Origin of the sequence: Klebsiella indica, from assembly GCF_005860775.1 — a bacterium.
In the GTDB taxonomy this organism is placed as follows: Bacteria; Pseudomonadota; Gammaproteobacteria; order Enterobacterales; family Enterobacteriaceae; genus Klebsiella; species Klebsiella indica.
Genome location: NZ_VCHQ01000010.1, coordinates 115,344 through 160,057 on the forward strand (window position 1 = coordinate 115,344; position 44,714 = coordinate 160,057).

Below are 44,714 nucleotides of genomic sequence, written 5' to 3' on the forward strand. Positions count from 1 at the left end.
TCTGCGTAAGAATCTGAAAAAATTTGAAAAATGGGCGCGTCAGGAAGGGATTGAATGCTATCGCCTGTATGATGCCGATCTGCCGGAATATAACGTGGCTATCGACCGTTATGGTGACTGGGTGGTGGTGCAAGAGTATGCGCCGCCGAAAACCGTAGATGCGCATAAAGCGCGTCAGCGCCTGTTTGATATCATCGCCGCCACTATTGCTGTGCTGGGTATTGCGCCGAATAAGCTGGTGCTGAAAACCCGCGAACGACAGAAAGGGAAAAACCAGTATCAGAAAATGGCTGAGAAGGGAGAATTCATTACGGTCCGGGAGTATGACGCCCGCCTGTGGGTGAACCTGACAGACTATCTGGATACCGGACTGTTTCTCGATCACCGCATTGCCCGTCGTACACTGGGACAGATGAGTAAAGGCAAAGACTTCCTCAATCTTTTCTCCTACACCGGCAGCGCCAGCGTTCACGCGGGTCTTGGCGGCGCACGTTCCACGACCACGGTTGATATGTCACGCACTTACCTTGAGTGGGCTGAGCGCAATCTGCGGCTTAACGGTTTAACCGGACGCGCGCATCGTTTGATGCAGGCTGATGTGCTGGGCTGGCTGCGGGAGACGACCGAGCAGTTTGATCTGATTTTTATCGATCCACCGACTTTTTCCAACTCCAAACGTATGGACGACGCGTTTGATGTGCAACGGGATCATTTGCGTCTGATGACCGATTTAAAACGTCTGCTGCGTAAAGGCGGCACGATTATGTTCTCGAATAACAAACGCGGTTTCCGTATGGATCATAACGGGCTGGCGCAACTGGGCCTGAAGGCGCAGGAGATCACGCAAAAAACCCTGTCTCTGGATTTTGCCCGCAATCGTCAGATCCACAACTGCTGGCTGATTACCGCAGCCTGAAGGAATAAATAATGTCATTAATTAGTATGCACGGCGCCTGGCTCTCTTTCAGCGATGCGCCGCTGCTGGATAATGCAGAACTGCATATCGAAGATAACGAACGGGTGTGCCTGGTCGGGCGTAACGGCGCGGGCAAATCAACCTTGATGAAGATCCTTAACCGTGAGCAGGGTCTTGATGATGGTCGCATCATCTATGAACAGGATCTGGTGGTTGCGCGTTTGCAGCAGGATCCGCCGCGTGATGTCACCGGAACCGTTTATGATTTTGTCGCGGAAGGTATTGCCGAACAGGCGGCCTTGCTCAAAGACTATCACGATGTTTCGCAACTGGTGATGACTGATCCGAGCGACAAAAACCTGAACGAACTGGCGCGTTTGCAAGAGCAACTCGACAATTTAGGACTGTGGCAACTGGATAGCCGAATTAATGAGGTGCTGGAGCAGCTAAGCCTGGATCCCAACGCCGAACTCTCCTCGCTTTCCGGCGGCTGGCTGCGTAAAGCGGCGCTTGGCCGCGCGTTGGTTAGCGGGCCGCGCGTGCTACTGCTTGATGAACCGACCAACCACCTTGATATTGAAACTATCGACTGGCTGGAAGGGTTCCTGAAGATGTTCAAAGGCACCATTATTTTCATCTCACATGACCGTTCCTTTATTCGCAATATGGCGACGCGGATTGTCGATCTCGATCGCGGTAAGCTGGTGACTTATCCGGGGAACTACGATCAGTATCTGCTGGATAAAGAAGAAGCGCTGCGCGTAGAAGAGTTACAGAATGCGGAGTTCGATCGCAAACTGGCGCAGGAGGAAGTGTGGATCCGTCAGGGGATCAAAGCCCGCCGTACCCGTAATGAAGGCCGTGTGCGCGCCCTTAAAGCGATGCGTCGCGAGCGCAACGAACGCCGTGAAGTGATGGGCAGCGCGAAGATGCAGGTCGAAGAGGCGGCGCGTTCGGGCAAAATTGTCTTCGAGCTGGAGAACGTTAACTACCAGGTTGATGGTAAGGTGCTGGTGAAAGATTTTACCGCTCAGATCCAGCGTGGCGACAAGATTGCGCTGATTGGCCCGAATGGCTGCGGTAAAACCACGCTGCTGAAGCTGATGCTTGGGCAACTAAAGGCGGATAGCGGGCGGATCCACGTGGGCACGAAGCTGGAAGTCGCCTATTTCGACCAGCACCGCGCGGAGCTTGACCCGGATAAAACGGTGATGGACAACCTTGCTGAAGGGAAGCAGGAAGTGATGGTGAACGGCAAGCCGCGCCACGTTCTGGGTTACCTGCAGGATTTTATGTTCCATCCGAAACGCGCGATGACGCCGGTACGGGCGCTCTCCGGCGGTGAACGTAACCGTCTGCTGCTGGCGCGTCTGTTCCTTAAACCCAGCAACCTGTTGATTCTCGATGAACCGACAAACGATCTGGATGTTGAAACCCTGGAACTGCTGGAAGAGCTCGTTGATGGTTATCAGGGTACAGTGATGCTGGTTAGCCACGACCGTCAGTTTGTTGATAACACCGTCACTGAATGCTGGATCTTCGAGGGCGCCGGGCAAATTGGCCAATATATCGGCGGCTATCATGATGCCCGCGGTCAGCAAGCGCAGTATCTGGCGCAAAAGCAGCCGGTTGCCAAAAAGGCCGTTGAAGCGCAACCGAAAGCAGAAAGTGTCAAGCGTACCGCTAACAAATTAAGCTATAACCTGCAGCGCGAACTGGAGCAGTTGCCGCAAAAGCTGGAAGCGCTGGAAGCCAGTTTGCAGAATTTGCAGGAACAGGTGGCCGATCCTTCTTTCTTTGGTCAGCCGCATGACCATACGCAACAGGTGCTGACTCAGTTAAGTGACGCGGAGCAGGCGCTGGAAGCCGCCTTCGAACGCTGGGAATACCTCGAAGGTTTAAAAAACGGCGCATAAGCAGAGGAGTTTTCATGTGCGATCATCATCATGCTGCACGGCATATCCTGTGTCGACAATGTGATTTGCTGGTGGCCCTGCCGCTGCTGGAGCATCGCCAGAAAGCTGCATGTCCGCGCTGCGGAACAACATTAACGACTTCCTGGGATGCGCCCCGGCAGCGTCCCACGGCCTATGCGTTGGTTGCGTTGTTTATGCTGCTGCTGGCAAATCTGTTTCCCTTTATTTACATGAAGGTTGGCGGGATCAGTAGCGAAATAGAGATGCTGGAAATTCCCAATGTGTTGTTTTCCGAGGATTACGCCAGTCTGGGGACCTTCTTTTTACTCTTTGTGCAGTTGGTGCCGGCTTTTTGTCTGATCACCATACTGCTGCTGGTAAACCGGGTGCGCATGCCTTCCGGGCTGAAAGCGTTTCTGGCGCGGATCCTGTTTCATCTTAAAACCTGGGGAATGGCGGAAATCTTTCTCGCCGGGGTGCTGGTCAGCTTCGTTAAACTGATGGCCTACGGCGATATCGGTATCGGCCTGAGTTTTGTTCCCTGGTGTATGTTCTGCATACTACAACTGAGAACATTTCAGTGTGTGGACCGCCGTTGGCTCTGGGATGACATTGCACCAATGCCGCCGATTAAGCAGCCGCTGAAAGTTGGCGTTTCTGGCTTACGACAGGGGTTACGTTCATGTTCGTGCTGTACGGCGGTGTTGCCCGTGGATGAAGCCGTATGCCCGCGTTGTCATACAAAGGGAACGGCCCGGCGTAAAAACAGCCTGCAGTGGACGCTGGCGCTGTTGGTGACTTCGCTGATCCTCTATATGCCCGCCAATATTCTGCCGATCATGATTACCGATCTGCTGGGCGATAAGATGCCTTCCACCATTATGGCTGGGGTGATCCTGCTGTGGAGTGAAGGATCGTATCCGGTGGCGATGGTGATATTTATCGCCAGTATTATGGTGCCAACGTTAAAAATGATCGCGATCGGCTGGCTGTGCTGGAACGCCAGCGGCAAAGGTGAGCGCGATTCAGAGCGCATGCATCTGATTTATGAAGTTGTCGAATTTGTTGGCCGGTGGTCAATGATTGATGTTTTTGTCATCGCAGTACTCTCAGCTCTGGTGCGGATAGGCGGTTTAATGAATATCTATCCGGCGATAGGGGCGGTGATGTTTGCGCTGGTCGTTGTTATGACAATGTTTTCGGCCATGACGTTTGACCCTCGTTTATTGTGGGATCGTGAGCCAGATTCAAGCCATGAGGAAAGACTACAGCATGGAAAATAAGAGCGGAGAAGCGAAAGTGCAAAAGGTGAAGAACTGGTCACCGGTGTGGATCTTCCCGATAGTCACTGCGCTTATTGGCGCATGGATCCTTTTTTATCACTACAGCCATCAGGGGCCGGAAGTGACCCTGATTACCACCAATGCTGAAGGTATTGAAGGGGGAAAAACCCGGATTAAGAGTCGCAGCGTTGACGTTGGTGTGATTGAAAGCGCCACGCTGACCGACGATCTGACCCACGTAGAAATAAAAGCCCGGCTGAATTCAGGCATGGAAAAATTGTTGCATCAGGATTCAGTATTTTGGGTGGTTAAGCCGCAGGTTGGCCGTGAAGGGATCAGCGGTCTGGGAACATTATTATCCGGTGCCTATATTGAACTGCAACCAGGAACGAAGGGAGCCGCTCCCGCGCAATATCCGCTGCTGGATTCGCCGCCGCTGGCTTCGCCGGATGCAAAAGGTATTCGTATCTTGCTGGAAAGCAGTAAAGCCGGTCAGCTGTCACCTGGCGATCCGGTGCTTTTCCGCGGTTATCGCGTAGGTTCCGTTGAAACCAGTACCTTTGATGCGCAAAAACGCAAAATTACCTATCAGCTGTTTATCAGCGCGCCAAACGATCGTCTGGTGACCAACAACGTGCGCTTCTGGAAAGACAGCGGCATCGCCGTGGATCTGACCGCTGCGGGAATGCGCGTTGAAATGGGGTCCTTGTCGACGCTATTTGGCGGTGGGGTCAGCTTTGATGTGCCGGAAGGATTACCTCTGGGTGAGCCGGTGGCCAATAAAACCGAATATCATCTGTTTGACGATCAGCGAAGTATCCAGGATTCTGTCTTTACTCAACACATTGATTATGTGATGTTCTTTAAAGATTCGATTCGTGGTCTGCAGCCCGGCGCGCCGGTTGAGTTTCGCGGCATTCGTCTCGGGACGGTAGGTAAAGTGCCATTCTTTATTCCGGGGCTGAAGCAGAGCTTAAATGATGATTACCGTATCCCGGTTGAAGTGCGTATTGAGCCACAGCGGCTGATCAATCAATTAGGCAGCGATCCGGATGTTCCTGGGCATATCGACGATCTGATCAATCGTGGTCTGCGTGGTTCCCTTAAAACCGGCAACCTGGTGACCGGTGCGCTGTATATCGATCTCGACTTCTACCAGAATGCGCCTCCACGTGGCAAGATTCAGAAGTTCGGCGACTATCCGATTATCCCGACCGTAAGTGGGGGGCTGGCACAGATCCAGCAGCGTCTGATGGAGGCGCTGGATAAGATTAACAACCTGCCCATTAACCCGCTGCTGGAGCAGGCGACCAGTACGCTGGCGCAAAGTGAAAAAACTATGCAACACGTGCAAACGACGCTGGATAGTCTGAACAAGATAACCTCAAGTCAGTCGATGCAGCAGTTGCCGGGCGACATGCAGAATACGTTGCGTGAACTTAACCGCAGTATGCAGGGCTTCCAGCCTGGTTCGGCGGCATACAATAAGATGGTTGCGGATATGCAGCGCCTCGATCAGGTTCTTCGTGAACTGCAGCCGGTATTGAAAACGCTTAATGATAAGAGCAATGCGCTGGTTTTCGAGGCCAGGGATAAAAAAGATCCACAGCCGAAGGGAGCGAAATAATGAAGAAGTGGCTAATAGCGGCGGCGGTGTGTGCGCTGACGGCATGCAGCAGCGGTGGTGAGAGCAAAACCTACTACCAGCTTCCGGTGGTGCAGGGGGGGGCGCAAAGCGCGGCTCACCAGAGTAAAAAATTGCTATGGGTTGAGCAGGTGAGCATTCCGGACTATCTGGCCGGCAACGGCGTGGTCTATCAAACCACCGATGTGCAGTACGTGATCGCGAATAACAACCTGTGGGCAAGCCCGCTCGATCAGCAACTGCTTACTACGCTAGTGGCGAATCTTAGCCAGCAGCTACCTGGCTGGGTCATTGCCTCGCAACCGCTGGGTAGCGAGCAGGATACGCTGAATGTATCCGTCAGCGGTTTTCATGGTCGTTACGATGGCCGGGTGATTGTCAGCGGTGAGTGGCTGCTGAAGCATCAGGGGCAACTGATTAAGCGTCCGTTCAATATTGAGCTTAAGCAGCAGCAGGATGGCTACGATGCGATGGTGAAGACCTTGGCTCAGGCCTGGCGCCAGGAAGCGATCGCAATCGCCAGCGAGCTGAATCGCCTGCCATAAGTAGAATTAATAATGCTCAATTGCCGCCGCGAGAACGAAAATCGCGGCGGCATTTTTGTTTGTACCGTCAGATTGTTACTTGTGCTGGTTCACATTTTTTGTACAAATGAACTTTCATGTAGCTCACAAATATGACAATGGCGTGAATTTTGCGCATTGACGCTCTCTCCGATTCGCGGTATTCGTTAATCGTGGTTGCGCATTTAGTGACCATTGTTTTCTTTTCCACCAGATCAAAGAATGAGGGAAACGAGGCATGAAGAGACAAAAACGAGATCGCCTGGTACGGGCACATCAACGTGGATATCAAGCCGGTATTGCCGGAAGGTCGAAAGAAATGTGTCCTTATCAGACCTTGAACCAAAGGTCCTGGTGGCTAGGAGGCTGGCGAGAAGCCATGGAGGACAGGGTACAGATTGCCTGACTGTCTCTTTAAAAATGAAGCCTCCGCCAGGCGGGGGCTTCGCCTTTTATAACGCATTGCTGCTTAATCAGAACGCAGAAGTATCCTGGAACAGACCCACTTTCAGATCGGTTGCCGTGTAGATCAGACGATCGTCAACCAGCACTTCACCATCCGCCAGACCCATAATCAGACGGCGGTTTACCACCCGTTTGAAGTGAATACGATAGGTCACTTTTTTCGCGGTCGGCAGTACCTGGCCGGTAAATTTCACTTCTCCCACGCCTAATGCGCGCCCTTTACCTTCGCCGCCTAACCAGCCAAGGTAGAAGCCAACCAGTTGCCACATGGCATCCAGACCCAGACAACCAGGCATTACCGGGTCGCCAATGAAGTGGCAACCGAAGAACCACAGATCCGGGTTAATATCGAGTTCTGCTTCGACATAACCTTTGTTGTAGTTGCCGCCGGTTTCGGTCATTTTGATGACGCGGTCCATCATCAGCATATTTGGCGCTGGCAACTGCGGGCCTTTTGCCCCAAACAGTTCGCCACGACCAGAGGCAAGAAGGTCTTCTTTTGTATAGGATTCGCGTTTATCTACCATGTTTTGAGTAAGCCTTATTTTGAGTTCGGGACGCAGGATAGCTAACACGTGTACGCTGAACAAGTCCGATCAGTTCGAACCTGAACCGCATAACCAGCGTAGCGGCCACGGAAAGCGATGACGATTCTCTTGCTGGGTCGCCTGCGCAATACGTTCCTGAATGGTTTGCCGTAAAGTTTGTCCTTCACCGTCCCAGAGCAACTGGGTCAGGATGGGTAATGCTTCAGTCACATCATCAACTGCCCAGATGAAGAATTGTTCATCTTCTACGGCTTTCTGCAGCTCCTGCGCCAGGCTGAGATGACGCACATTGGCAGAAGGAATAATGACGCCCTGTTTACCTGTCAGCCCGCGTTGCTGGCAAATAGCAAAGAAGCCTTCAATTTTTTCATTGAGCCCACCCACTGGCTGTACGCGACCAAACTGGTCGACTGAGCCGGTAATGGCGATACTCTGGTTAATCGGCACATTGGCCAGGGCGCTGATTAATGCACACAGTTCCGCCATGGAGGCGCTATCGCCGTCCACCTCGCTGTAGGATTGCTCGAAGGTCAATGAGGCGGTGAACGGAATCTGTTGCTCCAGTTCCAGTTTGGACATCAGAAACGCCTGCATGATCATCATACCTTTAGCGTGGATGTTGCCGCCCAGCTCGGCCTTACGCTCAACGTCAATAAATTCGCCGTCACCGATATGCACGACGCAGCTAATACGCGAAGGCTCGCCAAATGCACGTGGATGGCCAGGGAATTCAATAACGGACAGCGCGTTGATTTGTCCTATGCGTTCACCTTCGGTCTCGATCAATATTTGCTCTTGCAGGATCTCGTCCTGGATCCGCTGTGCGAGATAGCCTTCGCGCCACAAACGACGTTCCAGCATGGTTTGCATCTCTTCGGCGGTGATCGTTTTACCTTCACAGAAGGCGGCTGCCTCCCGAAGCTGGCGAGCCACCCAGAGCAGACACAGGGGCAGGCTTTCCTGATCCCCTGTATAGCGGGCGCCTTCCTGAATCAGTAACGGCCAGGCGTCGGCCTCAAGGCCAGGGAGTTCGAGATGTCGGGCGTTTTGCCAGACCCATTGGCACCACTGCTTCAGGATCGCTTCATCGTCGATCTGCAGGTTGTCTTCATACTCGCTGTAGATAGCCTGGGCAGAAAGTTCGGGTTCCATCTCCTGGAAGTCAGCAAGTGATTCCCGCTCGCCAACCAGAATAACTTTCAGATTAAGCGGCATGGAGGGAATGCTCGCCGGAAGGGGGCGGGATTCATTGTTTGACAGCCAGTCAAAGCGTTGACGGGCAATCATATTTTTTAGCCGCATCCATAACAGCGGCTGTGCCAGCAGCGCACGCAGGGAGAGAATCAATACACCGCCATTGGCACGATGAACCAGACCGGGTTGTAGCGTGATTTCACCGTTAAACTGGCGTACGCAGCCAAAGAGCTGCTCCGATTCAATCCAGTCTGCGGATTCGACCGTTCCGCTGCTTGCAAAGTTATCTTCCGCCGTTTGCGGCGGAGTAAGTGTTATTCTGCCGCCGTCAACCTGATAGCGCACACCATAAAGTGCGTCTGACGGATGATGTAAAGTTCGGGTTTCGTCCACTAACCACTGCAGATATTCTGGCTCTTCCGGGGCTTTAACCAACATAAACGATGAAATGGCTGGAGTGACCAGAAGTTGCTCCAGGGCATAGAATAAACGAGGTTGCAGTTCACCGCTGAGGGATGTCTCCGCTTGCGCCAGGTCGGTTTGTGCAAACAGCGCCTGATAACTTTCCGTATCAGGTGCAAGGTCTTTTCGGGTAAGTTTCGTAATGGTCAAAATCGCTGTTTTTAGTCAGATGTAAAACCGGCGATTATACATTATGCAGCGCCTGAGCACACGGGGGATCGCGATTGTCACGGTGATAACGAACCTACCCACTTCACGAAAGATGATTTATTCTCAGCACATCAAGAAAAAGCTGATATCCTGAAACGAGTTACACGGTCACATTGAGATCGCAATGAAATATCAACAACTGGAAAATCTTGAAAGCGGCTGGAAATGGGCATATCTGGTAAAAAAACACCGGGAAGGTGAACTTATTACCCGTTACATTGAAGCCAGCGCTGCACAAGCTGCGGTCGATGTATTACTGACGCTCGAAAATGAACCCGTGCAGGTGAATACCTGGATTGAGCAGCATATGAGTCCTGCGTTAGTCAACCGCATGAAGCAGACCATTCGCGCCCGACGCAAGCGTCATTTTAATGCGGAGCATCAGCATACGCGTAAAAAATCTATAGACCTGGAGTTTATGGTCTGGCAGCGTCTTGCTGGCCTTGCGCAAAGGCGGGGTAAGACTTTGTCGGAAACAATTGTGCAACTGATTGAAGATGCTGAACATAAAGAGAAGTATGCCAGCACAATGTCCAGTCTGAAGCATGATCTGCAACGGCTGTTAGGCAAAGAGTGATGTTATAGAGCGGGCGCCGGGCTCATTGTTCTTTGGCGCTGATACTTGTATTAACGTAAAAAAAACCCCGCATCAGCGGGGTTTTTTGACAGTATAACTTAAGCCTGCGGCTGAGTTACGACTTCTTTATAACCTTTAACTTCGATCTCTACACGACGATCCGGAGCCAGGCAGTCAATCAGCGCTGCACGTGCTTTCACGTTGTCACAGGTGTTGCCAGTAACTGGATTGGCTTCACCCATACCGCGGGCGGAGATTTTGCTAGCCGGGATACCTTTAGAAACCAGGTAATCAACAACGGACTGAGCACGTTTCTCAGACAGTTTCTGGTTGTAGGCATCAGAACCGATACGGTCGGTATAACCCAGAACCACTGCAGCACCGTCTTTCGGATCCATGTTGCTCAGCTGGGTGTACAGCTGATCCAGAGCCTGCTGGCCTTCTGGTTTCAGCGTTGCTTTGTTGAAGTTGAACAGTACGTCAGACTTCAGGGTGAAGTGCTTGGTGGTTACTTCAGGCGCCGGAGCCGGAGCCGGAGCTACGACCGGAGCAACATCATCCTGACCGAAGCGGTAGGAAACGCCGAGGCTCAGCATGCCGTTATCAGGACGGGCACCAACGGTACCAGCGTCGCCGATGTTGTTAACCCACTGGTATTCCAGACGCGTTGCGATATCACGGGTAACGGCCCACTCTAAGCCGCCAGCGAATACCGGGGAAACGCCAGTATCATGTTCGTTACGAGAAACACCGGTAGACGCGTAGTTGCCTTTGGCGTCAGCGCGCCAGACCATACCACCCAGACGGGTGTAGATATCCAGATCGTCAGTGATCGGGTAACCCAGTTTAGCGGTCAGTTGAACGCCCTGAGCTTTGAAAGCACCGTTATCAACGCTGCCTTTGTATTCCATGCGGCCCAGCCAGTCATAACCCATTTCAAAACCGAGGTACGGGTTAACCTGGTAACCACCAAACGCACCAGCACCCAGCTGGCTGTTATGGGTCGGGCCGTTATTGCCCTGGAAACCGTTACCGTAAAAACCGGTGTCGTGATACTGGGACCAGCCCAGCTTAGCACCTGCATACCAGGTGTTATCTTTCGGAGCGGCCTGCGCTACGGTAGCGAAGCCAGCCAGTGCCACTGCAATCGCGATAGCTGTCTTTTTCATTTTTTGCGCCTCATTATCATCCAAAATTCGCCATGAAAGTACAAAAGACCTCACGGTTAAATCCTTCACCCGGGGCATGACTTGTTGTTAACTATGCTGATACATGCCAATACATGCAGCGTCAGCCGATCACCCCTGGCGATGTAAAGTCTACAACTTAGTTAGAAACTTACAAGTGTGAACTCCGTCAGGCATATGAAAAAAAAGGGTTGTGTAGGTAATGTTTAATAAATAAGGTTGAATTTAATCGAACAAAAAGTGTCGCGAGACCGCATCAGACAGGCATTTTAACAAAAACGTAAATCAAAAAAGCAAGCCTCGTGCCAGGATAAAAAAAGTTCCAGGATTAATCCTAAATTAACTTAATGATATAGATTTGAGTGAATTTTTAACCCAGAAAATTGTCTCTCCGGCTGGCTGTTATTACTGACTGGACGCATGATGAACCCCATGGCGTGCCCTTCTTCTGCAGCGGCAACCAGTTGCTCGTGCTCTTCAATGCTAAGTTCGTCTGACAACCAGCCAATGACCACACTGTAATTCCCGGTACGCAGTGCCCGAATCATGGATTCAAGTGCGTTATGAGGCGATAGTTGGCTGATCTGCATAACCTTTGATAGCGGCAAACCGGAGGACTGTACCCATTCACGGCTTAGCTTTTGCCGGGGCGTTAGCCAGAGTTGCCAGCGCGATTGTTGCCCAAGCTGCTGTAATAAAGGAAGCAAGAGTAGTTGCGTCATCATGGGTTGATCTTCGCGATAGACTATTTCACTGATCAGCCCGTTAGCGGGTTGTTCGACAGCGTCATGAGAACGACGACATACGGTAGTAGAAGTCAGTGGTAAACGATTTGCGTGCGCTGAAGTAAACATAGTCTATCCCGCCTGTGGGTTACTGTATGCATATACAGTATATGCGGATGGTGAAAAGATCAACCTTATTTTTGTTCTGCTGTGCAAAATTTGCGCTTCATGTCGTGACGACTGAGTGCCCGTTACAATGTGATGTCCACAGTTGTTGAATGTGAATTCATCGTTGCTAATATTGTACGTTGAGTGATGTTATTCTCGATTCTGCTGCTGAATATCCTGTTCATTTTTGTTATTTATATTAATAAAAGAGCGACGTTTGCCTGAGAGAGGCATCATCAGCAGGAAATTTCCTGAAAGCATCTCGCAAAAAAGTAATCTGGTTAAGATGAATACAGGATTCCTGTTGCTGCACAGAGAAAAGTCACTTATTTTCTTGATTAATGGATTCGTTAATCAAATTTTACTGCTATACGCAGAATCATTCGGGATGCATCGTGACCGCGAGCAACACACTCTTCGGAAGCACAGATAAGGATGTGATCGGGTAAGGTGCAAACAACAAAGAAACGATTTGAAGGGATATATATATTTACATGATTAATAAGGGAATAATCATGAAGAAAACTTCGTCTCAAAGGATACATCAGTTCAGGGAGTGCTTATCCCCTCTTGGGATAATAAGTTGTCGGCCTTTATTTGGCGGCTATAGTTTGTCGATAGATAATACGGTTTTTGCCATGATGACGGAGGGCGAAATCTATCTTCGGGTCTGTGAGCAGAGCGTTGAGTACCGTGTTGAACATAAGAGCCCGCTTTTGGTCATCCGGAAGAATGGTCGGCTAACTGCGCTAAAATATTATCATATAAACGAAGCGCTTTGGGATGATAAAGAAATGCTGTATCAACTGTCGGCTTTTTCATTGCAGACAGCGCGGAATGAAAAGCAACAATTGCGCAATTCAGGAAGATTAAAAAACTTGCCAAATATTAGTTTCCATATGGAACTACAGTTGATTAATGTCGGTATAACGGATGAGCAAACGCTACGTGAGATTGGCGCGAAAGAAGCCTGGCTGAAACTGCTAAAAACGAATAAAGCGCTGACGGTTAAAGTGCTTTATTCGTTAGAAGGCGCGGTTGCGGGCGTGCATGTCGCCGCACTCCCTGTACAGCGTCGACAGGAGCTTAAGGAGTGGGCGACCAAACATCAGCGCAAGCGGGATATTTACTCAGTTTGTACTTTGACCTGATGCCGTAGCCGACAGATTTCAGGCAGTAATGCCAGAAGTAAACCGATCTGCTGAAGTACTAAAGGTTCTTTGCTGTCGGCGCGAGGTTCGATATGTTGGATCCGAGTCTGCAGGTTTGCCAAAGCTTGCTGGACTCGGTACTCATCGGCGGGAGTGTGATGCAAAGCATCATCAACATAACAAACGGCATCATCCAGTAGCGCCAGCATATCTGGCGTTGTCAGTTTTTCTCGATGGGCGCCGAGAGCCGAAATATAACTGGTAAATGTATGATTCAGGCACAATAAACGAAAGGCGATTTCTCGCATTGCGGCGTCCGCTCTCGGTTCGGTGGATAAATTTGATATTACCGATGCCAGCTCACCATCCCGGTTGTGCGCAGCTCGTCGCGCGATACGATAGGCAAGGCGATTATCCCGTCCCTGGTGATATTGCTCAAGAATAGCATCCAGATACCGGCAGTTGGCGTTAATTGCCTGCTCAAGCACGCGTGGCAAATTGCGGAATTTCCAGTCGGGCCAAATGAAGCTGACGGCCGCCCAGGCGATGGCGCAGCCGATAAGCGTGTCCACTATACGCGGTAGGGCAACTTCAAAGCCTTCCCCCAGTAGGTTAAAGCACAGCAGGACCAGCAGCGTGATGAACATTGTCGCGTGGGCGTATTGTACATTACGGAAAGCAAAGAACAGCACGCCGGTCAAAACAATCAACAGCAACTGGCCTTCAATGGACGGGACAAGCAGAAGTACTGGCAGGCCTATCGCCACGCCAATCAGGGTACCGATTATCCTGAGCGCCAGCCGGTGGCGAGTGGCGTTATAGTTTGGCTGGCAAACAAACAAACTGGTCAATAATATCCAGTAGCCATGGTTCAGGCCGGTAAGCTGGATAAAAGCGTAACCCGTGCACAGCACGAATGACATCCGAACCGCATGACGAAACAGGGCAGACTCCGGGGACATATTACTGCGTAACCGCAGCCAGATATCACTAAACCCATTAGGTTGATCGTCTGCCAGCAGATTTTCTGTACTGGCGCCGGGCTGAACGATCGTTTGGGAGGACTCAATGGTTGCCAGTTGTGCATCAATAGCCCGCAGATTATTGAGCAAAAAGCCCAGAGCCTTGACTTGTTCTTCTGGTGCTCCGCTAGCCCGGACGCGATCGAGAGCGGCATCAAGATGCATAAATGCGCGTTCAAAGTGAGCATCATGCTGATAAGGTTCACGTAAGAGAATAGCGCGTGATAGCTTCTGGCACGCCTGCGCTTGCATGGATAACATCCGCTGGAAACGGAACATGACATCGCTATAGCGGAAGTGATCGCGCAGGGTCTGGTATTGAATATGCGATGAGCTGGCACGCTCATGAATATCCTGCGCCACGAAGTAGTACTGTAAGGTACGGCGAGTTCCTCGTTGACCGCGATCGCCGCGCAGGCGCGTCAGTAGCGAGGTTTTCGTCATATTTAGCGTGGTGACTAACTGCCCGTTGGCTATCGCCAGATCATATAGCGGAGCCTGGCTTTCATCTTCAATATCGGGATCGAACAGGCGTGACTTGAGTTCCAGATAGTGGGCCAGTTGCTCATAACTACGGGCGAGGTTGTCCTGCAAGGGACGGATGGGGAAGATAAGATGTCCGGCGAGTGTGAGTAAATTATACCAGACTGCGCCCGCCAGCAAAAACAACGGCTGAAGGTACCACTGACTGTAGAGGGTCACTCCCAACATGGTATAGATGGCGATTAACAAAGCGCCAAAGGCGATTGTTGCGTAGCGCTGCCCCAGTCCGCCAAGCAAAATAAAGCCGATCGTTGAAGCCGTTAACCCTGGTGCAAATAGCCAGGGCCAGGGAAAGAGAAGCTCCACGGACGCTGAAGCAATAAAGAAGCACACGAGGGTAATAGCCAGATTCCGCAGGCGTCCTGTCAGTCGGTCATCAAGGTCGGTCAGCGCAGCAGCAACCACGCCGAGGGTTAAAGGGATGGTCAGTTTTACTTCGCCAAGCCACCATGGGAATGCGGTCGTACCGCAGAGTGCAATAAAGATCCTGATGTTATATAACCAGGCGCTGTTCCAGGTGTAGCGGCGTAGCAGGGGGCTAAGCATTTCGGAGTTCCATTCAATTACTTAAATCGACGACGGGCATTGGCTTCACGTGCGGCACGGGCGGTTTCAACAGAGACCACGCGGCGACCCACAGGCCACAGAGCAATCGCTGCGATTTTAAAATTCGCGATCCCGACAGGGATACCGATGATCGTCAGGCACTGCGTGATGCCACAGAAAATATGCATCAGGCATAGCCACCAGCCAAAGAAAATAAACCATACAATATTCAGCAGCGTCCCTCCCGCGTTTAGCAGGTTATTTTTCCCCTGGGGATCAAGTTCATCAACATGAATGGCTTCATTCCCGTAAGGAATCAGGGAAAGTTTGGTTATTTCCCAGCATGAGCGAGTGAGCGGCAGCGTAAAGATGAGCACGATGCTGACCAGCGTTGCCAGTAGCCAGCCGAGGGTGGTGGCGAAACCGCCAAGGATAAAGTTTAAAATATTCAGAACGGTACGCATAAACCCTCTGTTTCATTCCGTGGATAATAAGACCCGACCATTGTAGCGTTTTTTGCGCTGGAGCACCCGGTCGCTGGCGGTTAAACTTAAAAACATCCAATCTGATTGAAATTCGACATTATATGGAACTTAAAGCGACAACATTGGGCAAACGCATGGCGCAGCATCCTTATGACCGGGTGCAACTGCTTAATGCCGGGGTAAAGATTTCCGGTGATAACCATGAGTATCTTATACCTTTCAATCAGTTATTGTCTGTCAATTGTAAACGCGGGCTGGTATGGGGCGAGCTGGAATTTGTCCTTCCCGACGATAAAGTTGTGCGTTTGCATGGCACCGAATGGAACGAAACCCAACGATTTTATCACCACATGAATACGCTCTGGCAGCAGTGGAGCAAGGAAATGAGCGAAATTGCCGCTGATGTACTTCGCCAGCAACTGGCGGAGGTGGCGCGTTCCAGCGCTGATGGTAAATGGCTGACGCGTGAGCAGGTTTCAGGTATTCAGAGTAAAATACGCCATGCTATCAGTGGATTACCGGTGCCGACACGCCGCCTTGATACTTTTGATAACTGTCGGGAGCTGTGGCGGCAATGCCAGAGTTGGTTGAGCGATACGGAAAAGGCCAGACTCATTCATAACCAGTCATTTACCGAATCAATGCTGGAACAATATCGAGGTTTTTTTGCCGGTGTGGAGTCATCGCCGCTGAATCCTGCTCAGGCGCGTGCAGTAGTGAATGGCGAACCTTCAGTGTTAGTCCTTGCCGGTGCCGGAAGTGGTAAAACCTCGGTTTTAGTTGCGCGCGCGGGCTGGCTATTGATGCGGGGAGAAGCGGCTCCTGAGCAGATCATGCTACTGGCATTTGGTCGCCAGGCGGCGCAGGAGATGGATGAACGTATCCGCGAACGCCTGGGGACAGACGAAATTTCCGCGCGGACGTTTCATGCTCTGGCTCTGCAGATTATTCAGCAAGGGAGTAAAAAGGTTCCGACAATTAGCAAGCTGGAGAGCGACAGCGGCGCGCGACAGAAACTGTTAGTACAGAGCTGGCAGCAGCAATGCCAGGAGAAGAAAGCACAGGCTAAAGGGTGGCGTCTGTGGCTGGAAGAAGAAATGAACTGGCAAATCCCGGAAGGCGCTTTCTGGCAGGATCAAAAGCTACAGCGCAGGATCGCCAGTCGTCTTGATCGTTGGGTTAGCCTGATGCGTATGCATGGCGGCTCGCAGGCGGAGATGATCGCGGGCGCCCCGGAGGAGGTGCGCGACCTTTTTAGCAAGCGCGTGAAGCTGATGGCGCCATTGCTTAAAACGTGGAAAACGGCGTTAAAGGATGAAAATGCCGTCGATTTTTCCGGCCTGATTCATCAGGCGATTAATATTCTTGATAAAGGGCGGTTTGTCAGTCCGTGGAAGCATATTCTGGTTGACGAGTTCCAGGACATCTCTCCCCTGCGGGCCGCCTTACTTGCTGCGTTACGCCGACAAAATAGTCAGACCACGTTATTTGCCGTTGGCGATGACTGGCAGGCTATCTATCGTTTTAGTGGGGCTCAGCTCTCCCTGACTACTGCTTTTAATCACTATTTTGGCGAAGGGGATTGCTGTGCGCTGGATACCACCTACCGATTTAACCGTCGGATAGGCGAGGTAGCGAACGGATTTATCCAGCAAAATCCCCATCAGTTGACGAAACCGCTAAACAGTCTGGTTGCCGGGGATAAAAAAGCGGTAACGCTGCTGGCGGAAAACAAGCTTGATGACCTGCTTGATAAGATGAGTGGTTATGTAAAACAGGAACAGAGGATTTTACTGCTGGCTCGTTACCATCATTTGAAACCGGCGGCGTTGGATAAAGCCGCCACGCGCTGGCCGCACCTGCAGCTCGATTTTATGACGATCCATGCCAGTAAAGGGCAGCAGGCAGATTACGTCATCATTTTGGGGCTTCAGGATGGGGATGATGGGTTTCCGGCACCGGCACGGGAGTCAATTATGGAGCAGGCATTATTACCGCAACCAGAGGATTTTCCCGATGCTGAAGAGCGACGTTTGTTATATGTTGCTCTCACTCGTGCTCGCTTACGCGTGTGGCTATTGTTTAACAAAGAACAACCGTCACCGTTTGTTGACATGTTAGCGGCGCTCGATGTGCCTGTGGCGAGAAAACCATAATGACTGGCGGCTTTGCCGCCAGCGTGGGTTATTTCAGACGCTCGGCGAGGTAGCGCTGATAATCAGGGATCAAAATATCAACAGAATCGTTGAAGCCCGGAGACTGGATAATAAAGTCGGCTGTAGAAGCATTCGTGGCAACCGGAATATTCCATACCGTTGCCAGACGCAATAGAGCTTTAACATCCGGGTCGTGAGGGACCGCATTTAACGGATCCCAGAAGAAAATCAATACATCGATCTTTCCTTCTGATATCAGCGCGCCTACCTGCTGGTCGCCGCCCATTGGGCCGCTCAGCATGGCGCGAACTTCCAGCCCGGTAGCACGTGAAACCAGATTACCAGTCGTTCCCGTTGCTGATAGGGTATGTTGAGCCAGCAGTTGCTGGTGGCGCTCAACCCATTTCATCAGCATCTCTTTGCAGTGATCGTGAGCAACCAGCGCAATATGTTTGCGCGCTGGCAAGGTACGTGTTGTGAGTTCCATTATTTCTTTCCACATTTTAGCCTGTAGACAGATTACTGGAAGTGACTGCTGCTGCAAGTGTCGGGATGAAAAAATTTGACGCATCTGCCGGGCAGGACCCATGCTGGTTTATCCGGATTAGCATACACTTGGGCTAAATAGCTGGAGGATGAAGATGAAAGAGAACGATATTGCAGGCATTCTGACCTCAACGAAAACTATCGCCCTGGTCGGAGCGAGTGACAAACCCGATCGCCCAAGCTATCGGGTGATGAAGTATCTTCTGGAACAAGGATATCACGTTATTCCCGTCTCCCCGAAGGTGGCGGGAACCTCGTTGCTGGGGCAAAAGGGTTACGCCACGCTGGCAGAGGTGGAGGAAAAAGTCGACATGGTGGATGTTTTTCGTCATTCAGAAGCCGCATGGGGCGTCGCGCAGGAGGCGGTGGCTATCGGCGCGAAAACGCTATGGTTACAACTGGGGGTGATCAATGAACAGGCTGCTGTCCTGGCCCGGGATGCGGGACTTAACGTGGTAATGGATCGTTGTCCGGCAATTGAGATCCCGCGTTTGGGGCTGGCTAAATAGACTAAATCCCGTCATATAGGGCGGTTCAGGAACCGTTGATCGCATCTTAAACTGCGGCGCTATAACTTTATGGCGTCGTCTGCTTGTTCAGAGAAAATCAGCCCGGGCCTGGGGGCAACGCTTTTACCCAGAACCGATATGTCTGGAGACTGTCGCGGAGTCGACCAATAAAACTCCGTCGGGCAAGCTAATATGTCGAAGGTCGGTTGTTTCATCCGGCATTATTTCATCATGGATGCAGGGTTGGGAGATTTTTTTATCAGCCAGATATGGCTATTCGCGCGGTGTTAAAATTAATTACGCAGCGCTGGCGCCAGAAGCTGCTGGCGAATCGTTCTTGCCAGTTCATCCATTGAGGGTTGTTCCGGATGTTCATCGCGGGATTCGCTGCTTAGCTGTGCTTCCGCGAGGTATGTGTGAACCGGCCGACCGAGATCATCTTCCATCACCACATGATACCAGGGTGCCATGCGCAGTTTATCATTAGCGGCGATTTCATCTTCTTCCGGCTCCGTGAGCGAGTACTCTGGATCAACATCAACTACCACGCCCAGGTAGCCCAGAAGCGTGTGGCGAACTTGTTGGCCGATACCGAATTTGCTGGCTATCATATAGCGCCTCCCGGGAGATATTATTCCCTGCTATACCTGTCATACTTCAAGCTGTACGTGTATTGGTCAGGATTACCTGGCTCATCCCTGAGCGCTCCCCTTCAGGGCCAACAACGTTTTGTCCTGCGGCTTGAATCAGTTGGGGTATATATGCGGGCCGATTCTCCACTTTTCAAGTTACATGATGCGACAGGCAAATCCTTTCAGATACAGCCCTTCCGGGTAGGTTGCAATCACCGGATGATCGGCGGCCTGGCGGAACTGTTCTATAAATTGTACATCACGTCCGGCATCAATTGCGGCATCGGCAATGATTTTCTGAAATAAATCACTGGTCATCAGGCCGGAGCAGGAAAACGTCAGCAACACGCCGCCAGGGTTCAAAAGCTGGATCGCCAGCATATTGATATCTTTATAGCCGCGACAGGCCCCCATCAGTTGGCTTTTGTTTTCAACGAATTTTGGTGGGTCCATCACAATAACGTCGAATTTCTCGCCGGAATCGCGATATTTACGCAGTAGCTTGAATACATCGTCGCGGACGAACTCTGCTTTTGCCAGATCGAGTTTATTCAGCATAACATTCTGTTTTGCGACGTCCAGGGCTTCCTGAGACGTATCGACACTCACAACCTGGCGGCAGCCGCCCATCAGTGCGGAGATGGCAAAACCGCCGGTATAGGAGAAGCAGTTCAGCACGCGTTTATCCGCAACGTAGCGGCGAGTTGCCAGGCGGCTGTCCCGCTGGTCGAGGTAGTAGCCGGTTTTGTGCCCGCCCTGAATATCCACCAGCAGTTGCATTCCGTGTTCGGTAATCGGCAGCAAAGCTGGCGGCAGTTCGCCGACTATCGGTCCCTGCGTCAGCGCCAGCCCCTCTTTTTTACGCACAGCGACATCGCTGCGATCGTAGATTGAGCCGTTCGGGAACAGCTTTTGTAGTGCGCTGATAATCGGCGCACGCTGGTATTCCGCACCGGCGCTCAGTAACTGCAAAACAAAAAAGTCACCAAAACGGTCGATGGTGACGCCTGGCAGGCCATCGGATTCACCGGCGATCAGACGATAGCTGTCAAGGCCGTCACGGGTCGCCAGCCACTGGCGCCAGATTTGCGCCTGCTGCAGGCGTCGCTCAAAAAAGGCGTTATCAATGTCTTCGCTGCGGTCAAAACTCCAGACGCGGGCGCGGATCTGCGAGGAAGGGGAGTACGCGCCGCGGGCCAGCCATTTCCCTTGAGAATCAACGATATCGATAGTTTCTCCGGCATGGGCTTTGCCTTCCATCCGCGCGACGGCGCCGGAGAAAATCCACGGATGGCGACGCAGCAGGGATTTCTCGCGTCCTTTAGTTAACACTAAGCGGGGGAATATGGAATCTGTCATGGAGCTACCTTTAAGTAACGGATGTCGGCACCGAAAAAATGGCGCGTAGGTTAGCACAAGTGGCTGAGGCAAGCACTATTCCATCGGCATTGACAGGTGAGCGTTTCGGCACAAAATGCAGGCGCTTTGGCATAATAAAAATCACGCCGGGATCTTACCGTATTTTCTCACCCAACGGAGGAAATATGATGAAAACAGGATTGAAATTAGCTGTCGCGATGATGGCGATCATAAGCAGTACGGCGACTGCTGCGCCATTTAGCATCAGCAGCACGGATATGCGCGATGGCGAGCCTCTGGCCCTGACGCACTGGTTTAGCGGATTCGGCTGTAGCGGTGGTAATATTTCACCGCAAATTGCATGGAAAAACGCGCCCGCTGATACTCGCAGCTTTGCGGTAACCGTTTATGATCCGGACGCGCCGACCGGCAGCGGCTGGTGGCACTGGACGGTGGTGAATATTGCCAGGCAGGTAACCCGTTTAGCCGCTGGCGCCGGGGACAAAGATAACGCTAAACTGCCTGCCGGGGCGGTACAAGGGCGTAATGACTTTGGCTATGCGGGTTTTGGCGGCCCTTGTCCGCCTGCTGGAGATAAACCTCATCGTTACCGCTTTACCGTGTGGGCGCTTGATACGGCGACATTGCCCATTGATACCGGGTCCGGCGGGGCGTTAGTCGGTTTTATGTTGCATAGTCATGCAATCGCCAGCGCGCAGTTAACCGCCATTGCTGGACGATAAATTAACAAGGCGGTCTGATGCGGAACATTCATTTTCACCATAAGGCTTTAACGGCGACGGAAATTACCTCCCGGCGTTTATATAAGCTGCACCGTGTTACGCTTTTTTCTCCTGCGCTATGTCGGGTAACTCGCGGCAGTAAGGTGATTGTGCAGGGAGTCAGTCAGATGCTGGCTACGCCGCAGCAGCTAATAATTTTGCCGTCAGGGGTTGAACTTGACGTTATTAACCAGCCGGAGAATGGACTATTTTGCTCCGAGCTGTTGTTATTAACCCCGGAATTGTTAGCTGATTTTAAGGCTCGCTATATGAACGAGCCGCAGGGCGGGCGTCTGACCTCGCTCTGCGCACCGCTGGCTTCTGAACTGGCGTTTATGTGGCAGAGTGTTTTGCAGGCCGTGCGTGAAGAGGTTTCCGCAGAGTTACAGCATCATCAGGCGATGGGATTGCTATTGGCGCTGTACCAGGCGGGTTACGCATGGCCGCTTCTCAAAGAACGGCATGAAGATTTAACCGGTCAGGTAAGGCAAATTATTATGCTGTCACCCGGCGAGTCGTGGAGTGTTGCGAAAGTGGCTAAGATGCTGTTTGTTGGCGAATCAACCCTTCGCCGCCGTTTACGGCAGGAATCCCGCAGTTTCCGCCAGATAGTGGAAGAGGTGCGTATGGCCTATGCTTTGGGACAACTGCAGTCGACGTCAAGGCCGATCGGCGAAATTGCGCAAAACAGCGGCTATCTCTCCGGATCGCGCTTTAGTGCACGTTTTCGTCAGCATTATGGATTATTGCCAAAACATGTACGCTGAAAGTATTTGCTATCCTCAGCATTATGTCATTAGCCGGAAAGGAGAGTGAGAATGACGACTGTCTGTACTATGGCGTGGGTATACGGTTCTGTTCAGGGCGTCGGGTTTCGTTACTCAACTCAGCGTGAGGCGCTACAGCTCGGGCTAACGGGGTACGCGCGCAATCTTGACGACGGTGGTGTGGAGGTTCTTGCCTGTGGCGAGGCGGAGAAAGTGGCACAGCTGATTGCCTGGTTGAAAGCAGGCGGGCCCCGTAGCGCGCGGGTTGACAAGGTTCTCACTGAACCCCATCAGCCCACCAGAGAGTGGCAAAAATTCGCCATTCTGTATTAGATGCACTTGACCGGTTTAGGCAGGCCGGCGATTTTTGTCGCCTGCTTAGCCGGGCCTTTCGGGAACAGGCGGTAGAGATAACGGCTGTTGCCTTTCTCTTCGCCGAACGTGTTCGCCATGGCCTTCACCAGCATGCGAATGGCCGGCGACGTATTGAATTCCAGATAAAAGTTACGCACAAAGCGCACCACTTCCCAGTGCTCAACGGACAGAGTGATGCCCTCCTGTTCAGCGATAACTGCCGCCATCGCTTCACTCCACTGGGTCGTATCCTTCAGATAACCTTCGCTATCGGTCTCGATTTCATTGCCTTCAAAGATAAACATAATTTTCATATACCGCTGAAACTACTCGCGGCAGTGTAGCAAAAAATAAGGCCCTGCATAAGCAGGGCCTCGGAACAGTCGGGAAGTACGTTAATCTCTGCTGGCGAAGCCAAGAATGCTCAGCAAGCTGACGAAGATGTTGTACAGCGAGACGTACAGGCTAACGGTCGCGCGGATGTAGTTAGTTTCACCGCCGTGGATGATGTTGCTGGTTTCAAACAGGATCGCGCCTGAAGAAATCAGGATAAATACCGCGCTGATTGCCAGGTGCAGAGCCGGGAGCTGCAGGAAAATGTTCGCCACCATCCCGATCAGCACTACCACTACGCCCGCCATCAGCATACCGCCGAGGAAGGACATATCTTTACGGGTGGTCAGCACGTAGGCTGAGCAGCAGAAGAACACCAGCGCGGTGCCACCCAGCGCCAGGCCGATCACATCGCCCATGCCTGCAGACAGGTAGGCATTCAGCATCGGCCCCAGGATATAGCCCAGAAAACCGGTAAAGGCGAACGCAGAAATGATACCCGTTGGTTTATCCGCCGTTTTATAGGTCAGGAACATCAGGCCGTACATACCGACCAGCGTCAGAATCAGACCCGGAGAGGGCAGCATCAGCACCGTGCTGGCTGTGGCAGTAATAGCGGAAAATGCCAGCGTCAGGCTAAGCAGGAAATAGGTGTTACGCAGAACTTTGTGCGTGCTGAGCAGCGATGAACGGTCACGCGACGATGTAATTATACGATCCATGAGTCACTCTCTTATGACAGATGTAATTAATAATGAAGCATAAAAAAAACATGGCTGCCGCCATAGTGCTTTTACCCATCTTTACTCAAAACCTGGCGATTGTATTCAGCATATTATTTCAGATTATATGGCGTAAGCAGCATGCTTATACATTCATCTTCTTAAATTCAGATCTAAATCTGATAACTTACTGAAAAATATTGCTTTATATCCATTGTATGATTAAGTCTGGATAGGGTACAAACGAAACATAATCAAGGCAAGGACATGAAATCACAAAAATATAATCACATCACACGCGTATTGCTGGCAGTCGGCCTGTTCTCAATGGCCACGCCGGCACTAACCGCTCAGGTGCCACCGGGAACGGTACTGGCAGAGAAGCAGGAGTTAGTCAGAAATAACGGTAGCGAGCCATCGTCGCTGGATCCGCAGAAAGTGGAAAGCGATGTTGAATTCAATATTGTCAGCGATCTCTTCGAAGGACTGGTCAGCGTTTCACCGACTGGGGAGATTCAGCCCCGGCTGGCGGAGAAGTGGGAGAATAAAGATAACACCGTCTGGACGTTCCATCTGCGCCCTGGGATAACCTGGTCAGATGGCACGGCGATTACGGCGCAGGATATTGTCTGGAGCTGGCAGCGTCTGGTATCGCCGCTTACGGCGTCTCCTTATGCAAGCTATCCCGGCAATATGCATATTGTTAACGCGGCAGATATCGCGCAGGGTAAAAAAGCGCCTGAGACACTGGGGGTAAAAGCAATTGACGACGCGACCCTTGAAGTGACGTTAAACCAGCCAAATGCGGCGTTTCTCTCGATGCTGGCGCACCCGTCTTTGGTTCCGCTCGATAAAGTGTTGATATCCCGTTACGGCGATAAGTGGACCAAACCGGAGCATATGGTGACCAGCGGGCCTTATAAGCTGTCTCAGTGGGTGGTGAATGAACGCATTGTCGCTGAGCGTAATCCGCGTTACTGGGACAATGCACATACCGTGATCAACAAGGTGACATATCTGCCGATAAGCTCTGAATCCGCTGACGTCAACCGCTATAAAGCCGGGGAGATCGACATAGTTTATACCGTGCCGATTAATCAGTTCGCTCAGTTAAAAAAAACCATGGGCGATCAACTGAATGTTTCACCGCAACTGGCGACCTATTATTACGAATTTAATACCACCAGGCCGCCGTTTAACGATCCGCGCGTACGGCAGGCGCTGAATATGGCCCTCGATAAAGACATTATCGCCGATAAGGTGCTGGGGCAGGGGCAGCGCCCGGCCTGGCTTATCAGTCAGCCTGATATCGGCGGCGTGAAACTGCACAATCCGGATTATGCCAGTTGGCCGCGCGATAAACGTATCGCCGAGGCGAAAAAACTGCTGAACGCGGCGGGATATAACGATACTCATCCGTTGGTGTTTAATCTGCTTTATAACACTTCGGAATCGCACCAGCGGATTGCCATAGCCGCCAGTTCGATGTGGAAAAAGAACCTTGGCGTTGAGGCAAAGCTGCAAAATCAGGAGTGGAAGACCATGCTGGACACGATGCATACGCATAATTTTGATGCCGTGCGCTACGCGTGGATTGCCGATTATGATGATGCTTCTACCTTCCTGAATAACTTCCGTACCGGTGATAGCGAGAACACCAGTCAGTACAGCAACCCTGCCTATGATGACGCGTTGCGTAATGCGGCGAAAGCGCCTGATACGGCGACGCGCGGCAAGTTTTATCAGCAGGCGGAGGATATATTGGGCAAAGATGTGCCAGCCATTCCAGTTTATCACTATGTGCGTACGCACCTGGTGAAGCCGTGGGTCGGGGGATTCACGCCTGACAGGCTGGGGTATTACTACACCAAAGATATGTACATCAAAAAACACTAATGCGGAGAGGACGGTTTGCGTCGAAATTTTGCGCGAACCGCATGAATTTCAGACGAATAGCGCATTTTTGTTTATTTTTAAGGCGGTTGAACAAAATCGTACTTTACAGGCTGAACAGAGGTGTTTATAGTGCGCCCCATACCGGAAGCGTGGCCGAGCGGTTGAAGGCACCGGTCTTGAAAACCGGCGACCCGAAAGGGTTCTAGAGTTCGAATCTCTACGCTTCCGCCAAATAAAACAAGGGGTTACCGAAAGGTAGCCCCTTGTTGCTTTTGTCGTTTAACCCATAAGTTGATATGGTCTACATTTGTTGTAAAGTAAAACCTCTACATATAGAGAGGATTAGCAAGAGAACACGAAAAGGGTTCATTTGCCGCTCCTTCAGCAAAATGTGGCAATCCAACTTATCACTGGTGGCTATTTGCAGCGGTTCTTTATATGTGGCGATAGATAATCACCACATCAGAAATGTTACTGGCTCCCTCAGATCGAACAAATAACTATCGTCCGAGTGCTTTATCGAACTCTGCCCAGCAGTTGCTCATATCGATAACGCTATGGGTTTTCCGGGCTTCATCGATTTTAATCGCGGTCAGACCGGCCTCCAGCGCATCAATGACGGAAACCTTCAGCGGAGTGCCCTGCTTCAGATGTTTGACGATCTCTTCCGCCATCAAAGCATCCGCGCCATAGTGGCCATCGTAGGCATTTCCGGCATAGGTTTTATCTTCAAGCCGGGCACGCGTACGCGCGTCGTGAACCCGGAAGTAGTTACGCACAAAATCCCCTTCTGCCTGGCCATCGGTGCCGATCACGCAAAAGCGGCGAAATTCGTCAGGTACGTTGAGATTGGCATGAAACGCCATCGTTCCGCCGTTGGCATATTCCACGATGGCCGTCTGATAATCGACAATATCCGCATCGCTGTCAAAGACGTGGTCGGTACTGGACCAGCCGCTGGGCTTCTCATGATAAACCGGCGATTGCGCCGTGATCTCTCCGTCAGGCGTGTGGGCCGGGGTGAATGACTTCTTGCCGCCGAAGCTGGCGACACGGCGTGGACGCTCGCCGACCAGCCCCTGATAGAGATCGATATCATGGCAACATTTTTCCAGAATATAAGGCCCGGCGTAACGCTCCAGGCGCCGCCAGTCGCGCATGAAAAACGCGCCATGATAAGGGGGGATATGTTCAGTCGCTTCAATAGACGTGATTTCTCCCAACTGGCCGCTGGATTTTGCGGCGACCAGATCCTGATAGAGCGGTGAATAGCGCAACACCAGGCCGACAATCACTTTATCTTCGCCGTAGCGCGCGATCAACCGTGCCAGCGCCATGCTCTGGGCTTCATCAATCACCACCGGTTTTTCGGTGAAGATGGTGTAACCCGCCTGCAGGCCGGCCTCAATATGTTGTAGATGCATAAAATTCGGCGAACCGATCATCAGCAAATCAAAGCCGCCGCTTGCCAGCATCTGTTCCAGTGAAGAAAAGGCTTTGCCCGGCTTAATACCAAATGTGCTTAGGTTCGGCAAACCTGCCGGCGCAGGATCGACATACCCCACAATAGTGAAATCCGGATCGGCTTTCTTAAACTCTTTCACGACGTGGGACATACGGAACCCTAACCCAACAATGCCTACTTTCATGTTCAACCCTGCCTGCTTAAGAAATATGCCCGATGAAAAAGCGAGTGGGTTAACGATATCCCACGGCGCATTGTTCAATTTAACACCATCAACTTATTACGCCAAAAAAACTAAAGTCAATATTAAAAGTTGGTAAAAAAATTAATAACTTTTAATTTATTGATTTTATTAGTTTTAAGTTTTAAATCTTTTCCATATTTATTTGCTATTGCGATTTAAGTTTTTTTACCCTATCTTTTCGCTCAGAATTAGAGCGGGATTTGACGGTAACACCCCAATCATTCGAGTTGCAGGGCAACTGCCCCCGGGGCGTGATTGAACAGCGCTTGCGCCAGCCCCGGGGTAAGGCCGCAGGCCGGCTCATACAGCTAACGCACCTGCAATTTGAAGTATGACGACGGGTATGATGACCCACGACCGGGAGGACAGCCTTGCGTTCTGAGTACTTCATCAGCGTTGACGGCGGCGGCACGCAATGCCGTACGCAATTAATCAATAAACAGGGCCAGACCCTGGCAAGTCTGACCGGCGGTTCCGCGAACATCTGGAGTGATTTTACCGGCGCGATGACGCAGGCGACGCAACTGATCGCCGAGACTCTGCGGCTGGCGGGGCTAGGGAAAGAGCACTATTCCGCCACCACGGCGATCCTCGGACTCGCCGGCGCGAATGTGCTTTCTGCGCGGCAGCGGGCGCAATTATGGCCCCACGATTTTGGCGGCTGGCACGTTTTCTCCGACGTGGAAACCGCCTGTCTGGGGGGCCATTCCGGCCAGCCTGGCGCGGTGTTGATCATCGGTACCGGGAGCCAGGGGGCGGTCTGGGATGGCTCAGGGTTTCACTGCGTCGGGGGATGGGGGCTGCTGCTGTCTGACCACGGTTCCGGCTCGCTGCTGGGCCACCAGGCGTTGCGTCTGGCGCTGCAGGCGCATGAAGGGCTACAACCCATGACGCCGCTTACCCACGCACTGATGGCGCAGTTTGACCATTCTCCGCAATCATTGCTGAGCTGGTCGGCGAGTGCGTCGCCGGCGCAGTGGGGGCAGTTCTCGCCGCTAATCTTCGCCCACGCTGCTGAAAACGACTCCAATGGTGTCGCACTGGTCAAAGCGCGTGCCGATGAGACGACACTGTTGATTAACCATCTGACTCATCAGGGGGATTATCCTGTGGCATTGATGGGCGGCCTGGCGGAACCGTTATTACCCTGGCTTGCGCCAGAGGTGCAGCGGCAGATTGTCCCGCCGGCGCAAAATGCGCTGGCGGGAGCGTTGCAATGGGCCCTGGCCCGTAATTATTAGTCATTCTGTCCGGTGGAGCATGGGGCTGCGTCGGTCTTTTTTTGGTTAAAACTGTCATGATAAATGCGCCTTCCATAACCACCCGCATCCTCCGGCTGATTGTTGAATTATCGCCAGTGAGCCAGTCAGACCTGAAAGTTCGCAGCGGATTAAGTATGTCTACGGTATCCCAGGCAACTAACAGGCTGTTAACGAAAGGGATTATTCAGGAACTTGGGTTGCGTCGCGAATCGATGGGGCGGCCGAAAACGCTGCTCGGGCTGAATCCCGATTATGCCAATGTGATTGGCGTGCAACTGAATGCGGAACGCAACCTGATCGTAATGACCGATCTGGCGGGCAACCTGGTGGGCGAGCAGCAAATGCCGGCCGGAGAATTGACGCCACAGCAGCTGGTGCAGTCGCTGGCCAAATTCCTGAAAACGCCGGGCGACCGTCATGTCGGGGCGATTGGCCTCGCGCTGTCCGGCCTGGTGGATCCGCAAAGCGGCTACTGCATTCGTTCTACCGTGCTGAACTGGGATAATGTACCTGTCGTACAGCAGTTAGCCGCGCGTTTTCAAATTCCCGTGTTTATCGAAAATGACGCTAACGCGCTGGCGCTGGCGACACAGGTTTTCGGTCAACTGGGGCAGGCGAAATCGGCGGTCGTGGCCACCTATGGTAAAGGCATCGGTGCAGGTATTATCCTCGATCGGCAGCTGTATAGAGGGCGCCACGGTACTGCCGGAGAGATTGGCAACGTATTGCTGAGCGACGGTTCCGGAGAGACCCTGGAAAGCGTGGCCTCGTCGAAAGCTATCTTACGCGCGCTGAAAGGCCAGACCGCTGCGAAGACGCTGCTGGCACTGGATGAGCGTCCATCGCCAGAAACGCTCGCGGTGCTGAAAAATGCCGCGCAGCATCTTGGCGTTTCCCTCGCTAATCTGGCCGCCGCCTTTGATCCCGATGTCGTTTATCTGGCGATGGAGCCGCATATGGCGTCGCGTATACTGCTGGATGAAGTTACACAGGTTTTTCAGACCTACCGACTTAAACTCTCCCCCCAACTGACGCCGCTGCAGTTTTTAACCGATTCCAGCCGTATGTGGGCGCAGGGCGCAGCGGGGCTGGCCGTCGATCGTCTGATTGATTTGCTGTCAATGGAAGAGGAAAATGATAACGAACAGAACAGCCGAAAACGGGGCTGATTAATTGATATAAAATAGATGCGCCCGTTACGGGCGCATGAGGCTGATGACAAACCTGATTTAGATTTAGATATTGTGCTCGCATTTCTGCCGGGTGGCGGCTATCGCCTTACCTGGCATGTAAAACCAATAATATCATCATGTTATGGATTTATCGTAGGCCCGCGCAAGCGAAGCGCCGCCGGGCAATTCCGGAAAAACGCACTTTGTCAGCAATCTGATGCGCCCGTTACGGGCGCATTTTGCGTTAGCGAATACGGATGCCCTGCTGATCAAAAATACGGACCTGAGCTGGCGGGATCCCTAGCTCCACCGTCTGGCTGGTTTCGATATTTTCGCCATGGCGCTGTTCGACGACCAACATCTCCTCGCGGCCAATATCCAGATAAATATAGTTAGTGTGGCCCAGTTTCTCGATAAAAGAGACCCGTGCGTGAAAACGGTTCTGTGGCTCCAGTAGATGGCCTGGCAGAACGTGTTCAGGGCGAATACCTACCCATAGCGTACTTCCTTCCGCTGGCTGAGAGCCAAGTGGGCAGACTAATGCCGCCATATTCAGTGCCGGAATTTCCAGTTGCACTTCGCCTTCGCGGGCCGCTCTCACCGTCGCCGGTAGAAAGTTCATTTTAGGCGAGCCGATAAAGCCGGCGACAAACATGTTATCCGGATCGTGATAAATCGCCAGCGGCGAGCCGGTCTGTTCAATACGCCCCTGACGTAACACCACAATTTTATCCGCCAGCGTCATCGCTTCCAACTGATCGTGGGTGACATAAATCATTGTGCTGCCGAGTGTTTCATGTAAACGGGCAATCTCAATGCGCATCTTAAGACGCAGCTCGGCATCAAGGTTGGAAAGCGGTTCGTCGAACAGAAATATATTAGGCTGACGGATGATAGCGCGCCCGATAGCCACACGTTGACGCTGGCCACCGGAAAGCGCGCGCGGCAGACGGGAGAGATATTCCTTCAGGTGTAATTTTTGTGCGATGTCATCCACTTTTTGGTTGATTTCCTCCCTGGGCCGCCTGGCCATCATCAGCGGGTAGGCCAGGTTATCGCGCACGCTCATATTGGGATACAGAGCGTATGACTGGAAGACCATCGCGATACCGCGTTCAGATGCCGGCTGTCTGGTCATGTCGGCACCGGCGATGAGCAATTGCCCCTCACTAATCTCTTCCAGACCGGCAATCATGCGTAAAAGGGTTGATTTACCGCACCCTGAAGGCCCAACGAAGACCACAAATTCACCGCTATTGATGGTCAGATCAAGACCGTGGATCACGGTCAACTGATCCCAGCGTTTTTTTACATTACTCAGAACCAGATTGGTCATTTCGCTTCCCCCTCAACTACAGCAACTGCCCCATATAGATGGCATTGCGGCGGAAAATATGCCGGAAGCCCATTTTTTCGTAAAACGCGCACACCGTCTCATTTTGCAAACTCACGCCGAGGTGAACGCCGCTAACTCCTCGCGCGCGCAGCGCGGCGAGCTGATGCGCAATCAGCCGCCGTCCCCATCCGCCAGACTGGGCGACGGGCAGCAGGTTTATATGCAGATGCGCGGGCCAGGATTGCGAAAGTTCCTCGCTTGCGCGGGCAGGATGACGAATCTGTCCGAGGACTTTCATATCCAGATCCGCCAGAGGTTCCCGCTGAGCATATTTTTTTTGCAGCACCGGCCACCATTCGCTGGCCAGCTTGTTTTCGAACGCCTCCGTATCCGGTGCTGCCACGACATATCCCACCACCGCGCCGTCCAGTTCGAGGACAAACGCAAAATCAGGCTCGTATAAGGCGTAGGGCACAACATACAGCAGGCCGGGATAGTCTGGGTCGCTGTATAAACCGGTGGCATTTTTACCCGCATTGGCCGTTTCCAGGCAAATAAGGCTCAGGGCTTCGCGATCTTCGGGTCGCACCGGGCGAATAACGCCACGCAGATCTGGCTTCATGGATGCTCGCTCATTGTTGAACAGATTTACGCCAACTTAATTAAAGCGCACTTTTTTTTCAAGAAATAATAATTAGGCATTTGACGTTAAATGACCGTAGAACATTTTTTCCGTTTCACCAGCGAGAAGTCGCACTTATGACGCGAATTGTGATCGGGGTAAAATCTGTCTGAATTTATTGCTTTTCCCACTGCCGCTGCCGTTTGCAGGAACATTATCCGAGAGTGAGTATACGATTTTCATATGCCATCTATTTGAGATTAATGAATATTATTTTGTGTAGCATGAAAAACCACTATTCAATCAACTATGATTATCAGGAATGGTAAGACGTAATTTTAACCAGTTTATTATTCTGATTATCAGCGGATAAGTTACGGCTTCACCAGATTATGACCGCGATCTAACCGTGGAAAATGGAGTTTGACTTTGTTTTTTATATAAAGTAAGTGTATTCGTGATGTTGAATTGTGCATCGCCAGTTGCCGAGTGCGGGAAGTACTCAAGGCAGATTCGCAGGGAGGTTTGTCCTGTTTGTGTCCATGAGAGTCCAGTCCTATGTGTGATTCATATAAGGTTTGCCGTTCCCGTATGACAGGTATTACCGCGCTCGCGACGCTGGTTTTCGCTGCGCTCTCGTCCCCGGCTATCGCCGCGACGGTGACGCTCTCTGCGTGGGATATTTATAACTATCCTGAACAGAGCGCGGTCATTGATAATGCGATTAAAACGTTCACCGCTGCCCATCCCGGTATTCAGATCGATCGTTCCGTACATGCGTTTGAAGATACCCGCATCCCGCTAAAACTGGCGCTCTCCTCCGGCGACGGGCCGCAGGTGGCGCAAGTCAATCAGGGCGGTGGCGATATGGGCGCGCTGGTGAAAGAGCACCTGCTGGCTCCGCTTGATGAGTATGCGACCAAGTACCAGTGGACCACGCGTTTTCCTGATTCCATTCTCAAACGTAACCGCTGGTCGGAGAAACAGGACTTTGGCAGCGGCCATCTTTACGGCGTCGCGAGTCTGGGGGAGATGGTGGGGCTGTATTACAACAAAGCCTTGCTGGATAAAGCTGGGATCCCGGTGCCGAAGACCATGGCTGAATTTAATCAGGCGCTGGAAAAACTGAAGCAGGCCGGCACGCCTGGGCTGATGCTGGGATTACTCGATGGTAACGCCGGGCAGCAGATGCTCAGCACCTTATGGGAGGTGCAGATCGATAGCAGTAAACGTCAGGCTCTGGATAAGCTTATCTATGATGTCGGTGGTAGCTTTAAAGATCCGGCGCTGGCTAAGGCGGCGGGAATGATGCAGGAGTGGAACCATAAGGGGTATTTCTTCCAGGGGTTCCAGGGGATTGGTCATGACGATGCGGCGACGCTGTTCCAGAGTGGCCAGGCCGCCTTCTTTATCAGCGGGACCTGGTATATGGGGCAATTTAAGGCCAATAAAGATATCCATTTTGCCGCGCTGCCGACGGTGCCGGGGGTCAATAAACCGCTGATGGTCGGCGGGACCGACCTGCCATTCTCCATCACCAGTACGGCAAAAACCGCGGAGCAAAAAGCGGCTGCTGCACAATACATTGATTATATTGTTTCCGATAGCGTCGCCAATGAGTGGCTGAAAGCCGGTTTTCTGCCAGCAACCTCCTCAGCCAGCGCTACGCTGCCGAAGGACAATCCGCTGCTTGCCGATGTCTACCAGACGTGGGTGACCGTCAACAAAAACGATGCGCTAGGGCATTATCTGGACTGGGCGACTCCGACGATGTTAACCACCCTGAACCAGAACGTACAGTTGCTGATGGCTGACAAAATCACGCCAAAACAGCTGACTGAAAATGCCGATCAGGACTACCAAAAATATCTGGCTTCATTAAAACACTAATTACGGTGAGGTGAAAACTGCGCCATGCTCAATCGCTCACGTTTGAGTAATACGGTCTATATTCTGCCGGCATTACTGGTTTATACCATTTTTCTGCTTTTCCCACTGCTCGCCTCGCTGGCGATTGCTTTTACCGAATGGGATGGCAGTACCCGACCGCTGTTTATCGGGTTGAGTAATTTCGTGCAGATTTTCAAAGACGGTCAATTCTGGACGGCGGTTGGCAACAACGTCATCTTCATGTTGTTCTACACGTTGTTGCCCGTGAGCCTGGGCCTGGCACTGTGCAGTTTTCTGAGCCAGTTACGCAACAATAAAGAGCTTACCGTACTCCGCGTACTCTTTTTCCTTCCCTATATCATGCCGATGGCAGTGCTTGGGGTGGTGTGGCGCTGGTTGTATAACCCCGCGATGGGGCCAATTAACCAGTTTTTGCGTGCTGTCGGTTTACCCCATCTGGCTCTCGCCTGGCTGGGGGATTTCGACTGGGCTCTGCCGGCCACCGGGATGGTGGCGGTCTGGTACTTCTTTGGCTTTTGTCTGATCTTATTCATGGCAGGCATTCAACGTATGGATCCCTCGATTCATGAAGCGGCGGAGCTGGACGGCTCATCGCACTGGCAGAAATTCCGCCGCATTACCTTGCCTGCGCTGTTGCCTGAGATTCGTATCGCGCTGATTATTACGATTATCGCCAGCCTGAAAGCGTTCGATCTAGTTTATGTCATGACCCAGGGTGGTCCAGGAACCTCCACACTGGTGACAAATATGTATATGTATCAACAAGGGTTCGATTTACGCCATTTTGGCTATGCGTCGGCGGTGGCTATCGTCAGCCTGATCATTGTGCTCGGTATTAACGGCATATTGCATATCGTTATGCGGGAGAAAAAATAATGCCTCAGCGATCGCCCATTTTCTCGCGTGCCTTTCTCTGGCTGCTGGCGTTACTGACTATCGCCCCTTTCCTGATGGCGCTGCTGACCTCTTTTAAAACCCAGATGGAGCTGTTTCAGGGGGTCTTTAGCCTTCCTCAGTCGTTTAGTTTTAAAAATTATGTATCCGCCTGGGAAGATGGTCACTTCCGCATTTATTTTGTTAACTCGGTGCTGGTGGTGTTCCCGGTTGTGATAATGAGTATCCTGCTCGGCGTGCTTTCGGGCTTTGGCTTTGCATTTCTACGCATCCCCGGGAAAACGCTCTTTGCCTTACTCATGGCGCTGGGAATGATCCTGCCCTCCGAGTCGTTCATTATCCCGCTGTATCATGAATTGCGCTGGATGGGGCTGACCAATACCTACCTTGCGTTAATTTTACCGCAGGTCGCGCTGTCGATCCCGTTTACCACCCTGATGGTGGCGACGGCGCTGCAGCAGGTGCCGAAGGAGCTGATTGAAGCGGCGATTATGGATAACACCCCGCGTAAGCGTATTTTGTGGAAAATTTTGCTGCCGGCTATCTGGCCGACCCTGTCAACGCTGGCGCTGCTGCTGTTTATCTGGACGTGGAACGAATTTCTTATTCCACTGATTCTGGTCAATCAGGAAGAGCTGCGGACGCTGCCGATTGGTATGATGTTCTTTCAAAATAAAAACACCATTAACATTCCTGTGCTGATGGCGGGCGCGATGATCGTTATTTTACCGCTGGTGGTCATTTTCCTGATTTTTCAGCGTAAATTTATCAGCGGCGTTACTGAAGGGGCGGTGAAATAATATGCATATTACGCTCAGCGAGCGGCCTGATGTTCCCGATGACGCGCCGGTCACGGCATGGATTCAGCAGGCGATAGATCATATTGCCGCAGCAGGAGGCGGGATGCTGACCCTTCCCGCAGGCCGCTATGTGACGGGGGCGCTGGTTCTGCCCTCGCATTTTCATCTGTACCTGCAGCGCGGGGCTGAACTGATCGCCAGCCCGGATTATGCCGATTATCAGGCCGGGGAAACGCTGACGGTAGCGGAGCAGTCGCAACGGGGGCTGATTTATGCTTACGATCAGTGCAATATCACGCTTAGCGGCGCCGGTTCGATCAACGGTAACGCTGATTTCTGGTTCTCTCCGGTGCGCGACGAGCAGGGGTACCGGATGCCGGCCAGGGAGCGCCCGAGGATGATCGTGCTGGAGTCCTGCCAGCATGTTTGTTTGCGCGGGATACGCCTGTTTAACGCCCCGATGTGGACTGTGCATCTGGTCAGCTGCCAGCATGTGGTAGTCAGCCAGTTGACGATTGACAATGATATGACCATGGCTAACACCGATGCGCTGGATATTGACAGCTGTCAGTTTGTGCACATTAGCGATTCGCTGTTTAGCGCCGCTGATGATGGCATTTGCCTGAAAACCACCAACAAACCTGGCAACCTGCGCGGCCCGACCCGCCATGTCACCATAACGAACTGCACGCTGCGCTCTTACAGCTCGGCGTTTAAAATTGGTACTGAGACCGTTGACGATATTGAAGATATCACCCTGCGCGATTGCACGATTATCGACAGCAACCGGGCGATTGGCATTATCAGCCGCGATGGTGGGCGGTTCCGGCGCCTGCATTTTCACAATATCTCTTTTGTCTGCCGCTACGTTAACGCCTGTCACTGGGGACGCGCCGACCCTGTTTTTATCTCCAGTCGACGTCGCGACCCCGTTGTGGCGCCGGGCGCGATAAGCCAGGTGAGTTTCAGCGCGTTGCGCGGACATGCCCAGGGGGCGATTAACCTGCATGCAGAAACGGCAGGGGAAATCGACGATATTCATTTCAGCGAGATCCAACTGCAGCAGCGATTTAGTGAAAACGCGCAACAGGGCAGTTACGATATCCGGCCTCCCTGTAACCCGGCACAACCGACGGGTAGCGGTCTGGATAACGCCTTTTTACTCAATCCGCTAACGGGTGAGCCTTACGGCGTCGAACGCTACCCTGGCGGTATGCCGGCGCTGTTTGCCAGCGGCGTGACCGGGCTGCGGCTGGACAACTGCCTGTTTGAGCGTCCGACACCGATTCCTGAAGGCTGGAATCATGAGGCTGTAGTGGTGGAACGGATAAGCGCCGTCGAAGACTTGTCGCGCAACGGTAACGGGAGTTAACGCCCTTAAAAGGCGAGGGTCACGGCTTCGCAGTTCCGCTAGCTTGTATGCCTTGGGTTCCTGGCATTGCATGGGGCTACCTGGTCTGTCAGAACAAAGAAACTATTAATTCAAAGATGCTACTCTTATGATTTTAATCCAGTCTTTTCAGGTGCCTTTTAATGGTGAAACTATCTATGCTGAAAGTACATTTGGCCGCAATGGACATATCTTGATGCTTCATGGCGGCGGTAAAGATCGAAAGGTTTTCTACAAGTACCGCGTTCTTATGGATGAGTTAGGCGTTGGAACGACTGTGTTTGATTTTTTAGGTCATGGTGAGACTGGTGGTGACATGCATGAGTCCTCTCTTTTTAGTCGTACGATGCAAGCAAAGGCGGTGATTGCTTATCAGGGGCTGGCGCTGACAGGCTGTATGGGCGTAAGTATGGGGGCGTATAATGCACTTCAACTGAGTAAAGAGGTTCGACTACAATCTCTAATCCTCATGGTGCCCGGTGTCTATTCAATGCCTGCTTATAAGGTTAATTTTGGTCCTGATTTTTCTGCAATCATACGCCAGTTCCGAAATTGGGAAGAGACGGATGCCTGGGATATAGCCGCTGAATTCACGGGGAATTTACTTGTTATTGCCGCCGAAAATGACACAATAATTCCATCTGAAATACCGAAAAGACTAGTTTCTTCAGCCTCCCGCACCTCACAGAAAAAACTTCTGACTATTCCTGATGCTGGCCATAATAATATATGGCAGAATTTAATGTTCTCACCAGACTTATATGAAAAGGTATGCTCTGCTTTTGATGAATGCCTGGTAAATCAAATTGACAGGCTCCCAGTTGATTAATGAGTTTTAACGCTGCATTAAAGCTGACAGAATGACAATGATCGCGTCATGGTGAATATCAACCGCTATTTTTTCTGTAACGATAGTTCCTTTATTGATTAACCGTCATGCTGGCCAGGCGTGCTTATCACCGACTCAACCCTGCATTCGGAGGCAAGTGCTGCAAACTGCCGGTCCGCCACTGGGCGAAGCAGGGAATAACATTGCCAGAATATTATTCTGGAACGGTCTGAGTCCCGGTCCGGCCCTGTAGGGTACGCAGGCAGACCTGGATCGTTTCGCAGCAGTAGCGTCCAGTCATTGACCAGTTCAATCAGCCGAAATAGTGCCGTATCGCTTTGCTGCGGTGCCTTATCCCAGCGTGTCTGGAAATCCAGATGTGCTGCCCGGATACTTTCAATGTCCCATGTCTGCCGGACCAGCGCGAAAAAGCGGCCGGCATCCGGCGCTTTGCCATGAAAGAACTGAATATCGTCCAGTATTTCCACAGGAAGTATATCGGTCAGCAAACGAACGGCGTCAATCCGTCCCGGCGCCAGCCATAAACGAGGATCAATCTTACTAAACCCGGCCCAGTCAAGTCGTGTGTGAAACTGATAGCGGGACGTCTCCTTGTAGGATGCGTCCATGAAGAACAAAAAGGTCCAGATGTCTTCGCCACAACCGAAGGGAGTGGTCGAGAAGATCCGATCCCGTCCCTGGGTCAACTGCATTCTGCACATGTCGGTTAGGGAATAATGGGCAGTGCGGCCATGTTTAACACGGTTTAACAGCCCGCGTTCGACCATGCGGGTCAGCGTCATGCGCACGGTGATTTCCGGTAGCTTGGCTGGAGACAGTGCGTCAAGAAAAAAGCGGGTCGGAAGAAAAATCGGCGCCGGTTGTTCGAGCAAATAAAGTCCCAGCAGGCCGAGGATGAGACTTTGAGTCGATCCCGAAATAGAGGTGGTTATGGTTGTCATCGATCCCCTTAAACTTTACATTTTTTTCTTAAAGTCTATTATCAGTATAATATTAAATGGCCCTTGATGAAAACCAGACACTTCAGGATGGTTCTATGAGCACAATATTGCCCGATCATCGTTTTGGTCTTGATGTTATCTACCGCCCGGCAAATCCGCCGGAAACGCCCGATTCTCATGCTGAACCGTTGCATCGGGATTCGCGAATCCTGTCGCAAGGGTATGTTCATCAACCGGATGCTATGCCGTTGCCATGCGCCATTCGTCAGGATCGGGATGCGGTGGTCAAACTGACAAGCGGCGCTGATATTTATGTCGACATCTATCGACCTGTTGATAGCAGACCGGTTCCCGCTATTCTGGTGTGGTCTCCGTATGGTAAGACAGGAGGCTGGTGGACGGTTAATCTGCCCCCAGCCAAATTTGGCGTACCTGCGAACGCGGTGTCAGGATTGCAGTGTTTTGAAGCGCCCGATCCCGCTTTCTGGGTAAACCGTGGATATGCGGTCGTTATTGCTGATGCGCCAGGCTCCATGCAATCGGGCGGTGATATGTTGTGGTGGGGCGCAGCCGGTGCGGCCGACTCTCAAGATATGGTTGAATGGATTGCCGTACAGGACTGGTGCACGGGCAAAGTTGGTATGTCGGGTAATTCGCAACTGGCGATTATGCAATGGTTTACGGCCGCTGTCCGGCCACCACATCTGACTGCGATTGCCCCGTGGGAAGGATTGATTGACATGTACAGGGATAATCTCGCGCAAGGCGGCATTCCTGATCCGCTGTTTCAGCGTGATGAAATCTACCCCCGGCTTTACGGACTCAATCGTATGGAAGACCCCTCGGCGATGATCGAACGCTATCCGCTGATGAATGATTACTGGGCAGACAAACGCGTGCAGCTTAGCGCTATCGATATACCCGCCTATGTTGTCGCGAGCTACACTAATCCCCTGCATGCGCGCGGTACGCTGGAGGCCTTCAACGGCATTGCCTCTCAGGAAAAATGGTTACGTATTCATAACAGTATGGAATGGCCCGATCTCTACGACCCACGCAATGTTGAGGATCTGGCACATTTTTTCGATCATTTCCTTAAAGGCGAAGAGAACGGCTGGGAAGAAACGCCGAAAGTGCGGATGTCGGTTCTCGATCCGGGCGGTACAGATGAAATCGGGCGGATCGAAACCGCCTGGCCACCGGAAAGGGCAGTCGCGCAAACTTTCTTCCTCGATGCTGCGCAAAGAACATTTACCACTACACCTGCGGCAGAATCGGCAAGTGCCGACTACCTCAGCAGCAATATTCAGCAGTCGCTGGTTTTTGAATTTTCGGTCGATGAGGAGATGGAGTTACTGGGATCTTCCCGACTCCGTCTCTGGGTTGAGTCGGACGGGGCTGATGATATGGATCTCTTTGTTCAGCTTTACAAAACCAGCGCTGATGGACATAAGCGCTATCATATCTGCGTCCCTGGCGAAGAAGCGCAGACCGGCATTCGACATCTGGAACGGGATGGGCGTTTGCCAGCCATGCTGAGCTATGCCGGGCCAGAGGGGCGTCTGCGTGTTTCCCATCGCGCACTCGATGAGACGATTTCCGGGCCATTACAACCCCATCACCGCCATGATCGTGAGGAACGCCTTGTTCCCGGTGACATTGTGCCTGTGGATATCGCGATTTGGCCGACGGCACTGAAGATCCATTGTGGAGAAACGTTACGGCTGGAGATCGCCGGACTGCCGCTTGGTGGTTACGCGCTGCCCGGTATGCCTGGGGGTTTTAACATTCCGACCCGTAATACAGGGCGGCATATTATCCATACAGGTGGGCAATATCCGAGTTGCCTTGTGATGGCACTTGTTCCTGCCAATAGAGGAGCCGATGCATGAGCACATTCGAAATACGTACTTATACCTTGAAGTCTGCTGCCGCAGCGATGGCTTATCAGACGATCTGGCTCAAACATATAGAAAGTCTTCACCACTTTGGCGTTACCACTCATGGCGTCTTCTCTGCGCCCGACGATCCGCGACGGGTTATTGCCCTGGTGAGCTATGAGGAAGGGGCGTCAGCGGGTGACGTTACCGAGCGCTATATGGCAAGTGAACTCTTTCAGGCCGACATGGCCGGTTTTGACTTTTCAGATTTCGTTTCTGTAGAGGCAACGGCATTGCTTCCCGCACCGTTTTCACCCCTGAAATAGCGTTTTCCATCGCTCAATACGGCGGTATGGCGCTCTTCTCTGCTGGAAAAGGGCGTGTCAGACATCCCGCCGCGTTATTCTGCTGCAGCTACAGGTCTGGAATAAATTCTACCTGTATATTGCGTCAGTTATTCGTAACTATGACCAACATTCGGAAAAGAAATTAACCGGGAATTATCATGATGATTAATAATTTTGAAATGAAATATTCATTGAACGGTATTATTACACGTTGCTTGCGATCCAGTAAACGTCAACAATAGCTGGTGCGTGGTTAACGTGTTACTGCCTGTAACAAGCTGTTTTTTTGGTTCTTTTTGCCACTGTTGATCTGATTTGTAAAAAAATAGGATGTATAGCAAAAAAAATGTGATGTAAAACGCAAATATTTTTCTATATGTTCGATAATATTTAACACGAATTCAGCAATCCTGTGGCTGTTCCATACTCATAATATTTAACACCTGCCGCTTATCGCCTCTCGTAGCATAAGAGACGTCTTGCGATTACATAAAAAGTATCGGAAAGCGTACAGAATTATCCATTCCACATCATCCAAATTGCGGGTGTCTGCAAGCGCGCAAGTCAGCAGAGGCATAACTGGTGCTTGCTTACTGCTGGCAAGAGGATGATCTGGCGCAGCAGGTCGTTACTTAAATCAGGTGAGGGGAAAATGCCTACATATTATTTTTTACCCACGAGAAACGTTTTCGGTGAAGGCAGCGTAAAAGAAGCTGGCCAATTGGCAGCGACGTTAAATGTTAAAAAGATATTGATTGTGACCGATAAATTCCTCGCGCAAAACGGTATGGCGGAAAGGGTTGCGGGGATCTACCATGACGCTGGTATAGAGACCCATATTTTTGGTGAGGCAGAACCCAACCCCACGGACAGAAACGTTGAGGCCGGTATCATTTCTTATCGGGAGAACGGCTGTAATGCCATTGTTTCACTTGGTGGCGGATCTTCTCACGACTGTGCCAAAGGTATCGGTCTGGTGGCCGCTAACGGCGGCAATATCAAAGACTATGAAGGTGTTGATAAATCCAGCAATGATATGATCCCGCTAATGGCGATCAATACCACCGCCGGGACGGCTTCTGAAATTACGCGTTTTTGTATTATCACCGACACTGAGCGCAAAGTGAAAATGGCCATTGTTGACTGGCGCGTGACACCGCAGATTTCCATTAACGACCCGGAACTGATGGTAGGAATGCCGCCTTCGCTGACCGCCGCAACCGGTATGGATGCGCTGACGCATGCTATTGAAGCTTATGTGTCGACTATGGCTAATCCGCTTACCGATGCGGCGGCATTAAAAGCCATCAGGATGATCACGCAATATCTCCCTAAAGCGGTGGCCAACGGCGAGTATATGAAAGCAAGGGACAACATGGCCTACGCGCAATATCTGGCCGGCATTGCGTTTAATAATGCCTCTCTGGGGTATGTTCACGCGATGGCGCACCAGCTCGGTGGTTTCTATAATCTTCCTCATGGCGTTTGTAATGCCATATTGCTTCCCTATGTACAGTCGTTCAATTTAATGAGTAATCTCAATCGGTTCAGGGATATTGCCGAAGCAATGGGGGAACATGTCAACGGCATTTCCACGGATGAGGCCGCGGTTAAAGCTATTGTGGCTATCCAACGATTAAGCAAACAAGTGGGTATTCCGCGTGATTTGAAGAGCCTTGGTGTGCGGCCGGAAGATTTCGCCATCATGGCCGATAACGCTAAAAAGGATGTTTGCCAGTTGACTAATCCCCGTAAAGCTTCCAAAGAGGAAGTCATTGAATTGTATCGGCGGGCATATGAAGGTGAACCCGCTCTGTAACGCTTGCCATGAGGTGCGATACGACACCAGGCGAGGTGTTTGTCCACATCTCGCTGCAGGGATTGTCCGGCGAGGCGGAACTTCTTTCCTGAGCGGCGGCGATTAAAACACCGTCATTTCACTGTTTTTGACAAGAATAAAGGCGCCGGATATGTTGCTGGCGCCTTGTGTTGGTCATTCAGTGTGCGCTTTTCCCGTTTCAGCCACTCAGACTTATTGGAATACACTCGCTGCTGTTATCCGTCTGAATCCGTGCCGGCACGCGGTTATCCAGCACCTGAGAGCTTCCATTATGCTGACCACATCCTTGCCTTTCAGCGATTTTCCGTTATGTGAGAGGCTGGATTTGACCCTATATATCCAGATGTCTTTTCTCTCTTACGGTTTCGTTTTCTGCTGACGTTAAGCAAGGCGCTGCTCCATAAGCATTTCTCTTACATTCGCCTCAATGGTGTACAGTCCGCCGCTCCATTCCCGTACTTCTTCTGTCAGGGGGGACTGGCCGCGAATGTGCGCATCATGTATCTCACGGCGGGCATGTGCCCGGCAGGCCGCCTCTGTTATCTGGCCACTGCGGCATAGCTCATTAACCCCGGCATATGCATCCACCTGTAGCCCAGAGGTGAAACCGGTAGATGGGGCTGCCGGGGATACCTCTTCTGTCTGGTGGGAGAGTCGGGGAACCACATTGCCGCTGGCAGTGCTGGCCCGGCGTCACGAACATACGTCCATAGCCGCCTGGCCCTCATTTTCTTATTGCCGGCAGTTAGACCCGTATCTTCTCTCGTCCTGAAACGAGGAAAATTTACTGATGTTTTGAGCGTACCGCGTAAGAAAGAAGAACTGGCAAATCAGTATTGTTATGTTATAACATAACAATAAAAATGAAGGGTCATGTTTTCGTACTGGAAAAGCATATGCAGGTGCAGTGTTTAAACTTGAAGATATCCTGGCATCAATCTACGGGGATTCTCATGGATTGATCGCTGCAATTTCACAGCAATATGACAGACATTAGAGAAGTGTGAATGCTTGCCTGGATGGATCAACAGACCCTTGATGAAACCTTATTGACTGCAGAGAGTGGCGCACCAGTCAGCAGAGTTGTTTTGATAACGCCATTAAAGAAGAAGAACTCATCGTGCGCAACGATTCAGGTTAGTAAGCGTAAAGTGAGTGCCGTATTGACGGCTATTTATTGGTGAGATCTACGTTCCATGGCAGAAGTTCTGCCACTTTGTTCGATGGCCACTCTGGCAGCACGCTCAGGATATATCTGAGGTAGGCTTCCGGATCGATGCCATTCAGTCTGCACGTTCCGATCAGACCATACAGCAGGGCCCCACGCTCGCCACCATGATCGCTGCCGAAGAAGATATAGTTTTTCTTGCCAAGACAGACCGCTCGTAGCGCGCGCTCAGCTGCGTTATTATGTGTGCCTTGCAAGGCACGATCTTTCCGTCGGTGAAAGTCCGACCCGGCTAACTCTCGCTCCGGCCGGAAGTACAGGGGGCGGTCCAGGAGGTAACAAATGGGCTGAAGCTCTCCCTGAAACGGCTTCTTAAGGAAGTCAACGGGTTATGCGGGCCGTAACGTGAGTGAACACTGAGCAGGCCTCGAAATGCCGTCGTGGGTGCCGACACGCCATAATAACGGGGAAGGCCGACGATGACCGAGAAGAGAGTGAGAAAAGCACCGGTCATACCCACCGGGGTAGTGGTGACAGCACGCATAACGATTGATCGATCGTGCAACAAGGAAGTCCATAACGATGTTCGTCCGGCAGACGGGCAACGACGCCTCGTGAGGGGCTGAGTCGGTCGTTATGGATGGCGGATGGGGGCGTAGTAGTTATGATACTGAGTAATGTCAGAGGAGCGAAGGCCCCCTGTTGCAGTACCAGTGTACCAAGCAGGAAGAGCCCGGGGATTGGCATCAGCCTAACAACTCCGCTCGAATCGGTTCAGAACCTGCAGAAGACACTACAGGCGAAAGCAAAGAGTAACGCAACGGCTAAATTCCACAGTCTGTGGGATAAGGTTTGCCGCCCGGATGTTCTCGTGGAGGCTTACAGGCGATGCCGTCTAAACCGGGGAGCCCCCGGCGCGGACGGTGCGTC

The 44,714-nt window shown here is 51.8% G+C and carries 39 protein-coding genes, 1 tRNA gene and 2 pseudogenes (1 of these 42 only partly in view); 25 read left to right on the forward strand and 17 right to left on the reverse strand.

Annotated elements, in window-relative coordinates; genetic code table 11:
- From rlmKL to rmf, 6 genes are all read left to right on the forward strand, one after another.
- A protein-coding gene (gene rlmKL / locus FE839_RS08995) for a bifunctional 23S rRNA (guanine(2069)-N(7))-methyltransferase RlmK/23S rRNA (guanine(2445)-N(2))-methyltransferase RlmL (RefSeq protein WP_138360493.1) crosses the window boundary here: on the forward strand, window positions 1-916 show its 3' portion. Its footprint begins 1,190 nt before the window's first position; 916 of the gene's 2,106 nt are visible here — the last part of the coding sequence; its start codon lies off the left edge, out of view; it ends in the stop codon at window positions 914-916.
- Window positions 917-927: 11 nt separating this feature from the next.
- Entirely contained in the window at window positions 928-2,832 is a 1,905-nt protein-coding gene (locus FE839_RS09000; protein WP_138360494.1) for an ABC transporter ATP-binding protein, read from the forward strand.
- 14 nt (window positions 2,833-2,846) lie between these two features.
- The gene (pqiA, locus tag FE839_RS09005; protein ID WP_138360495.1) at window positions 2,847-4,115 is read left to right on the forward strand and encodes a membrane integrity-associated transporter subunit PqiA; all 1,269 of its coding nucleotides are present in this window, start codon (window positions 2,847-2,849) and stop codon (window positions 4,113-4,115) included.
- Entirely contained in the window at window positions 4,105-5,742 is a 1,638-nt protein-coding gene (pqiB, locus tag FE839_RS09010; RefSeq protein WP_138360496.1) for an intermembrane transport protein PqiB, read from the forward strand. Before pqiA ends, pqiB begins: the two co-directional genes overlap by 11 nt.
- Window positions 5,742-6,305, forward strand: coding sequence for a membrane integrity-associated transporter subunit PqiC (gene pqiC / locus FE839_RS09015; protein WP_138360497.1), 564 nt, complete (start codon window positions 5,742-5,744; stop codon window positions 6,303-6,305). The genes pqiB and pqiC overlap by 1 nt, the downstream gene beginning before the upstream one ends.
- Window positions 6,306-6,561: 256 nt before the next feature.
- Entirely contained in the window at window positions 6,562-6,729 is a 168-nt protein-coding gene (gene rmf, locus FE839_RS09020) for a ribosome modulation factor (RefSeq protein WP_138360498.1), read from the forward strand.
- 67 nt (window positions 6,730-6,796) lie between these two features.
- Here rmf and fabA read toward each other — a convergent pair whose 3' ends face one another.
- Window positions 6,797-7,315 carry a bifunctional 3-hydroxydecanoyl-ACP dehydratase/trans-2-decenoyl-ACP isomerase gene (gene fabA, locus FE839_RS09025; protein ID WP_138360499.1) on the reverse strand — a complete coding sequence of 173 codons (519 nt, stop codon included), beginning with the start codon at window positions 7,313-7,315 and terminating at the stop codon, window positions 6,797-6,799.
- A 69-nt stretch (window positions 7,316-7,384) separates the two neighbouring features.
- Window positions 7,385-9,142, reverse strand: coding sequence for an AAA family ATPase (locus FE839_RS09030; RefSeq protein WP_138360500.1), 1,758 nt, complete (start codon window positions 9,140-9,142; stop codon window positions 7,385-7,387).
- A gap of 184 nt (window positions 9,143-9,326) precedes the next feature.
- Between FE839_RS09030 and matP the strand changes: the two genes are divergently transcribed.
- Entirely contained in the window at window positions 9,327-9,779 is a 453-nt protein-coding gene (matP, locus tag FE839_RS09035) for a macrodomain Ter protein MatP (RefSeq protein WP_138360501.1), read from the forward strand.
- 98 nt (window positions 9,780-9,877) lie between these two features.
- Here matP and ompA read toward each other — a convergent pair whose 3' ends face one another.
- Window positions 9,878-10,948 carry a porin OmpA gene (gene ompA / locus FE839_RS09040; RefSeq protein ID WP_138360502.1) on the reverse strand — a complete coding sequence of 357 codons (1,071 nt, stop codon included), beginning with the start codon at window positions 10,946-10,948 and terminating at the stop codon, window positions 9,878-9,880.
- Between the two features lie 362 nt (window positions 10,949-11,310).
- The gene (gene sulA / locus FE839_RS09045) at window positions 11,311-11,820 is read right to left on the reverse strand and encodes an SOS-induced cell division inhibitor SulA (RefSeq protein WP_138360503.1); all 510 of its coding nucleotides are present in this window, start codon (window positions 11,818-11,820) and stop codon (window positions 11,311-11,313) included.
- Window positions 11,821-12,374: 554 nt separating this feature from the next.
- Between sulA and FE839_RS09050 the strand changes: the two genes are divergently transcribed.
- On the forward strand, window positions 12,375-13,010 hold the full coding sequence (locus FE839_RS09050; RefSeq protein ID WP_138360504.1) for a TfoX/Sxy family DNA transformation protein: 636 nt from the start codon (window positions 12,375-12,377) through the stop codon (window positions 13,008-13,010).
- Here FE839_RS09050 and yccS read toward each other — a convergent pair.
- Window positions 12,986-15,121, reverse strand: a complete 2,136-nt coding sequence (gene yccS / locus FE839_RS09055) for a YccS family putative transporter (protein WP_138360505.1) — start codon at window positions 15,119-15,121, stop codon at window positions 12,986-12,988. The two genes, FE839_RS09050 and yccS, sit on opposite strands and share 25 nt — an antisense overlap.
- Window positions 15,122-15,138: 17 nt before the next feature.
- Window positions 15,139-15,585 (reverse strand): YccF domain-containing protein, encoded by a 447-nt coding sequence (locus FE839_RS09060; protein ID WP_138360506.1) that lies wholly within the window; start codon window positions 15,583-15,585, stop codon window positions 15,139-15,141.
- Between the two features lie 122 nt (window positions 15,586-15,707).
- On the opposite strand from FE839_RS09060, the gene helD reads away from it, so the two are divergent.
- Window positions 15,708-17,762, forward strand: coding sequence for a DNA helicase IV (gene helD / locus FE839_RS09065; protein ID WP_138360507.1), 2,055 nt, complete (start codon window positions 15,708-15,710; stop codon window positions 17,760-17,762).
- A 28-nt stretch (window positions 17,763-17,790) separates the two neighbouring features.
- Here helD and mgsA read toward each other — a convergent pair whose 3' ends face one another.
- A complete protein-coding gene (mgsA, locus tag FE839_RS09070) occupies window positions 17,791-18,249 on the reverse strand; it encodes a methylglyoxal synthase (RefSeq protein WP_138360508.1) in 459 nt (152 codons plus the stop codon).
- Between the two features lie 154 nt (window positions 18,250-18,403).
- Here mgsA and FE839_RS09075 point away from each other — a divergent pair, with 154 nt between their 5' ends.
- Complete coding sequence (locus tag FE839_RS09075) at window positions 18,404-18,817, forward strand: CoA-binding protein (protein WP_138360509.1); 414 nt, start codon at window positions 18,404-18,406, stop codon at window positions 18,815-18,817.
- A 293-nt stretch (window positions 18,818-19,110) separates the two neighbouring features.
- Here FE839_RS09075 and hspQ read toward each other — a convergent pair whose 3' ends face one another.
- On the reverse strand, window positions 19,111-19,428 hold the full coding sequence (hspQ, locus tag FE839_RS09080; RefSeq protein WP_138360510.1) for a heat shock protein HspQ: 318 nt from the start codon (window positions 19,426-19,428) through the stop codon (window positions 19,111-19,113).
- 177 nt (window positions 19,429-19,605) lie between these two features.
- On the reverse strand, window positions 19,606-20,808 hold the full coding sequence (gene rlmI / locus FE839_RS09085; RefSeq protein WP_138360511.1) for a 23S rRNA (cytosine(1962)-C(5))-methyltransferase RlmI: 1,203 nt from the start codon (window positions 20,806-20,808) through the stop codon (window positions 19,606-19,608).
- Window positions 20,809-20,996: 188 nt separating this feature from the next.
- Between rlmI and FE839_RS09090 the strand changes: the two genes are divergently transcribed.
- From FE839_RS09090 to yccX, 3 genes are read left to right on the forward strand one after another with little or no spacing between them, the layout of a single operon-like run.
- Window positions 20,997-21,551, forward strand: a complete 555-nt coding sequence (locus FE839_RS09090; protein WP_138360532.1) for a YbhB/YbcL family Raf kinase inhibitor-like protein — start codon at window positions 20,997-20,999, stop codon at window positions 21,549-21,551.
- Between the two features lie 17 nt (window positions 21,552-21,568).
- A complete protein-coding gene (locus FE839_RS09095) occupies window positions 21,569-22,357 on the forward strand; it encodes a helix-turn-helix transcriptional regulator (RefSeq protein ID WP_138360512.1) in 789 nt (262 codons plus the stop codon).
- A 51-nt stretch (window positions 22,358-22,408) separates the two neighbouring features.
- On the forward strand, window positions 22,409-22,690 hold the full coding sequence (yccX, locus tag FE839_RS09100) for an acylphosphatase (protein ID WP_138360513.1): 282 nt from the start codon (window positions 22,409-22,411) through the stop codon (window positions 22,688-22,690).
- Here the strand turns inward: yccX and tusE are convergent.
- Complete coding sequence (gene tusE, locus FE839_RS09105; RefSeq protein WP_138360514.1) at window positions 22,687-23,016, reverse strand: sulfurtransferase TusE; 330 nt, start codon at window positions 23,014-23,016, stop codon at window positions 22,687-22,689. The genes yccX and tusE overlap by 4 nt on opposite strands.
- A gap of 90 nt (window positions 23,017-23,106) precedes the next feature.
- Window positions 23,107-23,766 carry an FtsH protease modulator YccA gene (gene yccA / locus FE839_RS09110; protein WP_138360515.1) on the reverse strand — a complete coding sequence of 220 codons (660 nt, stop codon included), beginning with the start codon at window positions 23,764-23,766 and terminating at the stop codon, window positions 23,107-23,109.
- A 267-nt stretch (window positions 23,767-24,033) separates the two neighbouring features.
- Between yccA and FE839_RS09115 the strand changes: the two genes are divergently transcribed.
- Entirely contained in the window at window positions 24,034-25,662 is a 1,629-nt protein-coding gene (locus tag FE839_RS09115; protein ID WP_138360516.1) for an ABC transporter substrate-binding protein, read from the forward strand.
- Window positions 25,663-25,805: 143 nt separating this feature from the next.
- Window positions 25,806-25,893 (forward strand) — tRNA-Ser (locus FE839_RS09120).
- A 269-nt stretch (window positions 25,894-26,162) separates the two neighbouring features.
- Here the strand turns inward: FE839_RS09120 and FE839_RS09125 are convergent.
- Window positions 26,163-27,311 carry a Gfo/Idh/MocA family protein gene (locus FE839_RS09125; RefSeq protein ID WP_138360517.1) on the reverse strand — a complete coding sequence of 383 codons (1,149 nt, stop codon included), beginning with the start codon at window positions 27,309-27,311 and terminating at the stop codon, window positions 26,163-26,165.
- A 431-nt stretch (window positions 27,312-27,742) separates the two neighbouring features.
- Here FE839_RS09125 and FE839_RS09130 point away from each other — a divergent pair, with 431 nt between their 5' ends.
- Window positions 27,743-28,612 (forward strand): glucosamine kinase nucleotide-binding domain-containing protein, encoded by an 870-nt coding sequence (locus FE839_RS09130; RefSeq protein WP_138360518.1) that lies wholly within the window; start codon window positions 27,743-27,745, stop codon window positions 28,610-28,612.
- A 59-nt stretch (window positions 28,613-28,671) separates the two neighbouring features.
- Window positions 28,672-29,802, forward strand: coding sequence for an ROK family transcriptional regulator (locus FE839_RS09135; RefSeq protein WP_138360533.1), 1,131 nt, complete (start codon window positions 28,672-28,674; stop codon window positions 29,800-29,802).
- A 247-nt stretch (window positions 29,803-30,049) separates the two neighbouring features.
- On the opposite strand, the gene FE839_RS09140 is transcribed toward FE839_RS09135, so the two are convergent.
- Together FE839_RS09140 and FE839_RS09145 are read right to left on the reverse strand one after the other, a co-directional pair.
- Window positions 30,050-31,141 (reverse strand): ABC transporter ATP-binding protein, encoded by a 1,092-nt coding sequence (locus tag FE839_RS09140; protein WP_138360519.1) that lies wholly within the window; start codon window positions 31,139-31,141, stop codon window positions 30,050-30,052.
- 16 nt (window positions 31,142-31,157) lie between these two features.
- Window positions 31,158-31,763 carry a GNAT family N-acetyltransferase gene (locus FE839_RS09145; protein WP_138360520.1) on the reverse strand — a complete coding sequence of 202 codons (606 nt, stop codon included), beginning with the start codon at window positions 31,761-31,763 and terminating at the stop codon, window positions 31,158-31,160.
- A gap of 591 nt (window positions 31,764-32,354) precedes the next feature.
- On the opposite strand from FE839_RS09145, the gene FE839_RS09150 reads away from it, so the two are divergent.
- The 5 genes from FE839_RS09150 to FE839_RS09170 all read left to right on the forward strand — a co-directional run bounded on the left by FE839_RS09150 (window position 32,355) and on the right by FE839_RS09170 (window position 37,587).
- Window positions 32,355-33,653, forward strand: coding sequence for an extracellular solute-binding protein (locus FE839_RS09150; RefSeq protein WP_241675622.1), 1,299 nt, complete (start codon window positions 32,355-32,357; stop codon window positions 33,651-33,653).
- 24 nt (window positions 33,654-33,677) lie between these two features.
- On the forward strand, window positions 33,678-34,550 hold the full coding sequence (locus FE839_RS09155) for a carbohydrate ABC transporter permease (RefSeq protein ID WP_138360522.1): 873 nt from the start codon (window positions 33,678-33,680) through the stop codon (window positions 34,548-34,550).
- Window positions 34,550-35,368, forward strand: coding sequence for a carbohydrate ABC transporter permease (locus tag FE839_RS09160; protein ID WP_138360523.1), 819 nt, complete (start codon window positions 34,550-34,552; stop codon window positions 35,366-35,368). Before FE839_RS09155 ends, FE839_RS09160 begins: the two co-directional genes overlap by 1 nt.
- Before the next feature lies 1 nt (window position 35,369).
- Window positions 35,370-36,740, forward strand: a complete 1,371-nt coding sequence (locus FE839_RS09165) for a glycoside hydrolase family 28 protein (protein WP_138360524.1) — start codon at window positions 35,370-35,372, stop codon at window positions 36,738-36,740.
- 127 nt (window positions 36,741-36,867) lie between these two features.
- Window positions 36,868-37,587 carry an alpha/beta fold hydrolase gene (locus tag FE839_RS09170; RefSeq protein ID WP_138360525.1) on the forward strand — a complete coding sequence of 240 codons (720 nt, stop codon included), beginning with the start codon at window positions 36,868-36,870 and terminating at the stop codon, window positions 37,585-37,587.
- A 98-nt stretch (window positions 37,588-37,685) separates the two neighbouring features.
- Here the strand turns inward: FE839_RS09170 and FE839_RS09175 are convergent, their stop codons facing one another.
- The gene (locus tag FE839_RS09175; RefSeq protein ID WP_138360526.1) at window positions 37,686-38,549 is read right to left on the reverse strand and encodes a PaaX family transcriptional regulator C-terminal domain-containing protein; all 864 of its coding nucleotides are present in this window, start codon (window positions 38,547-38,549) and stop codon (window positions 37,686-37,688) included.
- A gap of 56 nt (window positions 38,550-38,605) precedes the next feature.
- Between FE839_RS09175 and FE839_RS09180 the strand changes: the two genes are divergently transcribed.
- The 3 genes from FE839_RS09180 (at window position 38,606) to FE839_RS09190 (ending at window position 42,595) form a co-directional block, all read left to right on the forward strand.
- On the forward strand, window positions 38,606-40,441 hold the full coding sequence (locus tag FE839_RS09180; protein WP_138360527.1) for a CocE/NonD family hydrolase: 1,836 nt from the start codon (window positions 38,606-38,608) through the stop codon (window positions 40,439-40,441).
- Complete coding sequence (locus tag FE839_RS09185; RefSeq protein WP_138360528.1) at window positions 40,438-40,755, forward strand: NIPSNAP family protein; 318 nt, start codon at window positions 40,438-40,440, stop codon at window positions 40,753-40,755. The genes FE839_RS09180 and FE839_RS09185 overlap by 4 nt, the downstream gene beginning before the upstream one ends.
- A gap of 673 nt (window positions 40,756-41,428) precedes the next feature.
- Complete coding sequence (locus FE839_RS09190; RefSeq protein ID WP_138360534.1) at window positions 41,429-42,595, forward strand: iron-containing alcohol dehydrogenase; 1,167 nt, start codon at window positions 41,429-41,431, stop codon at window positions 42,593-42,595.
- 405 nt (window positions 42,596-43,000) lie between these two features.
- Here the strand turns inward: FE839_RS09190 and FE839_RS24845 are convergent.
- Together FE839_RS24845 and FE839_RS09205 are read right to left on the reverse strand one after the other, a co-directional pair.
- Window positions 43,001-43,365 (reverse strand): annotated as a pseudogene (locus FE839_RS24845) (IS66 family transposase); the annotation flags it as partial.
- Between the two features lie 421 nt (window positions 43,366-43,786).
- Window positions 43,787-44,026, reverse strand: a pseudogene (locus FE839_RS09205) (transposase domain-containing protein); the annotation flags it as partial.
- Window positions 44,027-44,714: the final 688 nt, after the last annotated feature.

Coding starts and splice junctions, on each gene's coding strand:
- FE839_RS09000 (WP_138360494.1), top strand. CDS start 928: ATGTCATTAATTAGTATGCACGGCGCCTGGCTCTCTTTCAGCGATGCG.
- pqiA (WP_138360495.1), top strand. CDS start 2,847: ATGTGCGATCATCATCATGCTGCACGGCATATCCTGTGTCGACAATGT.
- pqiB (WP_138360496.1), top strand. CDS start 4,105: ATGGAAAATAAGAGCGGAGAAGCGAAAGTGCAAAAGGTGAAGAACTGG.
- pqiC (WP_138360497.1), top strand. CDS start 5,742: ATGAAGAAGTGGCTAATAGCGGCGGCGGTGTGTGCGCTGACGGCATGC.
- rmf (WP_138360498.1), top strand. CDS start 6,562: ATGAAGAGACAAAAACGAGATCGCCTGGTACGGGCACATCAACGTGGA.
- fabA (WP_138360499.1), bottom strand. CDS start 7,315: ATGGTAGATAAACGCGAATCCTATACAAAAGAAGACCTTCTTGCCTCT.
- matP (WP_138360501.1), top strand. CDS start 9,327: ATGAAATATCAACAACTGGAAAATCTTGAAAGCGGCTGGAAATGGGCA.
- ompA (WP_138360502.1), bottom strand. CDS start 10,948: ATGAAAAAGACAGCTATCGCGATTGCAGTGGCACTGGCTGGCTTCGCT.
- sulA (WP_138360503.1), bottom strand. CDS start 11,820: ATGTTTACTTCAGCGCACGCAAATCGTTTACCACTGACTTCTACTACC.
- FE839_RS09050 (WP_138360504.1), top strand. CDS start 12,375: ATGAAGAAAACTTCGTCTCAAAGGATACATCAGTTCAGGGAGTGCTTA.
- yccS (WP_138360505.1), bottom strand. CDS start 15,121: ATGCTTAGCCCCCTGCTACGCCGCTACACCTGGAACAGCGCCTGGTTA.
- FE839_RS09060 (WP_138360506.1), bottom strand. CDS start 15,585: ATGCGTACCGTTCTGAATATTTTAAACTTTATCCTTGGCGGTTTCGCC.
- helD (WP_138360507.1), top strand. CDS start 15,708: ATGGAACTTAAAGCGACAACATTGGGCAAACGCATGGCGCAGCATCCT.
- mgsA (WP_138360508.1), bottom strand. CDS start 18,249: ATGGAACTCACAACACGTACCTTGCCAGCGCGCAAACATATTGCGCTG.
- FE839_RS09075 (WP_138360509.1), top strand. CDS start 18,404: ATGAAAGAGAACGATATTGCAGGCATTCTGACCTCAACGAAAACTATC.
- hspQ (WP_138360510.1), bottom strand. CDS start 19,428: ATGATAGCCAGCAAATTCGGTATCGGCCAACAAGTTCGCCACACGCTT.
- rlmI (WP_138360511.1), bottom strand. CDS start 20,808: ATGACAGATTCCATATTCCCCCGCTTAGTGTTAACTAAAGGACGCGAG.
- FE839_RS09090 (WP_138360532.1), top strand. CDS start 20,997: ATGAAAACAGGATTGAAATTAGCTGTCGCGATGATGGCGATCATAAGC.
- FE839_RS09095 (WP_138360512.1), top strand. CDS start 21,569: ATGCGGAACATTCATTTTCACCATAAGGCTTTAACGGCGACGGAAATT.
- yccX (WP_138360513.1), top strand. CDS start 22,409: ATGACGACTGTCTGTACTATGGCGTGGGTATACGGTTCTGTTCAGGGC.
- tusE (WP_138360514.1), bottom strand. CDS start 23,016: ATGTTTATCTTTGAAGGCAATGAAATCGAGACCGATAGCGAAGGTTAT.
- yccA (WP_138360515.1), bottom strand. CDS start 23,766: ATGGATCGTATAATTACATCGTCGCGTGACCGTTCATCGCTGCTCAGC.
- FE839_RS09115 (WP_138360516.1), top strand. CDS start 24,034: ATGAAATCACAAAAATATAATCACATCACACGCGTATTGCTGGCAGTC.
- FE839_RS09125 (WP_138360517.1), bottom strand. CDS start 27,311: ATGAAAGTAGGCATTGTTGGGTTAGGGTTCCGTATGTCCCACGTCGTG.
- FE839_RS09140 (WP_138360519.1), bottom strand. CDS start 31,141: ATGACCAATCTGGTTCTGAGTAATGTAAAAAAACGCTGGGATCAGTTG.
- FE839_RS09145 (WP_138360520.1), bottom strand. CDS start 31,763: ATGAAGCCAGATCTGCGTGGCGTTATTCGCCCGGTGCGACCCGAAGAT.
- FE839_RS09150 (WP_241675622.1), top strand. CDS start 32,355: ATGACAGGTATTACCGCGCTCGCGACGCTGGTTTTCGCTGCGCTCTCG.
- FE839_RS09155 (WP_138360522.1), top strand. CDS start 33,678: ATGCTCAATCGCTCACGTTTGAGTAATACGGTCTATATTCTGCCGGCA.
- FE839_RS09160 (WP_138360523.1), top strand. CDS start 34,550: ATGCCTCAGCGATCGCCCATTTTCTCGCGTGCCTTTCTCTGGCTGCTG.
- FE839_RS09165 (WP_138360524.1), top strand. CDS start 35,370: ATGCATATTACGCTCAGCGAGCGGCCTGATGTTCCCGATGACGCGCCG.
- FE839_RS09170 (WP_138360525.1), top strand. CDS start 36,868: ATGATTTTAATCCAGTCTTTTCAGGTGCCTTTTAATGGTGAAACTATC.
- FE839_RS09175 (WP_138360526.1), bottom strand. CDS start 38,549: ATGACAACCATAACCACCTCTATTTCGGGATCGACTCAAAGTCTCATC.
- FE839_RS09180 (WP_138360527.1), top strand. CDS start 38,606: ATGGCCCTTGATGAAAACCAGACACTTCAGGATGGTTCTATGAGCACA.
- FE839_RS09185 (WP_138360528.1), top strand. CDS start 40,438: ATGAGCACATTCGAAATACGTACTTATACCTTGAAGTCTGCTGCCGCA.
- FE839_RS09190 (WP_138360534.1), top strand. CDS start 41,429: ATGCCTACATATTATTTTTTACCCACGAGAAACGTTTTCGGTGAAGGC.